Here is a 57671-nt window from a genome sequence, read left to right on the forward strand (position 1 = left end):
GCCGCCCTGGGTGTCAAGCAGTCCGGCGTCGTGCTCCGGTACATCCTGCAGGCCCGCGACCGCGGCCTGGGCGTCATCTTCATTACGCACAACCCGCACCACGCCTTCCCGGTCGGTGACCGGTTCCTGCTGCTCAAGCGCGGCAAGTCCATCGGCTACTACGACAAGAAGGACATCACCCTGGACGAACTCACCGCCCAGATGGCCGGCGGCGCGGAACTGGCCGAACTCGCCCACGAACTCGAACAACTCGGCGGACACTCCGACGTCGTCAAGGAAGTCCAAGCCGAAGTCGCCGGGGTAGCTGAAGTCGCTGACGTTACTGACGTCGCCGGCGCTGCTGACGATTCAAAGGAAAGCAGCCCACGGCACGCCTAGCGCGCCGGGAGACAGCGCGGACGGAGACGGGGGTCCGCCGGAAAACCGGATGGGCCCCCGCTCGCCATGCCACCGCGGGAATGTGCACAAAGTAAGAGACGGGAAGACAGTATGCCGATCCGGGTTGGCCTTATCGGCGCCGGTGTTATGGGCGCAGACCACATCAGGAACCTCTCCACCACCATCAGCGGGGCCGAAGTCACCTTCGTTGCAGACCTCGACGCCGGACGTGCGGCAGCCGCGGCGCCGCCGTCCGCACGCATCACCACCGACCCTTCCGAGCTGATCAACTCCAGCGACGTTGACGCCGTCGTCGTCGCTTCTCATGACTCCACCCACGCGGGACTGGTGCTGGAATGCTTCGAAGCGATGACCCCGGTACTGTGCGAAAAGCCCCTGGCTCCTACGCTCCTCGAAAGCCGCGAAGTGGTGGAGGCCGAAGCCGACCTCCTGGCCGCGACGGGTGCCCGGCTGTTGTCGATGGGCTTCATGAGGCGCTTCGATCCCGGCTATGTCGCCCTGCGCGAAGCCACCCGGGAACGCACTCAAGGCGAGCCTTTGCAGGTCCACTGCACTAGCCGGACGGCGTCCGCGGGACCGGGCGCGAGCTCGGAATCCGCCATCACCAATTCCGCCATCCACGAGCTCGACATCATCCCCTGGCTGCTGGATTCGCCTATCACTGAGGTGTCCTGGCAAGCGGGGCGGAGTTCCCGGCACAGCACCGGTGACCTGCGGGATCCCGCCTTCATGCTCCTGCGCGCGGCCGACGGCACCCTGGCCACCCTCGAACTCTTCCTCAACGCGCAGTACGGCTACACCACCCGGTGCGAGGTCGTGTCAGAGTTCGGCACCACGGCACTCCCGGATCCGGCTGCCCTCGATGTCCGGCAGGAGGGGAGGCGCAGTTCCGAAATCCCCGCCGACTGGCGTCCACGCTTCGCCGACGCTTACCGCTTGCAACTTCAGGCCTGGATTTCAGCCCTGGAAAAGGGAGAGCCTGCGCCGCTCGCCACGGGTGAGGATGGCCTGCGCGCGTCGCAGCTGGCACAAGCGATGATCCGCTCGCTCCACAGCGACGGAGCCTACACGAAAGTGGTCTACTGATGGTGTCATCCAGTCTTCCGGTGTCTGGTCTTCCAAAATCAAGGGTGCCGGATTCCCGTGACGCTCCCGCGTTGCGCTGGGGGATCATGGGCCTGGGTTGGATTGCCGAACGCTTTACGGAATCGGTGCAGGCCCATTCAACGCAAGTGATTGCCGCCGTCGGCTCCCGCTCTTTGGACCGGTCCAAAGCTTTCGCGGATGCCTTCGGCGTACCTGCCGCCTATGGGAGCTACGAAGAGCTGGCCGCGGCTCCGGACATCGACGTCGTGTACGTGTGCACTCCACACAACTTCCACCACGCGGCTGCTGTGCTCGCCATCGACGCCGGCAAACACGTCCTGATCGAGAAACCGATCGGCCTGAATGCTGCGCAGGCCCGGGATATCGCCGCGCGGGCCAAGGCAGCCGGCGTTTTCGCCGCCGAGGCCATGTGGAGCTTCTTCCTTCCGAAGTTCGACGTGATCCGGCAAGTGCTCGACGCCGGGATGCTGGGTACTGTGACAACCGTCCTGGCGGAATACGGCGAGCACTTCGAACGCAGCCACCGAATCTTCGACCCAGCACTGGCTGGTGGGCCATTGCTGGACCTGGGCACCTACCCGCTGGCCCTGATCACAGAGATCCTCGGCGCCCCGGAACGCTTGAGCGCTTTCGGCGAGCCCCACGAATCGGGTGTCAATGCCCAGCTCTCCGCCATCATGCAATTCCCCGGCGGAAGCCAGGCCGTCATGAATACGCACCTGCACAACTTCACTCCGACCGCGGCAACGATCGTTGGCTCCGAGGCCACGTTGACCATCGACGGCCCCTTCAATATGCCCGGTGCTTTCGAGATCCGGTTCCCGGATGGCACGCGGCTTCGTCACAACGAAGCGGCGGGCGGGCATTTGGAAGGCTTGCACTACGAAGCCGCAGCGGTGGCCCGCGCCATCGCCGCCGGTGAGACCGAAACCCGACAACGTCCCTTGGCCTCTTCCATCCGGACGATGGAAGTTGCGGACGAGATCCGCCGCCAAGTGGGCATTGAATTCCCGGGCGAAGGCAACGCCGCCTAAGCAATTGTTGTACTGACTATCGAAAGGACAGGCCCATGGCCTACATCGAACAGCACTCCTCCAGTCTCCCCACGCCGGTGCGGCTTGGCCTCATAGGCTCCGGCTGGATGGGAGCGTTCCACGGCGAAAGCATAGCTCGCAGGGTTCCCGGTGCGGTCCTGGCCGCCGTCGCCGATCCCAACGTGGACTCTGCAGCGTCCGTGGCTGCCCAGCTTGGTACGACGAAGGTCACCGCCGACGCCGCGGACATCATGGCGGATCCCGACATCGATGCCGTCATCATTGCCAGCCCGGCGCGTTTCCACGCTTCCCTGATCGCCCAGGCCGCAGCCGCTGGCAAGCACGTGTTTTGCGAGAAGCCTGCCGCGCAGAGCCTCGAAGAGCTCGACGCCGCGCTCCTCGCCGTCGAAGCAGCAGGGGTACATTTCCAGATCGGCTTCAACCGCCGTTACGCCACCGACTTCCAGGCCGCCAAGAAGGACCTGGCCGAAGGAATTGTGGGGGAGCCGCAGCTCTTGCGCTCGTTGACGAGGGACCCGGGTACCGGGAGCATCGGACATGCAGCCAGGATTCCGGCCTGGACGATCTTCCTGGAAACCCTCATCCACGACTTCGATACCCTGAACTGGTTCAACGAAGGTGCCGAGCCGGTGGAGGTCTACGCCGTCGCGGACGCCTTGGTGGAACCGGGCCTGCGTGACCAAGGATTCCTGGACACGGCTGTCGTCACCATCCGCTACAGCAACGGAGCCTTGGCTGTGGCGGAAGCCAACTTCAGTGCTCTTTACGGCTACGACGTCAGGGGCGAAGTCTTTGGCTCCAAGGGCATGGTTCAGGCCGGACGGTCCACTGAAACGGCTGCCTTGAGGTACACGGCAGAGGGCCTTTCCGCCGAAACTCCGAGGCTCAATGTGGAACTGTTCCGCGACGCCTACACCGACGAACTCGTGGACTTCGCGGCGGCAGTCCGCGCGCGCCGCGATGGCACGCAGCCGCCGTCGGGCGCTTTCACGCTCACCCCGGGAGCCGCGGATGCGCGCCGCGCCCTCGCGATGGCTTTGGCCTGCATCGAGTCGGTCCAGCAAGGCGGACCGGTGGCGGTCCCCGCCGTGTCGAGCAACAGCAAGGCCGGTGTCTGATGCGGCTGGCTGTTTGCGCCGAAATGGTCTTTACCGAAGTGCCGTTCATCGAACGGGTGCGTTGGATCCATGAGGCCGGATTCGACGTCGAACTCTGGGACTCGAGGAGCAAGGACATCGCGGCACTCAAGGCGAGCGGCGCGGTCTTTTCCTCCATGACCGGGTACACCTCCGGGAGCCTGGTTGACGCCGACACCGCCGATGACGTGGTGAGGACGGCTGAGACGCTGATTCCGACCGCTTTGGAACTCGGCGTCAGCCGCATGGTGGTGCACTCGGCCGAGCTGATCGATGGCAAAGCGGCCCGTCCCGTCTTCCGGTCCAACGGCAGTATGTGGATCACGGGTGCCCGGACCTTGGAGCGCCTTGGAGCGCTCGGGGAAAAGCACGGAGTGACGTTCTGCCTCGAAAACCTCAACACCGTGCTGGATCACCCGGGAATTCCGCTGGCCCGCGCCAAGGACACTTTGGCGCTCGTGGAGGCGGCGGGACACCCCAACGTGAAGATGATGCTGGACCTGTACCACGCACAATTGGGGGAGGGGAACCTCATTGAGCTGGTTCGCACCGCCCTGCCGCACATCGGCGAGATCCAGGTGGCGGACGTCCCCGGCCGCTGCGAACCCGGCACCGGTGAAATCAACTACTCGGCTGTGGCTCGGGCGCTCGTGACTGCGGGCTATGAAGGCACCGTCGGCATGGAGGCATGGGCCAGCGGCGACGACATGGCGGCGCTTGAGGCGTTCCGCCGGGCGTTCACGGTTGACGCTGACCCATCCCGGGGCGCATCTGCATTTTCAACGGAGGTAGCACTGTGAAGGACGTCGTTCTCGGGCTGGTTGGCGTAGGGCGGATCGGCGTGATGCACGCCAGCAACATCGCCGCCCTCAACGGGGAACTGAATGCGCAGGGCATCAATGTGGAGTTGCGGCTCACGGATGTGGCCGAAGACCATGCCCGCAAGGTGGCAGCCGGTCTCGGCGCTCAATTCCTGCCGTCGGTAGAGGCTTTGATCGCTTCCGGAGTGGATGGGCTGGTCATCGCGACCGGTACGGGCACGCACCCGGAACTGATCCGAGCTGGGGTGGACGCCGGTATCCCGGTGTTCTGCGAGAAGCCCGTGGCCATGAATGTGGCCGATTCGCTGCCTGTCCTGGAACATATCCGTGCCAACGATGGGGTAGTGCAGATCGGCCACCAGCGTCGCTTCGATGCCGGTTACCTCGAGGCCAAGCGCGCTTACCAATCGGGGGAGCTCGGCTGGATCCACTCGCTGCGCGCAGTAACCTGCGACATGGCGCCGCCGCCCGTGGAGTTCCTGGCAACGTCCGGCGGGCTGTTCCGCGATTGCTCCGTCCACGACTTCGACATCCTGCGCTGGCTGACTGGCCGCGAGATCGTGGAGGTCTATGCCAAGGGTTCCAACAATGGCGATCCCGCCATCGGAGATGTGGGCGATGTGGACACGGCCTTGGCTTTGATCACGTTCGACGACGGGACTGTTGGCACAGTCTCGGCAACCCGCTACAACGGTGCAGGGCATGACGTCCGCCTCGAAATCCAAGGCTCCGAGCGTTCCCTCATGGTTGGCCTGGACGACAAGACGGCCATGGAATCAGCCGAGGCCGGCGTAGCCTTCCCGTACGGAGAACCCCACAAGACCTTCGCCGAACGCTTCGACCAGGCCTACCGTTCGGAAATGGCGGCCTTCGTTGAGCTGGTCCTGGGCCAGCGGGAAAACCCGTGCACCCCGGAGGACGCCGTCGCGGCTTCCCGCGTGGCGGATGCCGCGCAGGAATCGCTGGCAAGCGGGGTCCCGGTCAAAGTGGACCTGGTGACGGCTTAGGCCAGTCAGGCGATTACAGGCCCCAATCTGACTCGCAGTTGTTGTCGTTTTGACGGCCCAGAACGACAACAACTGCTAGCTAGTTGGGTGTGCGAACGCCTTAGGCGCCGAACGGTAAGCGGGGGTCGATGTCCTGTCCATCCCAGCTCTGCCGCACCCACCCGTGGTGGGGGTCGTCGCTGATGAGCCATTCGCGCACCGGTCCCGGGCCTGCCATGACGTTCAGGTAATACAAGTCGTAGCCGGGAGCGGCCATGGCGGGGCCGTGCCAGCCGTAGGGAACAAGGACGACGTCGCCCGTGCGAACCTCTGCGGCCACATCGATCGGACGGTCATCGGAGGCGTAGACGCGCTGGTAGCCGATCGCGTCGGCGTCTTCAGGGGCGCCCGAGCCTTCAGCTACCCGGGTCTCGAAGTAGTAGATCTCCTCGAGCTGCGTTTCGCCGTCCTTTTCCTCGTCATGTTTGTGCGGGGGATAGGAGGACCAGTTGCCCGCAGGGGTGAGTACTTCGCAGACGATGAAACGATCTGCCTCGAGGGCCGCTGGGGTGCCGAAGTTGTGGACCTGGCGGGAGCAATTGCCTGCTCCGCGCAGCTCAACCGGGGCTTCCGCGGCGGTCACTAGCCTGGTGGGGTACGACGCGTTGGCCGGGGCGGTCGCAACGGCGACGCGGCCGCCGTCGGGGGAACTGATGGTGACCGCAGCATTCGTGCCGGAATACAGGACATCGCTGGGGCCATGGAAAACCGACGCCCGCCCCGCAAGGGGATACTCGACGTCGTCGACCGTCACCGTAAAGGCGCCGTTGAGCGGCACGATGATCCGCTCTTCGGCTGCGGCGGGGAGCTCGACGGCGGCGCCCGCGGCGAGCGTGGCGACCTTGAGCCCGGTGTGGGCCCAACCGTCCACGGTCAAGGCGGAATCGGAAGTTCCGAGCGAGATGTCCCAATCGCCGTCGTTGGCAGTTCCCAGTGGATAGACCCAGTTGGCCATGAAGTTATGTCCTTGCGTTAGCGCTGTACGAGTGTCATTTCAAAGCTGTAGGAATCGGCCCGGTACACGTGGTGGCCGGTTTCCACCATGCGTCCGGTGTCGTCGACGGCGGTGCGCTCCATGGTGACCAAAGCCGAGCCGACCTCCGCCTCCAAGAGCGGTGCCTGGTAGTCGTTGGCGATCATGGCGCCGATCCGCTGGGAGGCGAGGCGGAAGTTGACTCCGCCGCGGCGGAGGATGGCGTAGAGGCCCTCTGCCTGGAGCATGGACTCGTCCATGGTGGTGATGTCGTCGCGGACCCAGTTCTCCATGAGCGCCAGCGGCTTGCCGCCCACCTTGCGCAGGCGGGTGAAGTGGTAGACCTTGGAACCGGCCGGAAGCTGGAGGGCGGTCAGCGTGGCTGCGTCGGCTTCCATGTGCGAGAAGCTGAGGACCTGCGTTGTGGGCTTCTTGCCGTTGTTGCTCAGGTCGTCGTAGAGGCTGGAGAGCTCCAGGGGCCGGCGGACCTGGCTCGACACCACCTGTGTGCCGACGCCGCGCTTGCGTACCAACAGGCCCGAGCGGACGAGTTCGTCCATGGCCTTGCGCATGGTGGGCCGGGACAGGTTGAGCTGGGCGGCGAGGTCTATTTCGTTGTCCAAGCGGCTGCCGGGCTCCAGCACTCCGCTGTGGATGGCGGCCTCGATGCCTTGGACCACCTGATGATACAAAGGCACCGGGGAAGAACGGTCGATAGTGAGGCCAAGTTGATTCGCCATTGCATGCTCCCTCGCATTCCGGGACTGTCCCGGAAGTTGCAAGCATGTCCGCTCATGTTCGCTTGATAGGACATACTGCTTTACTGATGATAGCAGGAGCATTGTGGGGGTCAAGGGTGCCGGAGGCGCGTCTATTGTGCCGTTTCAGGGCGCTTGTTTGGGGCCCTTGTTTGGGACATGTCCAGACATCAGAACCATACCTCGGCGCTCTCAGCGGCGGCCGCCTTTCGGCGGCCGGTGCGTCTTCCGGCGTCGGGCGCCTTCAGCGGCGGCGTCGGCGGGCGCTGCCGCGTTGCTTGAGGTAACCGACCCCCGCCAGGACGGCGCCCAGTCCCTCGGCGACTGCGCTGAGGGACTTCTCGAAAAACCATACGGGCTCGTACATGGACGGGAGTGGACCTATGGCAGGTATGTCGACATAGCGGTAGAGGAGGACCGCAATGAAGGCGCTTCCAGCGACGACCACTGCCGCCGCGTAGGCCGGTCGACTGCCTCGGATCAGGACATACAGGGCGACAAGGATTGCGGCCGCGGCCTCAAGGCGGAACAGGTTGCCTTCCCCGATTCCGCCAGGGGCACCCAACTGGTAGCCGGAGGCAAGATCGAAGTGCACCAGGGCGTCGATTACCAGGGCTGCCGCCACGAGCACTCGCAACAGGATGTCCTTGGGCCTGCCGCTCATTGGCTTGCGGCGGGCCGCTTCACGAGTGCTCATTTGACTGTCCTCATTTCCCACGTGCTCATTTCACGACCAGGGTTCCGTGCATATTGGAGTGGTATGCGCAGTGGTAGGGGTAGCTGCCCGGTGTGGTGGGCGCGGTGAACTGGGCTGTTCCGCCCCCGCCGTCGACGGCGGCGTCGAAGGCTTTTCCATCGTCAGAGGTGACAGTGTGGGCCTGGGCGTCCTCGTTCTTCACGGTGATTTTGGCGCCCGGGCTGACCGATACAGGTCCTTGATAGCCGAAGTCCTTGATGGTGATGGTGAGCGATTGCGAGGTCCCGGACGGCGGGGCAGTCGACGACGCGGCGGAAGGTGGGCTCGACGATGAGCCCTGGTAGCCGGTTCCGGACGCCCCGCAACCGCTCACGGCGATCAGGGCGGTCGCTCCTACGATGACCATCATGGCTTTGGGGCTGTTTCTCATGATTGGTTCCCCGCTTCTCGTGTCCGGTGGCGCGAATGTGTTTGCCACATTGATGAGACGAATTCCGGAGCGGTCAGGTTCACGGGCGCGGGAAATTGATTCCGGCAGGCGGACCGGCCGCTCGATCACCCCACAGGACGCAGCGTCCTGCAGACCTCCACGAATGCCTTGAACGGCGCGAGCCGTTCCTCCTCAGGCAGCTGCGAGGCCTCGGGATGCCATTGCACGGATGCCACCCAGCGCTGCGGATCCTCGAGGGCCTCCACAGTCCCGTCCTCCGCGACCGCCGTCACCACCAAGCCGTCGCCTACCCGGGCCACAGCCTGGTGATGCCCTGAGGCGATCCGCACCGAGTTCCGTGAACCATAGAGTCCGGCCACCTTGGAATCCGGTGAAAGTTCGACGTCGTGCCACGCCCAGGCGCTGAGCCCACCTTCCGCCGGGGTCAGGCCGTTGTGCTCCACTAGCGATGGGTGCATGTCCTGGATGAGCGTCCCGCCATAGACCACGTTGAGGAGTTGGTGGCCGCGGCAGATGCCGAGGGTGGGCAAACCGGCGTCGAGCGATCCCCGGGCGACCGCCAAGTCCAGGCGATCCTGGTCGGGGTTGACGTCGTAGCAGGCGTCAGTTGCTTCCTCACCGTAGAGTCGCGGATCCAGGTCTCCGCCGCCGGGCAGCAGGACCCCGTTGAGGGAACGGAGCTCCGCGGCCAGCGGACCGGCTTCGTCGGTAAAGGAAGCGTCCAGCAGCACGGGCTCCGCGCCGGCGTCGCGCACTAGTTCGACGATGAAGTCGAAGAGTTCATTCGCCTCTCCCACGCGAGGATCCGCGGTTTCGGAGCCGCTGAGGCGGACAGGTATGCCGATCCGGGGCCTTAAGCTGCTTTGCTGTTCGGAAGTCTGCATGCTCCATGATGCACTGGCCGGCCGACTCCTGCGCAACGGGAACCGCGGGCATACGCTGATGCCATGAATCCGTCCCGCGCCCTGACTCCTAGTCCCCGCACACTCGACATTGAGAGCGTGGCCCATTTCGACAGGCTTCTGGGCTCCGGGGCCGCAACGATGCACGGATGGCACGCCCAGTCGCTGGACCTGCGAGGCCGACGCGGGGACCTGGAGAGGGTCGATCCGCAAGGCGCCATCTTCCTCGGCTGTACCTTCGACGACGGCGTCGAGGACTCCCTGCGCAGCCGCGGCGCGCTCATCTTTCCCAAACTGCGCGGCGTGCCGTTCAACCCCTACCGGGGCAGCCTCTACAGCGCCGCCGAACTGTACGAGGACATTGACTCCACGGAGTATGAAGCCACGCTGGACGCCCAGGTCTACCACTGGAGCATCATGCCGGGGCAGCGGACCAGCCTGGACGCTACCCTCGCCGCCGCGCTGCACGACCACGCCATCGGGGATGCCCTGGACGAGCTCCTGGGCAACGGGGATTTCGCGGGAAACAAGATCGTGGGAGTCATGGGCGGGCACGTCGCGCAACGCGGAACGACGGACTTCGATGACGCGGCGCGGCTGGGTCGGCTCTTGGCACTGTCCGGATTCACGGTAGCCACCGGGGGAGGGCCCGGTGCCATGGAAGCTGCCAATTTGGGCGCCTACTTGAGCGGACAGCCCGACGCCGACTTCGCCGTGGCGCTGCAATCGCTCGCGGCGGTGCCGGGTTTCCGTCCCTCGGTGACGGCCTGGGCGCGGACGGCGGCCGCCGTCGTCGGGCACCACCCGAGCGGGACGACGTCGCTGGGCATTCCCACCTGGTTTTACGGGCACGAGCCGCCCAACCTCTTCGCCACCCACATCGCCAAGTACTTCGCCAACTCCATGCGCGAAGCGATCCTGCTCGAGCTATGCAACGGCGGAATCCTCTTCCTTCCGGGCTCCGCCGGCACCGTGCAGGAAATCTTCCAGGACGCGTGCGAGAACTTCTACGGCGCCCCGGAAACCGTCACACCCATGGTGCTCGTGGGGCGTGACCACTGGGAGCACAAGTATCCCGCGTGGCCCATGTTGCAGAGCCTCGCTGCGGGGAAAGTGATGGAGGGCCGGATCTTCCTGGTGGACACTGTCGAGGAGGCGCTCGCCGTCGTCGCGGGCTAACTGCGCGGCCCACCCACCTTGGAGTGAGAGCGTTATGTCCGCTGCTGGGGCTTGGGGCTGGGCATGTCCCGCGGATGATTAGTGAACATGTCCATCTCTGGAGTCCAGAACTGGGCATGTCCGGTGGGGGTAACCGTGGTGTCGGGTTAGTGCGGGGCGCGGCCGCCCAGACGCGTGGTGATTTTGCGGGCCGCATCTTGGCAGGCCTCGCCGAGGCTGGCGAGCGTGTCCTGCGAGACCCGGAACTTTGGCGCGGGGATCAGGACGGAGGCCACGATGTCTCCACGGTGGTCAAAGACGGGGGAGGCAACGCCGACTTCTTCGATGGACGTTTCGCCGAAATTGAAGGCCCAGCCCCGCTCCACAGACTCCCGGAGCCGAAGCAGGTAGGCCTCGAGTGCTTCGTCGTCGATCCCGGGCAATGTAATGGAGCCGCTTCGCAAGAGCTTGCGCACGCGGTCGGCGTCTTCGGCGGCAAGGAAGACCTGCACCGAGGAGCTGAGCGCCTCGTTATAGCGGGCACCCAACGGAGCGAGGTGCTTGACCTGGTGACGGCTGGCGATTTGCTCCACGCACATGGATTCGCTCCCGTTCCACACCATGAGGGCGCTCGTCTCGCCCGTCCGTTCGCTCAGTTCGCGCAGCACGGGATAGGCAACCCGGCGCTCTTCCAGCTCGGCAAGGAGCGGGCCGGCAAGGGCGATCATCCCCAGGCCCAGCCGGAATCGTCGGGATTCGGGGTCGCGTTCCACCAGGTGTTCCTGTTCGAAGGTTGCCAGGATCCGGGACACGGTGCTCTTGTGCAAGCCGATCCTGCCGGCGATCTCGGTGACTCCCAGCAAGGGTTCCTCGGCGGTGAAGCTGCGGAGCACGGCAATGGCGTTCTCGAGTACCGAAGCGCCTTTGGAATCGCCGTTGGCCGGGGTTTCGCTCGTGGTTGCGCGCGGTTCTGCACGCCGTTCTGCACGCGGTTCTGCTGGGGTCATGATGGTCACTATATGGCTCTTTTAATTGGGACATGCCCAGCCTTGGCCTAAAGCAATGAGCATGTGAGTCATATGTCCATTGCTCGGGCGCAAGGCTGGGCATGTCCATTGGAGGTGGGTGTTAGGCGCCGATGATGTTGTACTCCGGGCCGAACGGGAACTTGGTGATGTTCTCGGCAGCGTCTTCACCGACCACCAGGATGTCGTGTTCCCGGTACCCGCCGGCACCCGGCTGGCCGTCGAGGACCGTGATCATTGGTTCCATGGAGACCACCATTCCTGGCTCGAGGACCGTGTCGATGTCTTCGCGCAGCTCAAGTCCGGCTTCGCGGCCGTAGTAGTGCGAGAGGACTCCGAAGGAGTGTCCGTAGCCGAAGGTTCGGTTGGCGAGCAGTCCATGCGAAACATAGATCTCGTTGAGTTCCGCGGCGATGTCCTTGCAGACGGCGCCGGGCTTGATGAGCTCCAGGCCGCGCTTGTGCACGTCCACGTTGATGTTCCACAGTTCCAGGGAGCGGGCATCGGGTTCGCCGTAGAACAGGGTGCGCTCCAAAGCCGTGTAGTAGCCCGAGGTCATGGGGAAGCAGTTCAGCGACAGGATGTCGTGTTCCTGGATCTTGCGGGTGGTTGCCCAGTTGTGGGCGCCGTCCGTGTTGATCCCGGACTGGAACCACACCCAGGTATCGCGGATCTCGGAATCCGGGAACGTCCGGGCGATCTCGTGGACCATGGCTTCGGTTCCGATCAGGGCCACCTCGTACTCGGTGATTCCGGCCGTGATGGCGTTGCGGATCGCCTCGCCGCCAAGGTCGCCGATGCGGGCACCGTGCTTGATGACCTCGATCTCTTCGGCAGACTTGATCATGCGCTGGCGCATGGCGGCTTGGGCCACATCCACAAGGGTCGCGCCGGAGAAGGCGGCCTGGATCTTGTTGCGGTTGTCCAGTGGAAGGGAGTCGTCCTCAACACCCAGGCGCCGGACGTTGATCCCACAGGTGCGCAGTACTTCCTGGATGCCGAAGATGTAGTTGTCCCGGCGCCAGTCCGTGTAGACCAGGTTGTCTCCATAACTGCGGCGCCACGGCATTCCTGCGTCGATGTTGGCTGTGACTGTGACGGTGTCGTCGGCCGTGACCACCATGGCGTAGGAACGGCCGAAGTAGGTGAACAGGAAGTCAGAGTAGTACTTGATGGAGTGGTAGCTGGTCAGGACAACGGCGTCCAGTTCCTTTTCGGCCATGATCCGGCGAAGACCGGCAAGGCGCCGCTCAAACTCTGCGTCGGAGAAGGTCAGGGAGACCTTCTCTCCGTTGTTGAGGACCTTGAGGCGCTCAAGCTTGGTGACGTCGCTTACGGCTTCATTCTCGGTGATGGTCATGTGTGGTGTTCCTTTCAATGGGTGGGTTGTTTCAGTCCTGCTGCAGGGGCTTCTTGGAAGTCTCCACAGCGAAGAGGACCGCGATGAGGGAAATTACGGCGGCCGCCACGAGGTACCAGCCGGGAGCCAGTTGGTTGTGGGTCAGGCCGATGAGGAGGGTTGCCATGAATGGGGCAGTGCCGCCGAACAGGGCGTTGGAGAGATTGAAGCTGACGGCGAAGCCGCTGTAGCGGACCCTCGTGGGGAAGAGCTCGGCAAGGAAGCTGGGCAGGGTGCCGTCGTTGAGCGTGAGCATGCCACCCAGCAGGATCTGGACCAGGACAATGACCAGGAAGTTGCCGGTGTCGAGGAGCATGAACGCCGGAACGGTCAGCACCACGAACAGTGCGGAAGCCGTGATGAGCATGCGCTTGCGGCCGAACCTATCCGATGCGATCCCCGTCAGGAAGATGAATCCGATGTAGCTGAGGAGGGCAATGGTCGTGGCCATGAACGATTCGGCCGCACCGAAGTGAAGCTCCTCGGAGAGGTATGTCGGCATGTAGCTCAGGATTACGTAGAAGCCGACGGCGTTGAGCAGCACAGCGCCCGTCGCGATGATCAACTGCTTGCGGTACGTCTTGAACATCGCGAAGGCCGGAGCCTTGACCGCGGTGTCTTTCGCGGCCATTTCGCGGAATGCCGGGGTGTCCTCGAGCTTGGTGCGGATGTAACGGCCGATCAGGCCCATCGGGGCGGCCAGGAGGAAGGGCAATCGCCAGCCCCATTCGCCGAGCTGCTCCGCGCTCAGGACCGAGCTGAGCAGTGCCGCCAGCAGGGAACCGAGCAGCAGGCCCGCCGCTGTACTGGCAGGCACGACGGCGGCATAGAGTCCGCGCCGGTTGGCCGGCGCGTATTCCACCAGGAAGGCTGAGGCACCTGCGTATTCCCCTGCTGCCGAGAAGCCCTGGACAACGCGGACGAGCAGCAGGAGGACAGGCGCCATGACCCCGATGGTGTTGTAGCCAGGGATGAGGGCGATGCAGAACGTTGCCACGGACATCAGCACGATCGACAAGGAGAGTGCTTGTTTGCGTCCGAGCCGGTCACCGATGTGGCCCCAGATGAATCCGCCCAGGGGCCGGACGAAGAAAGAGACGGCAAAGACGCCGAACGTGGCGAGCAGGGCGGTCTGCCGATCAGATGCGGGGAAGAAGACGGTCGAAATAATCCCGGCAAGGTAGCCGTAGACGGCGTAGTCGAACCATTCGACGAAGTTGCCGATGAAGCTTGCAGTGATAACGCGGCGGCGGGTGTCTTTGCTGACTGTGTGGCTAGTCGTTTGCTTTGACGGGCCGCCCGGGGTGGCTGTCGCATCGGGAAGGTCGCCGGACCCGCCTTTGGATCCGGCATTCGCGCTTCCCTGGATTGCTGCCACGGAGGATGTTTCGTTTTTCATGAATCCACCAAGAACTTTGGGGTTGCATTCAACGCAACGCTGTTGCACCAGAATAGATGTGTTGTGCATCACCGTCAAGAGTCTTCCCTCACCGTCCAACTGACTCGCACTTATTGTCGTTTTGAGGGCTCTAAACGACAACAAGTGCGAGCTAGTTGGGGAAGGGCGGCGCACTCGTTGCAACGCGGTTGCGTAGAATGAGTAAGGCGCTGCTCTGGGAGGCAAAAAGAAGCTCCCCGGATCCGTGGATCCGGGGAGCTTCAAGGGGAGATGCGGAAAAGGACTATTTGAGCCAGGCAGCAACCACATCGGGGTGGGCATCCACCCATTTCTTGGCCGCGGCATCGGGCTTCATGCCGCCCTGGATGTCAGTTGCAACCGAGTTCTGGTCCGCGTTGGTCCAGGAGAAGGCCTTGAGCAGTTTCGCGGCGGGAGAGCCGCTGTCCGCAAACTTCTTGGCCATCACTTTGTTCAGTTTGTAATCGGGGTAGTCACAGGCCACCTTCTCGGCGTCGGCATCGCAGCCCGGGGTGTAGGCGGGCAGGCTGACCTTCTTGAGGGGGACCTCGGAGAGGAACCATTGGGGTTCGTAGAAGTAGCCCAGCAGCGGTGTCTTGTTCTTTTCCGCCGTACGGAACGACTGGATCAGAGCTGCTTCCGAGCCCGAGAAGACCACTTTGTAGTCGAGGCCAAGGTTCTTGACCAGGGCTTCGTCGTTGGTCACGAAGGCGGGGTCGCCGTCCAGGACCTGGCCTTTGCCGCCTGATTCGGAGGTGGCAAAGAGTGAGGCGTACTTGTTCAGGTTCTTGCTGTCCAGGATGTCCGGGTACTTCTGCACCATCCATGGTGGTACGTACCAGCCGATGTGCCCTTCGTTGCCGGTGGGGCCGGCGTCCACAGCCACTTTCTGGTCCGTGATGTACTGCTTCGTGAGGTCCGCGTGACCCCAGTTCTCGAGGATGACATCGACTTCACCGGAACCAAAGCCCTGCCAGGAAATCTGCTCCGAAAGGTCCTTCTGGACTACCGTGCAACCGAGCTTGTTTTGGGCTACGTAGCTGTAGACGGCCGCATTTGCCGTGTAGCCGACCCACGCGTTGAGGGCGACATTGACGGTTCCGCAGGGCGTATCCGAGGAGCCTGCGGCTGCCGCTTGGTTCACGGAAGCGCCTCCGCAGCCAGCTAGCAAGAGGGCTGCAGTAACGGTTCCCGCAAGGACGGGAATTGTTCGTTTCAAAAGCTGTCTGGTTCTACTCATGGTTGGGGTCTCCTTGTTGGGGCGGTGAACGGGGAGGAATTAGTGCGCGCTCGATTTTGCTGAGCGGATTTTACGGACGGGATCGGCTGCGGCAGACTGGGTGATGCGGTCCAGCAGGATGCCGAGGAAGACGATGGCCAGGCCGGCGGCAAGGCCCTTGCCGAACAGCGAGCTCTGGACAAAGCCAGCGACGACGTCGTACCCCAGGCCGCCTGCACCGACCAGTGCTCCGACGACCACCATGGCCAAGACGTAGATCAAGCCTTGGTTTGCGGCGAGGGCCAGGGATTTCCTTGCCATTGGGAGCTGGACCTTGGTGATGACCTGCCACGGGGTTGACCCGCTGGATACCGCAGCCTCCATGACGGTGGGGGAGATCGCTGCGATGCCGTCGGCCGTGATCTTGATGGCCACAGGCGCTGCATAGATAATTCCGGCGACGATGGCCGTGAATCTCGTTGCGCCGAAGAGGCCTAGGAACGGAACCAAGTAGACGAAGGCAGGCATGGTCTGGCCCGCATCCAGCATGGGCCGCATGATCTGGTCCACCCTGTTGGACCTTCCCATCGCCACACCGAAGATGATGCCCAGCACCATGACCACGGCCGTGGCAACAAGGGTGCTGGCCAGGGTGACCATGGCATCGCTCCACAGGCCGAGGTAAATGATCGCGGCCAGGCATGAGGCGGTGACCAGTGCCAGCTTCCAACCACCGAGTGCGTAAGCCGCCACGAGGACAACCGCGACGAGGAGGTAGAAGGGGGTCTCGGTCAGAAGGGATTGGAACGGATTGAGGATTCCGTTGGTCAGGGCCTCGCGGAATGACACCGTAAACAGGGAGAGGTTTGTCTGCAGCCATTCGCTGGCAGCGCCGACTCCGCTGACGATGTCCGGGCCAAAGTTGAGGTTCTTCGGAAAGGCTGCGGCCCAGAGCATCGTCCGGGAAAGCTGGACCATGACAAGAACGACAACGAGGCTGACAGCGAGCAGGATGTACCTGCTTCTCCGAGATATCCGGCGCTTACGGGCTGCCCCGGGCTCGGCCCGGCGGCTGGCAGCCGTGGTGACCCGGTCCAGCACAATGGCCAAGAGGACGATCGACAGGCCGGCGTTGACTGCTGTCCCGACGTCGAGCGACTGCAGGGCACGGACAACCACCTGTCCCAGCCCCGGCGCCGCGATCAGCGCTGCGATGGTGACCATGGACAAAGCAGCCATGGTGCTTTGGTTGATCCCCATCACGATGGTGCGCCGTGCCAGGGGGAGTTGAAGGGTGAGAAGCCGCTGAAACCCTGTGGTGCCCAAGGAGTCGGAGGCTTCCCGGGTGTTCTCCGGGATGTTCCGGATTCCGTGTGCCGTTAGTCGGATGAGCGGAGGCACCGCGTAGATCACCGTGGCGATGACCGCGGAGGCAGGGCCGATCAGGAAGATGAGGGCCAAAGGAGCCAGATAGACGAACGTGGGGAGGATTTGCATGAAGTCGAGGACCGGAGTGATCACTTGGGAAACCCGGCCCGAGATCCCGGCCAAGACTCCGAGCGGGATGCCGATCAGGAGACTGAACAGCACGGCTGTGAGGACGAGGGCGAAGGTGTAAGCCGCTTCCGTAAACAGACCCTGGAGTCCGAAGAACGTGAATGCGGCTGCCGTCAGCAATCCCACCCGGGCATTGCCGACCGCAAAGGCGATCCAGCTGAGCAGGCCGACAGTTCCCAGCCAGCCGATTTCCGGTAGGCGAAGCCCGGTAGAGCTGGCGGCAAAAGTGCTGGTGAACAGGTTTGCGACTGAATCGACGGCGGAGCGGAAGGGAGTAAAGACGTACTGGAAAACGGGATTGTCCGCTCGGTTCGATGCGACCCAGGCATTGAATTGGTTGAGCGAACGGTGCAGGTCAGTCAATTCCGACGCCGGCAGCGTGAGGGTCGATGTGCCGTGCAGGAACAAGAACCCGAGGAGCCAGAGGACTCCGGCGGCACCGAGGAGTAATACTCGGCGACTCAGCCGCTTGCGCGGCGGGCGGAGGGCGTTGGCGCTGGTCTGAACCGGGGCCCGGTCACGAACGAGAGTGGACATCATGCCGCTACTTCCGTGCTGCGGATGACTGACAAGATGCTGTCGCGGTCGATCTGGCCGGTGATCCTGCCGGAGTCTTCCACAAGCACGGGACACGTCGAGTTCATGACGGTGGGAATGGCGTCGCGGATGATCGTGCCTGCGCTCAGGACGGGAGCATCCCCGGGAGTGCCCAAAGCTAGCGGATCGGTGATCCATTTGAGCGTCAGGACATCCGCGCGGGGTACTTCGGAGACGAAGTCGGCAATGTACTTGTCCGCCGGCGATCCGACAAGGTCATCGCCGGTGCCGCACTGGACTGTCTCGCCGTTCCGCATGATCAGGATGCGGTCCCCGAGTTTGAGCGCTTCGGATAGGTCGTGGGTAACGAACACCATCGTCTTGCCCATCTCTTTGTGCAGCCGGATGACTTCCGCCTGCATATCGCGCCGGATGAGGGGGTCCAGGGCCGAGAACGGCTCGTCGAAGAGGATGGTGTCCGGGTCGCCTGCCAAGGCGCGGCCCAGTCCGACACGCTGCTGCATTCCGCCGGAAAGCTGATCGGGGAAATGCTGCTCGTAGCCCTTGAGGCCCACCAGTTCGATGATTTCGCGGGATTTGGCGTAACGCTCATTTTTTGACGCTCCGCGGATCTGCAAGCCGTAGGACACGTTGTCCAGTACGGTGCGGTGCGGGAGGAGGCCGAAGTGCTGGAAGACCATGGACATCTTCCTCCGGCGCAGTTCCCGAAGTTCGGTGGTTCCGGCCTGCATCACGTCCTTGCCGTCCACCAGGACGCTCCCCGACGTCGGTTCGATCAGCCGGGTGAGGCACCGGATCAGGGTGGACTTTCCTGATCCGGACAGGCCCATGACGACGAACACCTCGCCCTTGGCGACGTCGAAGTTCATGTCCCGCACGGCAGCATTGCAGCCGGTGCGTTCAAGCAATTCGGCGGAGCTTAAACCCGACAGCTCGGGATTCTTGGGGATCTTTTCACCTCCGGGTCCGAAGACCTTCCAGAGGTTGCGCACTGATATGTCAGGACTGCTCATTGCTGTACTCCTGCCTGTGGCGGCTCGAACCAGTGGCTGCGCCCGGGGCTGATGTTTTGCCAGATGTGTTTTGTTTCTCGGTATTCGGCCAAGCCAGCGAGCCCCAATTCGCGGCCATTGCCTGACTGTCCAAAGCCGCCCCATTCGGCTTGCGGAACGTAAGGGTGGTAGTCGTTGATCCAGACCGTCCCGTGACGCAGCGCTTCGGAGACCCGCTGGGCCTTCGAGGCGTCCGCCGTCCACACAGCGCCGGCCAGTCCGTAGACGGTGTCGTTCGCCAGCCGGATAGCTTCTTCCTCGGTGGTGAACGTTTCCACCGTCATGACGGGGCCAAAGGATTCCTCCTGGACCACGCGCATCGAGGTCTTGCACCCGTCCAACACGGTGGGCGGGTAGTAACTGCCTCCGGCCAGCTGAGGGCTGTCCGGAATGAAGCCCCCGCAGAGCAACCGCGCGCCCTCCGCAACTCCGGCCTGCACGTAGGCATGGACCTTGTCCCTGTGGGCCGTGGAGATCAGCGGGCCGGTCTGGGCCTCCTGGTCGAAGGGGCCGCCCAGCCGGATCTGGCGTGCACGGCGGACTACTTCGGCCACGAACTCCTCGTGAATGGACTCTTCGACAATGAGCCGCGCCCCGGCCGAGCAGACCTGTCCCGAGTTCAGGAAGACGGCAGTCAAGGCGTTGTCGATCGCGGCCTCCCGGTCAGCGTCGGCAAAGACCACATTCGGGTTCTTGCCGCCGAGCTCGAGGGCCACGCGCTTGACCGTCTGCGCCGCAGCCACCATGATCCGCTTGCCGGTTTCCAGCCCGCCCGTGAAGGAGACCAGATCGACCCGCGGATCCGAACTGAGCACAGCCCCGACCTCCGGTCCCGTTCCCGTCACGAGGTTCGCGACGCCGTCGGGCACGCCTGCTTCACGCAGCGTGTCCATGAGCAGGATGGACGTCGAAGGCGTCAACTCACTGGGCTTCAGGACAAAGGTATTCCCGGCCAACAGCGCCGGTGCAACTTTCCACGAAGCCTGCAGGAGCGGATAGTTCCACGGCGTGATGAGGCCGCAGACGCCCACGGGTGCATGGACGACCCGACTGATGGCGCCGGGCCGGCCGGTATCGATCACGCGGCCCGCGTCCGTGCCTGCCACGCTGCCGTAGTAGCGGAAGCAGGCTATGACGTCGTCGATGTCGTATTCGGCTTCGACCAGGCGCTTGCCGGTGTCGAGGGCTTCGGCCGCGGCGTATGCGGCCTTGTCCCGCTCCAGCAGCCCGGCCACGCGGAGCAGGATCGCGCCGCGTTCCAGTTCCGGCGTGGTCGGCCAGAGGCCGTCGTCGAACGCCTTCCGGGCGCTAGCCACCGCTGCCTCGGCATCGGCCGAGGTGCACTCGGCGACGTCGGCAACATGGGTGCCGTCCGCCGGACAGCTGATGCTGCGGATTCCCCCGGCGGACTGCTGCCAGCCGCCGTCAACGTAGCTGCCGCGCACCGTGTGGGTCTGGGAAAGTTGTGGGCTGTTCATGCCGCTCCTTGGTTCCTTGCCGGAGTGACCTGGGGCTGGCCGTCCAGGCTTTCCAGGCTGTCCGGAACCGGCCCGTCTGAACCCGGAACCGTGCCGTGCCGGTAGAACTCGGCGGCGATCGGAGCGAGGGGTTCGCGGCCCTGGATCAAGTCCGCAGCTTTCTCGGCCAGCATCATGACCGGCGCGTAGATGTTGCCGTTGGTCACGTAGGGCATTGCCGAAGCGTCGGCCACCCGTAGGCCCGAGGTGCCGTGCACCCTCATGCTGAGCGGGTCCACAACGGCCATGGGATCGGTGGCCGGACCCATCTTGGCGGTGCAGGATGGGTGCAGGGCGGTTTCGGCGTCGCGGGCTACCCAGTCGAGGATTTCCTCGTCGGTCTGGACGGCGGGGCCGGGGGAGAGCTCGCCGCCATTGAAAGGCGCCATGGCAGACTGCTCCAGGATGTTCCGGGAAATCCGTATGGCTTCGACCCACTCTCGCCGGTCCTGCTCCGTGGAAAGGTAGTTGAATTTCATGGACGGGTGGGCGGTTGGATCCGTGGAGGTGATCTTCAGGCTGCCGCGGGCGTCGGAATACATAGGCCCGATGTGCACTTGGTAGCCATGCTTGGCATCGGCTTTCTGGCCGTCGTAGCGGACGGCAACGGGCAGGAAGTGGAACATGAGGTTGGGGTAGGCCACGTCTTCGTTGGAGCGCACAAAGCCGCCGCCTTCGAAGTGGTTGGTGGCCGCTGGTCCTTTGCGCCCGAACAGCCACTGCAGGCCGATCCATGGATAGCGCCACAGGCTCAGGCTCGGCTGCATGGAGACCGGTTGGGTGCAGGCGTGCTGGATGTAGACCTCCAGGTGGTCCTGCAGGTTTTCGCCGACGCCGGGCAGGTCGACTACTGGCTTGATGCCGACGGACTTGAGGTGCGTGGAGTCCCCGACGCCGGACAACTGCAGGAGCTGCGGGGTGTTGATGGCCCCTCCGCACAGGACGACTTCCTGGGCATCGACGCTGTGCTGCTTGCCATTGCGGCGGTAGCTGACGCCGGTGGCCCTGACCTCGGAGGTTCCAATCCCGTCGAAGTTGATTTTCGAGACGAGCGCCCGGGTCCTGACCGTGAGGTTTGGCCGGTTGAGGTTCGGCCGCAAGTAAGCCCGGGAGGCAGAGAGTCGCTGGCCCTTGTGCACATTGCGGTCGAAGGGGCCGAAGCCCTCCTGCCGGTAACCGTTCACATCGTTGGTGCGCGCAAAACCGGCTTGTTGGGCGGCGCGGAAGAACGCCTGGAAGAGGGGATTGCGCGCGGGACCGCGTTCCAGGACCAAGGGTCCGTCGTGTCCGCGCAGTTCATCGTCGGGTTCCGCGGCGAGCGCGGTCTCCATGCGGTTGAAGTAGGGGAGGCAGTGCGCGAAGTCCCAGGTCTCCATCCCGGCGTCGGCTCCCCAGCGTTCGTAGTCCAAGGGGTTGCCACGCTGGAAGATCATCCCGTTGATGGAACTGGAGCCACCCAGGACCTTGCCGCGGGTGTGGGCGATCCGGCGTCCGTGCATGTGCGGCTCGGGGTCGGATTGGTAGCGCCAGTCGTAGAACCTGTTCCCGCTGGGGAAGGTGAGCGCCGCGGGCATCTGGATGAACAGGTCCCAGGGGTAGTCGCTGCGGCCAGCCTCCAGGACCAGGACGGTCTTGGAGGGGTCCGCGCTGAGCCTGTCCGCCAGCACCGATCCGGCGCTGCCCCCACCCACGATGACGTAGTCAAACTTTTCGTTGGCCATTAGTTGAACTCCTTTGAAGTGATCCCCATTGCTGTGTCGAGTAGCCAGGGGGCGTCAGCCCCGTAGCTTTTCCATGGTCGGATCCACGAGGGGATCGGTGGAGATGGTGGCGGGGATCCGCTTGCCGAAGTATTCGATCTCGACGGCGTCACCCTCGCCCGCTTCGGCGGGCAGCCAAGCGTAGGCGATGGGCTTCCGGACGGTGTAGCCGTAGGCGGCGCTTGTGACGTAGCCGGAGGGCTCTCCCTTGAAATAGACAGGTTCCTTGCCCAACACCACGGACGTGCCGTCGTCGACTGTCAGGCAACGCAAGCGGCGGTTGACGGGCAGTTCGCGGCGGGCTTTGAGGGCCTCGGCGCCAACGTATCCGTCCTTGTCCTTGCTGACGGAGAAGCCAAGGCCCGATTGGAAGGGCTCGTGCTCGGGGGTCATGTCGGTGCCCCATAGCCGGTAGCCCTTCTCGAGGCGCAGGCTGTTGAACGCACCGCGGCCGGCCGCGATGATGCCCTGCTCCTGGCCGGCCTCGAACAGCAGGTCCCAGAGCCTTTGGCCGTTTTCCGCCGTCGTGTACAGCTCCCAGCCCAACTCGCCTACGTAGGACAGCCGCATCGCGGTGACAGGGATCCCGCGGATTCGGACCTTCTTGGTCCGGAAGTACTTCAAACCGTCGTTGCTGAAATCGTCGTCGCTCACCTTGGCAATGACCTCGCGGGCCAGCGGTCCCCAAAGCCCCACACAACACGTGGAGCCGGTGATATCGCGGACCTGGACCCACTGGGTGACGTCCCCGGCGGTCTGCTTGCGGACCTCGGTGGTGAAGTAGTCGAAGTCGATGTTGCCGTTGGCTCCGACTTGGAAGGTGGTTTCGTCGAGGCGGGCCACCGTAATATCGCTGCGGATGCCGCCGTCGCCGTTGAGGAGCAGGCAGTAGGTCACCGCACCCGGCTTCTTGTCGACCTTCCCGGCGCTGAGGCGCTGCAAGAGGGCTTCGGCGCCCGGGCCGGAAACCTCCAGCCGCTTGAGCGGCGTCATGTCATAGAGCGCGACGGCGGTGCGCGTCTTCCACGCTTCGGCCGCGGAAATGGGGGAGTGGAACATGGCGGCCCATGGTTCGCGTTCAGGTGCGCGCCATTCTTCCGGGAGCACCTCCAGCAAGCCGCGGTTGGCCTCGAACCAGTGCGGGCGCTCCCAACCCTGGGCTTCGAGGAAGAACGCCCCGAGCTCCTTCTGCCGCGCATTGAACGGGCTCACGCGCAGTTCGCGGGGGGAGACGCGCGGCTGCAGCGGGTGCAGGACATCGTAGATCTCCACGAAGTTCTGCTGGGAGGTTTCGCTGACATAGCTCTCCGCAGTCTGGATTTCCTCGAAGCGGGAGACTTCGCATTCGTGGAGCGGAATCCGGGATTGGCCCTCGATCAAGAGCTCGGCCACTGCCCTGGCCACGCCGGCGGAGTGCGTCACCCACACGGCCTCGGCAACGAAGAACCCTTCAACCTCCTTGGACTCGCCCACCAGGGGACCGCCGTCCGGGGTGAAGGAGAAGATGCCGTTGAAGCCATCCGCAATCCCCGCGCCGGCAAGTGCCGGAAGGAGTTCCTTGGAGTCCTCCCAGCTCGGCAGGAAGTCCTCTTCGGTAAACGCCAGGCGGGACGGCATCCGGTGCTCGGACATGTCCGCCGCAGCAACCTCGGGCAGCTCCCGGAGGTCCACGGGCATGGGCTTGTGGGCGTAGGAGCCAATGCCCATCCGGTCCCCGTGCTCGCGGTAGTAGAGGTCTTTGTCCTGGTGGCGAAGGATGGGCATCCACGCGCCGTTGGCGGGATCAAGCAGCCGCGAGGCATCGTTCCGGCCCACGAGCTCCGGTACGGAGGTGGTCTTGACGTATTGGTGGGCCAGCGGGAGGAGTGGCACGGACATGCCCACCATGGCGCCGATCCTGGGTCCCCAGAACCCGGCGCAGGAGACCACGATGTCAGCCGGGATCACGCCGTCGGGCGTTACGACCCCCGTGACTTTGCCGCCTGTCTGTTCAATGCCGGTAACGGGAGTGGAACCGCGGAACGTGACGCCTGCGGCGCTCGCCTTGGCGATGAGCAGGCCGACGGCGCGGGCCGCGGAAGCCAGGCCGTCGGAGGGTACGTAGAGACCTCCGAGTACCTTTTCCTGATCGAGCAGCGGGTAGTGCTTGGCGCACTCGTCCGGATCGATGAGCCGGCCTTCGACACCCCACGACGCCGCGTAGCCCAGCTTGCGCTTGAGGTCCTCCAGGCGCCCTGGCGTGGTGGCCACCTCAAGACCGCCCACCTGGTTGAAGCAGGAGACGCCGGAACCGCTGAGGGAGAGCAGCTTGTCCACGGTGTAGGACGCGAATTCGGTCATGGCCTTGGAGGCGTTGGTCTGGAACACGAGGCCGGGGGCGTGCGATGTTGAGCCGCCCGCCAACGTCAACGGGCCCTGCTCGACCACGGTGATGTTGGTCCAGCCGCGGGTGGACAGCTCATCCGCAAGATTGGCGCCGACGATGCCGGCTCCGATGATGACGACGCGGGGTGTTGTGGACATGCGTGTTGCTCCTGAGGTAAGGCGTACGGAAGTTTGGGGCTCGCCGGAAGCTAGACGTGGCCGTCGACGGTCAACCCGGGCGGCAGGTTGGGCTCGTCCTCAGATTCCTTGACCATGATCTGGCCGTCCACTACCAGGACTTCGTGGACCCTGACGGGCAGTTTGGCCGGAGGCGCATCGGCGGCTCCCGTGCGGAGGTTGAACTTTGAAGCATGGAGGGGGCACTCCACCCAGCAGTCCTCTACCCAGCCGTCGGCGAGGGAGGCGTCTTGGTGCGTGCAGGTGTCGTCGAGGGCAAAGAGTTCGCCCTCTTCGGTGTGGAATACGGCAATCGGCGGAGACGTCTCAAGTCGAATCGCGTCCCCCGGAGCCAACGAGCTAAGCGGACAAGCACTGTGCATCTCACGAACCTCTTTCACCGGATTGGTCGAAAACCTGGGGGCGGTTGTTTCATGATCAACGAAGATCACGATACGCAACAGAGTGATGGACCTCACAGGGGCTTGTCAAGAGGTGGAAATTACTGCGCAGATTGCTTGACACGCGATGTGAAGGCCGTCACACTGTTTCGCATAACGAAGGTCGTTGCGTAATGCGCAATAAAATTTCGAACGGCTCAACGAGGAGGAAGCCATGGAGACATTGGCGATCGTGGGCGCATCATTGGCTGGACTTTCCGCCGCCCGCGCTGCCCGCGCGCAAGGTTTTTGTGGCCGGCTGCTCATCATTGGAGATGAGCAGCAGCGGCCCTATGACCGTCCGCCCCTGTCCAAGGAGTTCCTGGCAGGAAAGATCGGCATCAAGCACTTGATGTTGGAAGCGGAAGAGGCGGGAACGGCAGATCCCCTGCAGGCCGAATGGCTGCTGGGCTCGCCTGCACGAAGCTTTGACGCCGCCACCAGGACCATCACGCTAGGCGACGGGCGCACGGTGGTGGCTGACGGCGTCGTGATTGCCACGGGAGCCTCGGCGCGGACGCTGCCCGAACTTGCGGGCCTATCCAATGTCTTTACGCTGCGGACTCTTGAGGATGCGCAGGACCTGGCTCCGGAACTCGTTCCGGGCGGCCGCCTGCTGGTGGTTGGCGCAGGCTTCATCGGCGCGGAGGTGGCGTCAACGGCCAAGGGCCTGGGAATGGACGTGACCATTATCTGCAAGAGCCCGATCCCGCTGAGCGCTCCGATCGGTCCGGAGATGGCTGCTGTCATGGCCACGCTCCACGGGACCAATGGAGTGGAACTGATTTGTGACACGGGAATCGACTCGTATTACAGCTACGAAGGAAATGTGACCGGTGTCAGGCTCAGCGACGGCCAGTACCGTTCCGCCGACGTCGTACTCCTTGGAATCGGCGCGGTCCCCAACGTCGGGTGGCTGGCCGGTTCGGGCTTGGCGATCGACGACGGCGTCACGTGCGATTCGATGGGCCGGACCAACGTCCCCGGCGTGGTTGCCGTGGGAGACTGCGCGGCCTGGTTCGACGAACGCAGCGGGCAGCACCATCGCGTGGAGCATTGGAGCGGCGCCCAGGAACGTGCCGCCCTTGCCGTGACAGCGCTCTTGGATCACTCAGCCGCACCCCAACCGCTCAACCTGCCGTACTTCTGGTCTGACCAGTACGGAGTAACGCTCCAGTTCGCCGGCCATGCGCGGGACGCGGAGCGCGTCGAAATTGAGGCAGGGCAGCTCCAGAACCACAGCTTCCTGGCCGTGTACTACCGGGGCGAGGAACCAGTGGGCGTTCTAGGTGTGAACCAGCCGCGTCTGTTCACCCGTTGGCGCCGGCAACTCAACGCCCGCAACGCCCCGCCCGTCCTGGCAACCCCTTAGACATTCCAAGCCTCAACCACGTTCATCACTGAATAGGAGTCAGCATGACCACTGAAGTTGTTTCCCCCAGCCTGATCCCCACTCTCCCCGGCCACACTTATGTCAGTGAAGACATCTTCCGCGCCGAGCAAGAGCACATCTTTGAACAAATGTGGTTCTGCGCAGTGCGCACCGCGGACCTGGAGAAGGCCGGCTCGTTCAAAACGATGCAGATCGGCCGCGAGAGCGTGCTCATCAACCGCACCCGCAAGGGGGAAATCCGCGCGTTCTACAACATCTGCCGGCACCGTGGCGTGAAGCTGTGCATGGAGGAGTCCGGCGAGGCCAACCGCTCGTTCCAGTGCCCGTACCACGCCTGGACCTACGATCTTGAGGGAAAGCTCATCGCGGCCCCCAACCTCACCAAGATGCCGGATATCGATCGCAACGAATACGGGCTGGTCAAGGTCCACGTCCGCGAATACATGGGCTACGTCTGGGTCTGCCTCGCGGATGAGCCGCCGTCGTTCGAGGAAGACGTCATGGGTGCGATCGAGGAACGCCTCGGGGACCTGCGGGCTGTTGACAACTATGACATCGCGAACCTGAGCCTTGGCCGGCGCATCAAGTATGACGTCAAGGCCAACTGGAAGCTCATCATCGAAAACTTCATGGAGTGCTACCACTGCGCCACGATCCACCCCGAACTCACCGAAGTCCTGCCCGAGTTCGCCGACGGCCTGGCGGCACAGTATTTTGTGGGCCACGGCGCCGAGTTCGGTGACGACATCAAGGGCTTCACGATTGACGGTTCCGAAGGCCTGGATCGAATTCCCGGAGTCGGGGATGACCAGGACCGCCGGTACTACGCAGTGACCATCAAGCCGAATGTCTTCGTCAACCTGGTTCCGGACCATGTCATCATCCACCGCATGTTCCCGCTGGCCGCCGACCACACGATCGTCGAATGCGACTGGCTGTACCTGCCTAGCGTGGTGGAATCCGGCAAGGACGTGAGCGCATCGGTAGAGCTCTTCCACCGGGTCAACGAGCAGGACTTCGACGCCTGCGAACGCTGCCAGCCAGCCATGGGTTCCAAGATCTACGCCAAGGGCGGCGTCCTGGTACCGAGCGAGCACCACATCGAGGCGTTCCACAGCTGGGTCACCAACAAGATCGCCGACGTACCCGCCGACAGCTAGCCTGAAGAATGTCTGTCTTGTGACGAGCTACCGCGAACTTAGGAAAAGGAACACCAGCTAATGGTTTACAAAGTACGGGCGGTCATCGCCAAGGAAAAGAACGCTCCAGTCTCCGTGGAGACCATCCTGGTGCCCGACCCCGGTCCGGGCGAGGCGCTGGTGGACATCCTCACCTGCGGCGTTTGCCACACCGACCTGCATTACAAGCAGGGCGGCATCACCGATGATTTCCCCATCCTGCTCGGCCACGAGGCCACAGGTGTGGTCAGCGCCGTAGGACCGGACGTCACTGAAGTAGCGCCCGGGGACCGCGTGATCTTGAACTGGCGTGCCGTGTGCGGGGAATGCCGGGCGTGTGCCAAGGGCCAGCCGCAGTACTGCTTCAACACGCACAATGCCACCCAGAAGATGACCCTGGAGGACGGCACTGAACTTACACCGGCCCTGGGGATCGGCGCCTTCGCCGAGAAGACCCTCGTGGCCGCCGGGCAATGCACCAAAGTAGACGACGACGTCGATCCCGCCGCGGTCGGGCTGCTCGGCTGCGGTGTGATGGCAGGCATCGGCGCCGCCATCAACACAGGTGAGGTCAAGCGGGGCGAGTCCGTGGCCGTGATCGGCTGCGGGGGCGTCGGCATCGCCGCCATTGCCGGGGCAAAGCTCGCCGGCGCCACCACGATCATCGCCGTGGACATCGACGCCAACAAAATAGAGATGGCCAAGTCCTTGGGAGCCATGCACGGTATCAACTCCAGCCAGGAGGACCCCGTCGAGGCCATCCGGTCGCTGACCGGCGGCAACGGTGCCGATGTGGTGATCGACGCCGTCGGACGCCCCGAGACCTTCAAGCAGGCCTTCTACGCGCGCGACCTCGCCGGCCGCGTGGTGCTGGTGGGCGTCCCGACGCCGGGCATGTTGCTGGAACTGCCCCTGCTGGATGTCTTCGGCCGCGGCGGTTCGCTGAAGTCCTCCTGGTACGGGGACTGCCTGCCGTCCCGCGACTTCCCGATGCTGGTGGCGCACTACAAGCAGGGGAACCTTGACCTGGACGCGTTCGTGTCGGAACGGATCACCATCGACCAGGTGGAAGAAGCGTTCGCGAAGATGCACGAGGGCAAAGTGCTGCGCTCGGTAGTGGAAATCGCATGAGCGTCACCATCGAAAACCTCGTCACCTCGGGCACGTTTTCGCTCGACGGCGGCACCTGGGACGTGGACAACAACGTCTGGATCGTCGGCAATGACGACGAATGCGTGATCATCGACTGCCCGCACGACGCCTCGGCGATCATCGACCAAGTTCGTGGCCGGAAGGTGCGCGCCATCTTGCTCACCCATGCTCACAACGACCACATCGGAGCAGCGCTCGACGTGGCGAAGGCCGTGAACGCGCCGATCTACCTGCACCCGGCGGACATGGTTCTGTGGGAGCAGGTGTACCCGGATGCCGCGCCGGACCGTTACATTGCAGACGGCGACATCTTCGAAGTGGCGGGCACGGCCCTGCAAGCCATCCACACGCCAGGCCACTCACCGGGTTCCACGTGCTTCTACCTGGAAAGTGAAGGCACGGTGTTCACGGGGGACACCCTCTTCAACGGCGGTCCGGGGGCGACGGGCAGGTCGTTCAGCGACCACCCGACCATCCTGGCCTCGATTCGGGAACGCCTCCTGACGCTTCCCGCGGAAACCGTGGTCCGGACCGGGCATGGCGGGGACACCACCATCAAAGCCGAGGGGGACAACCTCGCCCAGGCAGAGCTGGATCGCCAGGTCGACGGCGTTTAGGCGCCGCTGGCTGCGGTGTAACCCATCTTGACGCTGATTGAATACCCGGCTTGCTTGAGCGCATCGAGCAGGCCGGGTATTTTTTCCGGCTCAAAACGGAAGGCCGGCCCGGAAAGGCTGATGGCTCCGATCACCGTGCCGCTATGGTTGCGGATCGGAACGGCGACGGCGTTGAGTCCGCGTTCGAGTTCTTCATACGTGGCGGCGTACCCGGCCTCCGCGATGACCGGCATTTGATGCTCCAGCTCGTCCCGGTCGGTGATGGTCTGTGGCGTGTATCGCGCCTGGCCGGATTCCCTGAGAACGCGGTCACGCGTCGCAGGTGGCAGCGCTGCAAGCATGACCTTGCCGCTGGACGTCGCGTGGAGCGGGGTGAGCCCACCGATCCAGTCCTGCGTGCCAAGCGTGTTGGGACCGATGGCCTGATCCACATTGACCGCGAAATTTGACCGCAGCACGGCCAGGTTGGCAGTCTCCGCGAACTTCTCCGCCAGGGCTTCGAGATCTTCCCGGGCCTCCCTCACCAAGCTGAGACGGGCCGGAATGGCACTGGCCAAGCGCAGGATGTTGAAACCGAGTTGGTACTTTCCGCGCTCGTGATTCTGCTGCACCATGCCACGGGCGTCCAGGGCGCTCAGCAGTCGCGACGCCGTTGACTTGTGGACGCCCATTTCCTCCGCGATCTCACTCACGCCGGCATCTCCGTTGCGGGCGATGATTTCGAGCACCGTGATGGCCCGGTCCACGGACTGCACCCCGGCGTGCTGCGCGGCGGCGGGATCGGTATCGGGGTCGTTGGAAATGCTTGCATCAGCGTCCATGTGGTTCATCGTCTCAAACGCCGTCAAATGAGTGGCCTCTCCGGGCAGCGTGTCTTGGGGTACTGCGGTCTGTCTCGCCTGCCTGGATATAGGATCGGTCGATATGGCACTGCGACTTGTTCAAGTGAATTTCAAGGCCCGGGATGACTCGGCCCTCGGCAGGTTTTGGGGGGAGGTCCTTGGCTGGGATATTTCCAGCGAAGGACCCGGTGTGAGCAATGTTGAACCCGTCGGCTTCATCGGGCCGGACCCCGTTGCCGTCTGCGTCGACGTCGTCACGGTCCCGGACCCCGAAACGGTGAGGTACCGCGCCCACCTCGACCTCGCCACGACCTCTGAGGCCCATCAAGCGGAGCTTGTGGCGCGCCTGTTGAAGCTCGGCGCGACGCCCGCCGACATTGGCCAAGGCGATGTGCCGTGGACGGTCCTGGCCGACCCGGAGGGCAACCTGTTCTGTGTGCTGGAGCCTCGGCCGATCTACCGGGACACCGGGCCGATCGCAGCGGTGGTGGTCAATTGTGCGGATCCGCGGGCCATGGCCCGGTTCTGGAGCGGGGCGATGGACTGGACCCTGCACGAGGTGCGCGACGATCTTGCGCGGCTGCGTTCGGCCAAGGGTGTTGGGCCGTATCTGGAGTTCGTCCGGACACCCGCCGCGAATTCCGCGTGTGGCCGTGTACATCTCGACCTGAGACCGTACCGCGGCGATGATCAAGCGGCAGAGGTGGCCCGGCTGCGGGCCCTGGGCGCCACGGACGCCAACGTCGGCCAGGGCGACGTGCCATGGGTATGCCTCGCCGACACGGAGGGCAACGAATTCTGCGTCCTCACCCCCGGCTGACGCAGCGCTTCGAGACTAGCGGCTCGCCGAACCAGCAGGGGAGCCGGGAACGAAAGGCGGAGGCCTAAAATCATTGTCCGTTAGGTTCCCGGGTCCATGGGTTATCCAGCGAAGGACCAAGAGGACCAGAATCAACGAAAGGGCGGCGCCAACTAGCAAAACAGGAAATCGCCACTTCATTCTCGGCATCCGCAAACCCCTCGATTTAAAACAGCTGACACGCGTCCCTTATGGCCTGACTGCGATTGCGCAGCAAAGCATCGTCCCCCGCACTGGCCGCCTTCGCAATGAACCATGGGGCAGCAACCATGTCAACCACGCGGGCCATCACAAACTCCATATCGGGGTCAAGACGCGATCCGGCGCGACAGGGATACCGAACTGGCCAGCCTGCCCGCATTCCTTCGCCCCACCTCGAACCTACTGGCCCATGTTTGAAGTTGTTTTTGGTTTGGCTTTGGCGAGGATTTCCTCGGGTGTCTTGATCACGCCCTCACGCTCAGGGTTCTATGTGCTTCTCCTCGCTACCACTCAAATATGGGCGATTCGCCACTCATTTTGATTCGGAAGACCACTCAGTGCAGTTTTCCCTTGTTAGCGTTTGCGATGAAGGCCCCCGTCGCGCGTTAAAGAACTCGGTGTCGGGGGTTGGGACGTGTCGTCGCCTCGCCCCTGCGTGCGGATCATAGGTCACGGCAATGGTCAAAAAGGAGATGACCAATCATGCAGCCCTTGGTAAGGAAGCGCTCAGGCGTTGCGCTCTCCAGATTTTTCCTGCTGGGAGCGGCCATCTTGTTGATTTTGCCGCTCTATCCGTTCACAGCTATCTCTGCTGTCCTGTCAGGATCTGCCCTCTTTCTTGCAGCCAGAGAAACGCCGAGTCGGAACCGCACCGTTACCATGGCCACGGCCGTTGTGCTGTTCGGAATGGTCATCTTCTTGACGCTCCTGAGCCTGCAGACAGGAACAATTGGCCCCCACGGCGGCGAGGTCTCGAAAGTGTAGCTCCCGCTGTTCAACGCTCTCAGGCGCGCACGACGGCGACACGCCCCGAAAAGGACACGTCGCCGTCGTTGTTAATTCCTTCGGTGCGGGCCGCCGTCGATCGCCTCAAGCCGTTCCTTCTTGGGCGCCGTCGTGCCACACTTGGTGGACTATCGATTGACTGGGGGATCCGGGTCAGGAGATTGGTATGTGTGTTCTGATGCAACCTCGCACCTCGGGCCGCCGGCTGGTGGTGATCGAGCCATGAACATCGGTTGGGCTTACTTCATGTCGGGAATAATCGCAGTTGACTCGCTCTTACTGGGATTGCTGCTGTTGAACCTGAAGTGGCCTAGGCACTGGAAGAGATGACGCCTGAGGTCCTCGAACCTAGAGCACCTTGCGGATCGTTTCTTCGAAACTCACCACGTGGTGCAGGGCGAGCGCAGCCGCCCTGTCCTCATCGCCGTCGGCGATTGCGGTGAGCAACTCAGCGTGCTCTGCGACGTGGCCCGTCACTGAAGGCATCTTGTCCAGCATGTGGCACCAGATGCGTGTTGCCAGGTTGTCGTAGCGGATCAGCACGTCCTCGAGGTGCGGGTTGGCCGCGGCCTTGTAGATGAGCCGGTGCACCTGGATGTCGTAGCGCATGAGTTCCTGCTGCCCGGCGTCGTGCGCTTCCAGGCCGCTTATGGCTGCCGCGACCTCGCGCAGTTCCTCCCGCAGCTTGGGGCTGGCCATGCGGGCAGCGCGCCGCGAGGCCAAGGGCTCAAGCAGTTCCCGGATTTCGGACACATCCGCCAATTGGGTGATGTCGACGCCGGTGGCGAAGGTTCCGCGGCGGGGATACGACACCACGAGGTGGTCGCTTTCGAGCCGCTTGATGGCCTCGCGCACGGGCGTCCGTCCGATGCCGAGTTCCGCGGCAATCTGACCGTCGTTGATGGGGTCGCCGGGTTTGATGTCCAGCATGATGAGCCGGTCGCGCAGGAGCAGGTAGGCGTTTTCCGCCAAGGACGTTCCCTGTGTGCCTGTGTCCAGTGCCTCCAGTGCAGTGCTCATGTGCCCTCTCCCGTTTGTCACAATTCCAAGTCTGGCGGATCAGTTGCTGCCGGGCTGTTGACGGTTGTGTGATCTCCAACATACTATGGCAACAGTTCTAATATATCAGTTGCTGATTAGTCAGTAAATATAAGTATCTCAAAAGGAGACCATGATGGTTGAACCGCTGATCCGCCCGCTCGCCCAGGCGGACCCGGAGGTTGAACAGGCGATCGCCCAGGAACTCATCCGCCAGCAGTCCACGCTGGAAATGATCGCCTCCGAAAACTTCGCCCCTGCAGCCGTCATGCAGGCACAGGGCTCGGTCCTGACCAACAAGTACGCGGAAGGCTACCCGGGCAAGCGCTACTACGGCGGCTGCGAGCACGTCGACGTCATCGAGCAGCTGGCCATCGACCGCGTCAAGGCTCTCTTCGGCGCCGAAGCCGCAAATGTCCAGCCGCACTCCGGCGCCCAGGCCAATGCCGCAGCCATGTTCGCGCTCCTCGAGCCGGGGGACACCATCATGGGCCTCGACCTCGCACACGGCGGCCACCTGACCCACGGCATGCGCATTAACTTCTCCGGCAAGCTGTACAACGTCATCCCGTACCACGTCAGTGAATCCGATCTCCGGGTGGATATGGCGGAAGTCGAAGCCCTGGCCCTGGAACACCGCCCGAAGCTGATCGTTGCCGGCTGGTCCGCGTACTCGCGCCACTTGGATTTCGCCGAATTCCGCCGCATCGCCGACCTCGTGGGCGCCTACCTCATGGTGGACATGGCCCACTTCGCCGGCCTCGTCGCCGCGGGACTGCACCCCAACCCCGTCCCGTATGCCGACGTCGTGACCACCACGACCCACAAGACTCTCGGCGGTCCGCGCGGCGGAGTGATCCTGTCGAAGGAACAATACGCACGCAAGATCAACAGCGCAGTCTTCCCCGGCCAGCAGGGCGGCCCACTGGAGCACGTGATCGCGGCCAAGGCGGTCGCGTTCAAGATGGCAGCAGAGCCCGAATTCCAGGAACGCCAGGTGCGGGTGCTGGAAGGCGCCAAGCTCCTTGCCGAACGGCTCTTGAAGGAAGACGTGGCCGCAGCAGGGATCTCGGTGGTCAACGGAGGCACCGACGTCCACCTCGTCCTCGTTGACCTGCGCCACTCGGAACTGGACGGACAGCAAGCCGAGGACACCTTGCACCGCATCGGCATCACCGTGAACCGCAACGCCGTCCCGTTCGACCCGCGTCCGCCGATGGTTTCCTCGGGACTCCGGATCGGCACTCCGGCACTAGCCGCCCGCGGCTTCGGCGCCAAGGAATTCGCGGAGGTCGCGGACATCATCGCGACGGCGTTGATCGCCGCAGCAAGCGACGGCACTCTAGGTGACCACACCGCCGTCGAACTCCGTGCGAGGGTTACCGCGCTCGCCGAACAATTCCCGCTTTACGCGCATCTTTCCCAGAGTGGCAGCGGCAACGACGCCGCTGCGACCGAACTTGAGGCAGAAATGATTGGAGCAGCCCAGTGAGCGCAGACCAACTCCCCGAACACCCGGATTTCCTGTGGCGTAACCCGGAGCCCAAGGCTTCCTACGACGCCGTGATCGTGGGCGGTGGCGGCCACGGCCTCGCCACCGCATACTTCCTCGCCAAGAACCACGGAATGACCAACATCGCCGTCTTGGAAAAAGGCTGGCTGGCCGGCGGCAACATGGCCCGAAACACCACGATCATCCGTTCCAACTACCTCTGGGACGAGAGCGCTGCTATCTACGAGCACGCCCTGAAGCTCTGGGAGATCCTGCCCGAGGAACTTGAATACGACTTCCTCTTCAGCCAGCGGGGCGTCATGAACCTCGCCCACACCCTGGGCGACGTCCGCGAAAGCGTCCGCCGCGTCGGCGCGAACAAGCTCAACGGGGTGGACGCCGAATGGCTGGACCCGCAGCAAGTCAAGGAACTCTGCCCCATCCTGAACATCAGCGACAACATCCGCTACCCGGTCATGGGCGCCACGTACCAGCCCCGTGCAGGCATCGCGAAGCACGACCACGTCGCGTGGGCCTTCGCCCGCAAGTGCGACGAGCTCGGCGTGGACATCATCCAGAACTGTGAAGTGACAGGCTTCCTCAAGGACGGCAACCGCGTGGTGGGCGTCAAGACCAACCAAGGAACCATCCACACCGAAAAAGTTGGCCTCGCCGCGGCCGGCCACAGCTCGGTCCTCGCCGAAATGGCAGGATTCCGCCTCCCGATCCAGTCGCACCCCCTCCAGGCGTTGGTGTCCGAACTGCATGAACCCGTCCACCCCACGGTGGTCATGTCCAACCACGTGCACGTCTACGTTTCCCAGGCACACAAGGGCGAACTGGTCATGGGCGCGGGCGTGGACTCCTATAACGGCTATGGCCAGCGGGGCTCCTTCCACGTGATCGAGCACCAGATGGCCGCCGCCGTCGAACTTTTCCCGATCTTCGCCCGGGCCCACGTGCTCCGGACCTGGGGCGGAATCGTGGACACCACCATGGATGCGTCGCCGATCGTCGGACTCTCGCCGGTGGAGAACATGTTCGTCAACTGTGGCTGGGGAACGGGTGGCTTCAAGGGCACGCCCGCTGCCGGCCTGACGTTCGCCCACACCATCGCCACGGGTACTCCGCACGAGCTCAACAAGCCTTTTGCGCTGGAACGCTTCGAGACCGGTGCCCTGATCGACGAACACGGCGCCGCCGCCGTCGCCCACTAGCCGCAGCCCTTTAGGAGACCAACCATGCTGCTCATCAGCTGCCCCAATTGCGGGCCACGAGACGAAACCGAATTCCACTACGGCGGCCAGGCCCACGTTGCCTACCCGGAAAACCCGGACGCGCTGACGGACCGCCAGTGGGCCGAGTACTTGTTCTACCGCGACAACACGAAAGGCGCCTTCGCCGAACGCTGGGTGCACAGCACCGGTTGCCGCCAATGGTTCAACATGCTCCGCGACACCGTCAGCTACGACATCCAGGCCATCTACAAAATGGGCGAACCGCGCCCCGATGTGAACACCCGAGCAGCCACCACTCCGGAAGGAGCCACGAAGTGACCCCGCAGAACGCCCGCCTCGCCACCGGCGGCCGCATCGACCGCAGCATCTCCTGGCGGTTCACCGTGGACGGCCAGGAATACACCGGGCATCCCGGAGACACCGTTGCTTCAGCATTGCTGGCCAGCGGCCGCATCAACGTCGGCAACTCGCTCTATGAGGACCGGGCCCGCGGCATCATGTCCGCCGGCGTGGAAGAATCCAACGCCCTGGTCAAGGTGGCTGCCCGCTTTCCCGGCCATGTCGCCGAGTCGATGCTTCCCGCGACCACCGTGTCCCTCGTGGACGGGCTCAGCGTTGAGTTCCTGAACGGCCTTGGCAAGCTCGACCCCAACGAGGACCGTGCCGAGTACGACAAGAAATACGTCCACACCGAAGTCCTGGTGGTTGGCGGCGGCGTTTCCGGCCTCGCGGCAGCCCGTGAAGCCGTCCGCACCGGCGCCCGGGTCATCCTGATCGACGACCAGCCCGAACTCGGCGGCTCGCTGCTTTCCGGTTCTACTGCACCGGAACTCGCTGAGACGATCGAAGGCAAAGTGGCGCTGGAATGGATCGCCGACGTTGAGGCCGAGCTCGTCTCCGCCGCCGAATGCACCGTCCTCAACCGCACCACGGCCTTCGGCTCCTACGACGCGAACTATGTGATCGCGGCACAGAACCGTACGGACCACCTCGGCAGCCCGGCCGCGGACGGCGTCTCCCGCCAGCGTATTTGGCACATCCGTGCCAAGCAGGTGGTCCTCGCCCCCGGCGCACACGAGCGTCCGCTCGTCTTCGAGAACAACGACCGTCCCGGCATCATGCTGGCCTCGGCGGTCCGGAGCTACCTCAACCGCTACGCAGTCGCTGCCGGGCGGAGGGTCGTCATCGGCACCACCAACGATTCGGCCTACCTATTGGCCGCGGATCTGCTCGCCGCTGGTGTCAAGGTCGCCGCCGTCGTCGACGCCCGCCCGAAGCTTAGCGACAAAGCGGCAGCCGCCATCGAAAGCGGCATCCGCGTCCTCGTCGGCAGCGCCGTCGCCGATACCTCCGGCGCGGGAGAGAACGGCCGGCTCGACGGCGTCACCATCCGCAGCCTCAACGACGACGGCGAAGTCACCTCGGGCGTCGAACGGATCGCTTGCGATCTGCTGGCGGTTTCCGGTGGCTGGAGTCCGGTGGTCCACCTCCACAGCCAGCGCCAAGGCAAGTTGCGTTGGGACGATGACCTGGCAGGCTTTGTGCCGAGCTCCGTCGTCAAGGACCAGCACGTGGTCGGCGCCGGACGCGGAATCTACGAGCTCGCGGACTGCCTCGGCGAAGGCGTATCCGCGGGTGCCGCGGCCGCCATCGCCGCGGGGTTCAGCTCCCAGACGGTGCCCGCCGAGATCAAGGCGCCGGTTGCCTCCGCCCCCACCCGCCAGTTGTGGCTGGTGCCGGGCCAGAGCGGAAACGCGGGGGAGTGGCACCACCACTTCGTCGACTTCCAGCGCGACCAGTCCGTGGCTGACGTGCTCCGTTCCACCGGGGCCGGAATGCGCTCGGTGGAACACATCAAGCGGTACACCTCCATCAGCACCGCCAACGACCAGGGTAAGACGTCCGGCGTCAACGCCATCGGCGTGATCGCGGCGGCCCTCAAGCAGGCTGGCGAAGCATCCCGCGGCATCGGTGACATCGGAACCACGACCTACCGGGCACCGTTCACGCCCGTGGCCTTCGCAGCCTTGGCGGGACGCCAGCGCGGCGAGCTGTTCGATCCCGCCCGCGTCACCTCCATCCACCCCTGGCACGTTGCCCAGGGAGCGCTCTTCGAGGACGTCGGCCAGTGGAAGCGTCCCTGGTACTACCCGCAAGCGGGCGAAGACATGGACGCCGCCGTGCTCCGCGAATGCGCCGCAGTCCGCGAGTCGGTGGGCTTCATGGACGCCACCACCTTGGGAAAGATCGAGATCCGTGGCAAGGATGCCGGGGAGTTCCTGAACCGCATCTACACCAACGCCTTCAAGAAGCTCGCCCCCGGATCGGCCCGCTACGGGGTCATGTGCACCCCGGACGGCATGATCTTCGACGACGGCGTGACCCTGCGCCTCGACGAGGGCCGCTACTTCATGACCACCACCACCGGCGGCGCCGCCAAGGTCCTTGACTGGCTCGAGGAGTGGCACCAGACCGAGTGGCCGGAACTCGACGTAGTATGCACGTCGGTGACTGAACAGTGGACGACGATTGCCGTCGTCGGACCCAAGTCCCGCGCCGTGATCGCCAAGGTCGCCCCGCAACTGGCGGCCGACGGCGGGTTGGACGCCGGAGCGTTCCCGTTCATGACGTTCCGCGAGACCACGCTGGCCTCCGGAGTTCAGGCACGGGTTTGCCGGATTTCGTTCTCCGGTGAGCTTGCCTACGAAATCAATGTTCCGTCCTGGTACGGGCTCAACACCTGGGAAGCCGTTGCTGCGGCAGGGGCCGAGTTCAACATCACCCCGTACGGCACCGAGACCATGCACGTGCTTCGTGCCGAGAAGGGCTACCCGATCGTCGGGCAGGACACGGACGGCACCGTCACCCCGCAGGACGCCGGGATGGAATGGATCGTTTCCAAGGCAAAGGACTTCATCGGCAAGCGTTCCTACAGCCGCGAGGACGCGGTCCGCACTGACCGCAAGCACCTGGTCAGCGTCCTGCCGGCAGACGGTTCGTTCCGTCTTCCGGAAGGCACACAGCTCGTGGAAAAGGGAATTCCGGTCAACCCGGCTTACGGCCCCGTGCCGATGCAGGGCTTCGTGACTTCGAGCTACCACAGTGCCGCTTTGGGCCGTTCCTTCGGCCTGGCACTGATCACCAACGGCCGCAACCGCATCGGCGAGACCTTGGTGGCCTCCGTCGGCGACCAGTTGCTGGACGTCGTTGTGGGAGAAACCGTACTTTTCGACGCTGAAGGGACCCGTAAAGATGGCTGAAACAGCAACACCCGCAAACCCCGAGACGCTCCGTGCCGCACGCCGCAGCCCGGCGTCGCACCTGGCACCGACCTTCGAGTCCGGTTCCGTGGCCGGAACCGTGGCGTTGAAGGAAATCCCGTTCCAAACCATGGTGGGGATCCGGGTTGACAGGAATTCCGACGCCGGAGCCCGCCTCGCGTCCGTGGCTGGCGGCCTGCCGGCGGCCTGCGGTGAGATCGGCGGGGATGAGAGGGCCACCACCCTGTGGCTTGGGCCGGAAGAATTCCTGGTGGTCGCACCGGAATCGGCCCACGATTCCCTGGGCGGAGACCTTGTCCGCGCCCTTGTGGAGGCCTTGGGCGACGACCCTGGGCAAGTGGTGGACTTGTCCGCCAACCGCACCACCTTCGAGCTGTCCGGGATCCGGGCGCGAGACGTCCTTGAGAAGGGTTGTTCGCTGGACCTGCACCCCCGCGCCTTCAGCACCGGAACGGCCCTGGCCACGGAAATCGGCAACATCCCCGCCATGCTGTTCAAGACCGGCGAGGACAGTTTCCGGATCTTCCCGAGGGCGTCGTTCGCCGACTTCCTGGGCCGCTGGTTGCTTGACGGTATGAGGGAATACGCCTCTCCTGAGGTCCCCTGATGGCACTGAGCGTTCTTGACCTGTTTTCCATTGGCATCGGGCCGTCGTCGTCGCACACGGTCGGCCCGATGCGGGCGGCAAAGCAGTTCACCGACGGCCTGGAATCCTCCGGGCAACTCGCGGCAACGGTGCGCGTCCAGGCAGAGCTCTTCGGCTCGCTGGGCGCCACTGGCCGCGGCCACGGCTCGGATAAAGCCGTGGTGCTGGGACTGCAGGGTCAATCGCCGGAAACAGTGGACACCTCCACTGCCGACGACCAGGTTGCGGCGGCCGCGCTGGACGCCGAATTGCGGATCGCCGGACACCACCGCGTGGACTTCAACTGGGATCAAGACGTGCTCCTGCACCGACGCAAATCCCTGCCTGCCCACCCCAACGGGATGACTTTCCGGGCCCTCGACCATGCCGGCACAGTGCTCAGCGAACGCAGCTACTATTCGATCGGCGGCGGCTTCGTGGTGGACGGCGATGCGTCCGGAAGCGACAAAGTAGTCGCCGACAGCACTGTGCTGCCTTATCCCTTCAGCACTGCGGACGAGCTCCTGGCGATTTGCGCACGGGAGGACATGTCCATTTCCGATGTCATGCTAGCCAATGAGCTCGTGTGGCGCAGCGAGGCCGAGCTTCGCGAGCGGCTGCTGCAGATCTGGGCCGTCATGCGCGAATGCGTGGACAACGGCTGCGCCGCGGAAGGAATCCTGCCGGGAGGCTTGAACGTGAGGCGACGGGCGCCGTCGTTGTTCAAGACGCTCAGGGCCACCGACGCCGGTCTGCAGGGCTCAAGCTCGGCAGACCCGCTGCTCGCCATGGAATGGGTGAACCTGTTCGCGCTTGCCGTGAACGAGGAAAACGCCGCGGGCGGCCGCATCGTCACGGCACCCACCAACGGGGCAGCCGGCATTGTGCCGGCGGTGCTGCACTACTACACGAAATTCGTGCAGGGAGCCGACGACGACGGCGTGGTCCGCTTCCTGCTCGCGGCGGCCGCCGTCGGGATCCTGTTCAAGATCAATGCGTCCATTTCCGGTGCAGAAGTCGGCTGCCAGGGTGAAGTGGGCTCCGCCTGTTCGATGGCGGCCGCCGGTCTGTGCGAGGTCCTCGGCGGCACTCCCGAGCAAGTGGAGAACGCCGCGGAAGTAGGCATCGAACACAATCTCGGCCTCACGTGCGATCCCGTAGGCGGGCTGGTGCAGATTCCGTGCATCGAACGCAACGCCATCGCCAGCGTGAAGGCCATCAACGCCGCCCGCCTTGCACTGCACGGCGACGGCAGCCACAAAGTGTCCCTTGATAAAGCCATCAAAACCATGCGAGAGACAGGAGCGGACATGAAAAGCAAGTACAAGGAGACCTCCCGCGGAGGCCTCGCCGTCAACGTAGTGGAGTGCTAGCCATGACTGTCACACAAAATGAAACCGCTGCTTCGACGCGCGGCGAGACCACGGTTGAGCATGTCCTGACGCTCGATTGCCCGGAAACGCGGGGGATCGTGCACGCTGTCTCCGGCTTCCTCCTGGAACACGGCTGCGACATCATCGACAATAAGCAATTCGACTCCCAACTGGATCACCATTTCTTCATGCGGATCCACTTCGCATCGGATGGGGATCAGTCGACCATCGACTCGCTGCGGGAATCCTTCGCTCCTGTTGCCGAAAAGTTCGGCATGCGCTGGCAGCTGCAACGCCACGGTGCCAAGCGGCGGGTGTTGATCATGGTCTCGAAGTTCGAGCACTGCCTCAACGACCTTCTGTTCCGGGCGCGCATCGGCGAACTTCCCATCGACATCGTCGGGGTAGTCTCCAACCACCCGGACCACAGGCGCACGGTCGAATGGCACGGCATTCCGTTCTTCCACGTGCCGGTCACCCCGGACACCAAGACGGCGGCAGAGGGTCAACTCCTTGACCTCATCGATCGCCTGGATGTCGAACTCGTGGTCCTGGCCCGCTACATGCAGGTCCTCAGCGACGATCTTGCCCGCAAGCTCGACGGCCGCGCCATCAACATCCACCATTCGTTCCTCCCCAGCTTCAAAGGTGCCAAGCCGTACCACCAGGCATACGCGCGGGGCGTCAAGACCGTGGGTGCCACCGCGCACTACGTCAACGGCGAATTGGACGAAGGGCCGATCATCGCCCAGCAGGTGGTGGAAGTGGACCACACCTTCGGTCCGGACGACCTGGTCGCGGCCGGGCGCGATACCGAGTGCAAAGCACTGAGCAACGCTGTCCGCTGGCATTGCGAAGGGCGCGTGATCCTGCAAGGCAGCAGGACCGTGGTGCTCAAGTAGTGTCCGAACGGCCCACCCAACGGTGGGCCGTTCAGGCGCTGTTTCGTGAGTAGCGGAGCAAAACCACACCATTGCCGAAGGTGCGCGTCCCCTCGAGCCTGAGGTCCATCCGGACACCAGGGTCCTCGAACAGCGGCCGGCCCCGCCCCAAGACCACGGGATTTACGCGAATTCGGAATTCGTCGATCAAGCCGTGCCGCATTAACGCGGAAGCCAGATTGGCGCCGCTCAGGACGATGTCGCCGCCGGGTTGCGCCTTCAGTTCCGCGATCTGTTCAGGCACGACGTCGTGAATCACCGTGGTGTTCGAGCCTGCCTGCGTGAGGGTCCGCGAAAACACGAACTTAGGCATCTCGCGCCAGATCCCGGCGAACTCGAACATGGGGGTCGAGATGTCCGGATCGGGCGCGGCCGTGTTCCAGTAATCGGCCATCACATCGTAAGTAATGCGCCCGAACATGAAGGCCCCCATCCCTCGGAACTCCCCGTTCAAGAAGCCGAGGAGTTCGTCGTCGACGAGGCCCCAGCTGATGTCCCGATCGATCGTCTCGAAGAATCCGTCCAAAGAGACCGACATCATCAGGATGATCTTGCGCATTCGAGTACCTCCCCTGGCGGCGAAAGGCGACACGGCCGCCGTCGTAGCTTCCAGTGAAGCACCCCGGGATCAAGCCGAACAGGGCATGATCGGGCTGGCCACCTAAAGCCGGGCCAGGCGGGTTGCCAAGTGAAGGGCGGCAAGCCGGCCCGTCCCCCGGGGATCCCCGCCGCACAACTCGAAAATCCGCTGGAGCCGGTGGTGCATCGACTGCCTTTCCAAGTGCAGTTCCCGCGCCGACTGAGCGGTATTGCACCCGGAATCCAGCCATACCGCCAAGGTCCGCATCAGCTCCGAGCGCCGCTGCTCGTCATGCTCGACGACGGCGCCGAGCTGCCGCCGCACGAATACCTCGCGGGCGGCCGCGTCGAGGCTCGCTCCCGCCAGGCGCTCGACCGCGAAGTCCTCGGCATCGACCACACCGTTCCGGGTTTCGGACCCCGCTCCCGGCCCGGTTCCAGGGATGAGTTCAAGCGTCCGGCGTGCTTCTGCCAGCGACCATGGCGCCTCGCCGATTCCCTGCGCCAGTGGACCGACGGCTATGACCGAGCCGTCGGGGACATCCAAGGCCCCAAGCGCTTGGATGAGCGCGATGCGCGAAGCCACTGCCGTGGCGTGGGGGATTGCGGCCAAGGCGATCAGTTCGGCGTTGTCCGCGTAGCTCGCACTTTGCGGAACCGCGTCGTCCAGGATGCCGTCGAGCCGTGTCCGGAGCTGTCCCGCCGCCGGGGAACGCACGACGACGGCGGCGACCGGACCGCTGGCGGGAAACCCTGAAGCCGGCCCCAGTTGCTGGAGTCTCCATGACTGGGTGCCCGAACTGATGGCCCGCATGAGCTCGATTCCCGCAAGTTCCTTGAGCCCGGGTGGCATGCGTTGCAGCAACGCCAAGCCGAGGATATCGACGCACCGCTCGCCGGCCACCCGCGCAAGGTTGGCGTCGCCGTCGTCGGGCACTTCCAACTCCAGGCGGGCCGCCAGCACGCCGCGGACGGGCACCTCGACGGTGGTGACGGTGCAGGACTCGGGCTGGACGGCCGCCGTCGCGCTTCCCAAAGTGATGCCCGACGGCGAGACGAGCCTCGCGCTGGAACCCGTCCGGCCCGCCAGCACGGCAAGGAGCTGATCCAGTCCGCCTCCGTGCGCGAGTTCCGCCGCCATGGCATGGCTCGTTTCGTCGCCGAACTGCAATTGCGCCACCGATTCGCTGACCAGCCGCGAGTTGATGGCTTGCATGATGCCCACGAAGGGGGCCACTTTGCACAACTCGATGATGGGAAGCCCGGCCACCTGGCCGGCGTCGAGCATGGACTCCGGTATCGCGGGCAGCTCGGGACCCGTCTCGATGGCCAAAGCGGTGATGCCGCGGGCCGCCAGTTGGCGGACGTAGTCCACCCGCCGCTCGTCCGAAGCAGTGGCGAGAGCCTGCCCGCCGCTCAGAAGCAGCTCGCCGCCCCGCAGCAGCGGAGCAATGTCCAGCACTTCGCTCGAATGGACCCAGCGGAGCTGCCGGGACAGTGCCCCAGGCACATCCGTTCGCAGGACTGGTTCCGCCGCTCTCAGGCTCTCGTGTTCGAAAGCGTCGGCAAGGAGTAGGGACATGACACTCCGTAACTAATTTCGGGGAACTATCGTACACATCGTATCTTGTTGCTGTGATCTGGGGCACATACATTGAAGAAGTCCCTTTCCTACACGGAGGATCCCCCAATGCACGAGAACTTATCCACTGCGACGCCTGGGGCTGCAACGGCGCAGACCGACGTCGAACAGAACCTGCAGTCCATTCCCCAATCAGCGCGTACCCGCAGCGTAGCGGGCCAATTCTGGATCTGGGCAGGCGCAAACCTTGCCCCCATCAACTGGGTCCTTGGGGCCCTCGGCGTCCAGCTCGGACTCGGCTTTGCCGATACCGTCACTGTCCTGGTGGTGGGAAACCTGATCGGTATGGCACTCTTTGGCCTGTTTGTCCTCTTGGGGCAACGGACCGGCGCTACCGGCATGGTCCTGGCCCGGGCCGTCTTCGGCCGCCGCGGCAATTACCTCCCGAGCGCCATCCAGGCACTCCTCGGAATCGGTTGGTGCGCAGTCAACACCTGGATCATCCTGGACCTGGTGATGGCACTCCTTGGCAAGCTCGGCATGGTCGATCCGGAGCAGCCCAACGTGGGCCCCAAGATCGTGGTGGCCTTCCTGATCATGTCCGCCCAGGTCACCATCGCGTGGTTCGGCTACAAGGCCATCGCGGCTTTTGAAAAGTGGACCGTCCCGCCCACCATCGTGGTGCTGATCGCCATGTCCGCCGTGGCCTGGTTCGGCATGAATATCGACTGGGGCTACGCGGGCCCTCCCGGTGCTGTCCTTGAAGGCGGCGCGCGGATCGCCGCCATGACCACCGTGATGACGGTCATCGGCATCGGCTGGGGGATCACCTGGTTCACCTACGCGGCGGATTATTCACGCTTCGTCAGCAAGTCCGTCCCCAAGCACAAGGTTTACCTGGCCTCGGTATTCGGCCAGTTCCTCCCGGTAGTGTGGCTCGGCATCCTCGGCGCCAGCCTGGCAACGAAGAGCGGCACGGCCGATCCCGGCCACCTCATCGTCGACAACTTCGGCGCCCTGGCCATCCCGGTCCTGTTCCTGGTCCTACACGGTCCCATCGCGACGAACATCCTGAATATCTATACCTTTTCGGTGGCCGCGCAGGCATTGGACATCAAGGCCAAGCGTCGCTCCTTGAACGTCTTCGTCGGGCTCCTAGCCCTGGTCGGCGTCGTGTTCTTCATCCTGCAGTCGGACTTCGCCTCAACCCTGAGCACCTGGCTCGGCGGCCTCGTGGCGTGGGTAGCCGCGTGGGGAGGCATCATGCTGGTGCACTACTTCTGGGTGGACAAGCGTAGCCCCGTGGCAGTCGATCGACTCTTCGACCCCGTGGGCACACGTCGGCTCCCGGCAGTCAACTGGGCCGGGATCACCGCGCTTTTGGTAGGAATCTTCGCCACGTGGCTGTTCATGTACGGCGTTCTGCCGATCATGCAGGGCCCCATCGCCACGGCCATGGGCGGGATCGACTTGTCCTGGCTGGCAGGCGGGCTCGTTGCCGCGGCGGTTTACGGCGCACTGGGCCCACGGGTTCATGCCCGATACCTTCCGCTGCCGTCCGCAGCCGCAGTTTCCTCCCCAACCGCGACGTCGCAGCCCCTTGCGGAAGACGCCGTCGCCAATCTGGTCAACGACTGAGAGGAACCCCGATGACCACCAACGCTTTCCCTGACGAGGCGCACCCGATCACGTGGCCCGAAAACTTCAAGGCGGCGGCGTCGTTCACGTTCGACGTCGACGCCGAATCGTGCACCATTGCGCACGATCCCACAAGCACCAGGCGCATGTCGCTCATGAGCCACCAGTCCTACGGCCCGAGGGTCGCTGTTCCGCGGCTCCTGAAGATCCTCGAGCGACAAGAGATCCAGGGAACCTTCTTCATCCCGGGGTTCACGGCGGAAAGCTACCCCGACGTGGTGCGGCGGATCGTCGACGGCGGCCATGAAGTGGCCCACCACGGCTACTTGCACGAACCGATGCAGGGAATCGACGCAGCCACCGAGGCCAACTATCTGGACCGCGGGCTCGAAGCCCTCGCGAAGGTAGCCGGGGTCAGGCCGGTCGGCTACAGGGCACCGTGGTGGGAGCTGAACTGGCATTCGCCGGCACTGCTAGCGGACCGTGGCTTCCTCTACGATTCAAGCCTGCTCGACGGCGATGCCCCCTATCGCATGGCGGTTGCCCCGGGTGATTCAGGGGACAGCGATTCACAGGACATTGTTGAGATTCCGGTCGATTGGACCCTGGATGATTGGGAACAATACGCGTTCTACCCGGGAGTAACAGGAAGCGGCGTCATCGAGAGTCCGGCCAAGGTCTTGGAGATGTGGACCCTCGAAGCCGAAGCCCACCACGCCCAAGGCAGTTGCTTCGTCTTGACCAACCACCCGTTCATCTCCGGCCGTCCATCCAAGGCCGTTGCCTTGGAGCGGCTGATCGAACGCGTCAAGGCCATGGACGGGATGTGGGTGACCACTTTGGAGCGGATCGCCGAACACACAAAGGCCACGGTCAACGAGATCCACAGCCATGCCCGGATCGAGGTCCCCTCCTACCCAGGCGCAGGAGCCAGCTTCAAGCCTGCCCGTTTGCTGGAAGCCATACCCAGATAGCTCAACCCGTCCCCGCCCAACTAACTCGCAGTTGTTGTCGTTATCAGGGCTCAAAACGGCATCTAATGCGTGGGCCCACGCCGCCAGGGTTCCCTGGCCGAGCTTGCGAGGCAAGGGTGGCGGTGGGGACTAGTTGGGTGGGGCATAGCTCAGGCAGGGCATGAACGGGTCTACAGATCGCTCCGGCACGGGGCCGTGTGGAGTTTGTAGAGTCCGTTTAGGTCTCCGGCTGCCAAGCCATCCGGGGCACCGATCTCCGGGTACATGAGCTGGATGGGGTCCTCTACGTGGTCAAGGCCCACCACGTGGCCAAGTTCGTGTTGAATCACGGCGGAGACGTAATGCGCGCCCCCGGGGACGCCCAGCAGTTCCGTGATTTGCGGGGCGTCGAGGTCCAGGCTTCCGGAGACGTAGCTCTTGGGTCCGGTGCCGAAGCTGAACATGGTGCTGCCGCCGGTTCCGATGACGGTTCCTGCCAACGCCGGAGCCGCCTCGGGCGTGGTCCAGGAAATCAACAGCGGTGCCCAACGATCTCCGTAGAGCGCGGGCTGGTACGGCTTGCGCTTCTCGGAGGGGTTTTCCGCGCTCGAGCCGTCGTCTACGAATTTGAGGCCAGTGGCGGCGGCGATCTTGGCGATGGCGTCGGCGATGAGTCCCTCGGATCCGGCCGGGGCGAGGGCTGCGTTGACCACGTAGTGCAGCGGCCGGCACGGAGAGTAGCCAACGGGGGTGCCGTCGGCGTTGGTGGCCAGGAATTTGTAGGAGCTGCTGGCTACCGCAGGCTTCGCGGGGGAGCCGAGCGGCTGCCCGGCTTCCTCCAGTCCAGGCGGTGGGGTATCCGGCGCACGAGCCGCCTTTTGTGGTCCCTGCCCGGGGGCCCCGTCCTGCCCGGGGGTGTTTGCGGTGGCATTGGCCGAAGGGGTCAGGTTTGGAAGCAAACCTGTGATGCCGGGGCCGCCGCGGAGGAATCCACTGACAAGCACGGCTACGGCAGCAACCGCTGCCACCACCAACAAGTTTCGGAACAGCGCCAGAACGGTACTGGGGCGCTTGGGCGGCGGACCGCCGTCGTAACCGTAGTTTGAATGCAAGTCTTCCCCCAAGTCCCTGCACCGGCGCCCCGTCGGGCCGGCGCTACTAACCGATGACTGCGCCGAAGACGAGTCCCAGCCCATACGTTGCCGCGGCCGCACCGAGCCCGATGGCCAGCTGCCGGAGGCCGCGGGTCAGCGGCGAGGTTCCGGACAACAAGCCGACGACGGCGCCGGTCGACAGAAGCGCGATGCCCACCAGCGTACCGGCCACAGCAAGCGCCGCGAAGCCCGTCATGCCGAAGATGAACGGCAGGATGGGCACGATGGCGCCCGAAGCGAAGAAGCAGAAGCTCGAGATTGCGGCGCCCCAGGCGGAGCCTACGGCCTCGTGCTCATTGACGGTTTCTTCCACTTCGGGGTGGAGCGAGAGGCTGGGATCGCAATCGCAGCTGTAGAGGCCCATCCGCTCGGCGGCCCGGTGTTCGGCGGCTTCGCGGGACATGCCCCGGGCCAGATACACGAGGACCAGCTCATTGTGCTCGATGTCTAGTGCAGGGGCTGCGGTCAGCGTGGCCTGGGTGGGGCGGGTGGCCTTGAGGAGCTCGAGCTGAGAGCGGACCGAGACATACTCGCCGGCACCCATGGACAGGGCGCCCGCCAGCAGGCCTGCGATACCGCTGAACAGGACCACGGTGGCGGGAACGCCGGTGGCCGCCATGCCCATCACGAGGGAAAGGTTGCTGACCAGGCCATCATTGGCGCCGAATACGGCGGCGCGGAAGGTGCCGGACAACCTGTTGCGGCCGCGCGTCGCCAGGCCGCGGACTACTTCCTCGTGGATCTGTTCGTCGGCCGCCATGGCGCGGGTTGCTGCTGGATCCTTCGCGTAAGGCGAGCGGCCTTCGGCCCGTTGAGCGAGGGCCAGCACGAACACTGATCCGAAATTCCGGGCCAGGAAGCCGAGCATCTGGCTTCTGAGGGAGGCTGCCTTCGGCATGCCGGCATGTTCGCCGAGGACCCTGAGCCAGTGTGCCTCGTGGCGGCCCTCAGCCTCTGCGAGGGCCAAAAGGATTTCGCGTTCCTCGCCGTCGCGGCGCTGCGCCAGTTGGCGGTAAACGGCGGCCTCGGCTCGCTCGTCCGCCAAGTACTGCCGCCAGCGCTTGATGTCCGACGACGACGGGGGAGTCTTGGGGGCTGCCACGTCTTGCGATGGACTGCTTGAGTCCTGCGGATTGTCTGAATGCGAGTTGTCTGGATGCGAGGGTTTTGTGTGCGGTTGCACCGGGACTCCTGGGTTGCTGGGGCGGGCTTCATCGCCTCATTGCGGCTCCACTCTATCGCCAATTTCCGCGGTTTTTCGGCCGGTAATCCTCACTGGAGAATTTAGGCCCGCCTCAAAAACGGGAGGCTCCCGGGAAGCCTTGACCGCGGCTGGGGGCAGTGCTGGGATGGATGGACAGGGTCCACGAATTGGCGGGGTAGCGTTGGACGGCTGCCTCCTATGCCTGTGCGATGGGCTCAGCGGCACGTCGAACGGAGGTTGCACCATGGACAGCACCGAGACCCACGCCCGCCACCCCGACCGTCCCACGGTCGAGGCCGATCCCGCCTATGACTACAACGAGGACCTGGCGGTGGACGAGGACTGGGAGGACCAATCCGAGGTTCTTGACGACGACGAGCGGCCGGTTGCCCTCGATGCCGACGAACACCGTGAGGCTGAAGATATCGAATAGCCCCGGCTCGCTAAACCCGACGTGCTAAACCCTGGCAGCTAAAACGCGCTCAGGATGAAGTGCTTCTGCACGCCTGCCCGGTGCCCGGTTGCGGCCACCGTAAGGGTGAGTTTCCGTGTCGCGGGGAACCAGCGGGCGGGCTGGACCGCCTTTGAGAGCGCTTCGGTGATGAGCCGCGGCTCATGATGCCAATAGCGTTCCAAGTTCCCGTCCACCACGAATGTGATGGAGCCTTGGGACAGGTCGACGCCGGGAATCACCCGGACGAACTCGTCCACCCGCCGGGGGCGGGGCAACAATAAGGTGCCGGACTGGGTGGTGCGGTCGGCGGCGGCGCCGTTTTCGAAAGGCATGGCCTTCTCCTGTGGAGTTGCTCTTGCCCGTTCGGTTGTCTCTGGTCCGAGCCGGGCCGCTTCTTCATCCGAACCACCCGTGAACATGGGGTTGGCGTGTGGCAAGTCGGAGCTTGGCACCACATCTCTTGAAGCTCTTCCTACTGTACATGGAACGGTACAATCGCGGCGCGGTATTGAGGCCCGGTAGAAACCGTTCCAAACGGCAGCGGCGCCGCACCCTCGAGGAGAAGGTGCGGCGCCGCCGTCGTACTTGGTTCTGTGAAGCTTAGTGGCTGGCCACCGGGTGGACCTCCAAGGGGAGTTCCTCGGTGACCGCTCCGGCAACGCGACGGTCCCAGGCTGCCCGAACCTCGGGCGAGGTGGGCGGGGTCAGCAGGGAGACCACAACGTAGACCAGGAGTGAGGCGCCGAGGCCCCAGTAGATGGGATCGTTGGCGTAGACGCCGTCTTCGCTGGGGATGATTCCCGTGGCGTAGGCGATCAGCAGGCCAAGCGTCAGTACGGATCCGACCGCCATGGACCAGGCCGCGGCAATACCGGTGCCGCGCTTCCAGACCAGGCCGCCCAGGATGGCAACTAGGAGTCCACCCACCAGGATGTCGTAGGCAATGGTCAGGGCCACCACGACGTCTTGCGCCGCCATCGAGATCAGCACGGCCACGATGCCCAGGCCAAGGACCCAGTACCGGTTGGCCTTGACGTCGTGCTCGGGGTTTTCGGTGTCGTCGGTGTTGATTGTCTTGCCGAACCAGCTGGCCACGAACGGGACTACGTCGGCGCGGGCAACGGTGGCTGCGGCGATGAGGGCCCCGGAAGCGGTGGACATCATGGCCGCGACTGCCGCGGCCATGACGAGGCCGCCGATGCCGATCGGCAGGATGTGGGTGGCTACCTCGGCGTAGACAACGTCCTTACCAAGGGCCTTGACGTCGATGTTGGGCAGGGCCACGCGGGCGGCAAGGCCGATCAAAGCTCCCGCGACGCCGTACAGGACGCAGTAGATGCCGGCAGTGGCGCCGCCCCAACGGGCCACCTTGGGGGTCTTGGCGGTGAAGACGCGCTGCCAGATGTCCTGGCCGATCAGGAGGCCCAGGGTGTAGACCACGAAGTACGTGATGATGGTCTGCGCTCCGATGCCGTCCAACTGGAAGAAGCTGGCGTCAACCCGGGCACGGATGCCGTCGAAGCCGCCGGCGGCGTTGAGGACGAACGGGAGCATGAGGAAGAAGATGCCCACCGTCTTGATGATGAACTGCACCTGGTCGGCGAGGGTGATGGACCACATGCCGCCGATGGTGGAGTAGACGAGGACGATTGCGCCGCCGACGGCGATGGCAAGCCAGCGCTCCCAGCCGAAGAGGACAACGAAGATGGTGGCGTAGGCGCCAGTGGACGTGGCGCACAGCATGAGGGTGTAGGCCAGCATGACGATGCCGGAGGTCTGCGTGGCGCGCTGGCCGTAACGCAGGCTCAGCATCTGGGAGACCGTGTAGATCTTCAGTCGCTGGATGGTGCCGGCGAAAAGCAGGCTCAGGAGGAGCACGCCCGAACCGATCGCGACCACCAGCCACATGCCGGAGACGCCGAACTTGTAGCCGAGACCGACGCCGCCAACCGTCGATGCGCCGCCGAGGACGACGGCGGCCATGGTGCCGGTGTAGAGCATCGGACCGAGGCGGCGCCCTGCCACCAGGAAGTCGCTGTTGTTCTTGGTGCGCGACTTGCCCCACCAGCCGAAGGCCAGCATGGCGAGCAAATACACCACCACGATCGCAATATTGATGAACGAAGAGTCCACGGTTGGCTCCTGAAAGTGATGCGCAGAGCTCTGGGGGATTCCGACGCCGGTCCGCTGGGTTTCGTGCGGGGTTGCGGAAGGTCTCTGCGCTGGTGATTGGGGAGAGTAGTCTGTGATGTATGCCTCACAAACAACACTTGTTGCCTATGAGGATACGTAGTGATGCGAGTAACAGTCAAGATGCTGTCTCTCCCAGCGGACTCATCGGCGCTCCTCCAGCTAGCCAAAGGCCCTGCCACGCGGGCGATCCGGCTACTATTGCTGCAATGACAGGGCCGCATAAACGGCCTGAAAGGTTCGTGAATGAAAGCTCTCCCCGTTGAACCGAGCAACGTCCCCGTTGCCATCGGTTCCAGAATCCGCGCCGCCCGCCAATCGCAGCGGCTCACCATCGAGCAGGTTGCCGACGCCACCGGCCTGACCAAAGGGTTCCTGAGCCGTGTGGAGCGTGACCTGACATCGCCGTCGGTCGCTTCCCTTGTGACGCTTTGCCAAGTTCTTTCAGTGTCCATCGGAGACCTTTTCGCTGCACCGGAGACGCACCTGACCCGGCGCGACGACGGGCCGCGGATTTCGCTCGGTGGCCAGGGAATCGTGGAGCGGCTCCTGACTGCCCGATCGGAACGGCGGTTGCAGATCCTGCAGGCCTCCATCGAGCCACGCGGCCGCGGAGAAGCCGAGCTTTACGCCGTCGATTGTGACGTCGATGTCCTCCACGTCGTCAAGGGCCGGATCAAATTGATCCTCACCAACGAGGAGTACGAGCTCGAAGAGGGAGACACGCTGTCCTTCCCGGGCCGCGAGCCGCACACCTGGGTCAATCCGACGGACGAGCCCGTCGAGGTGCTCTGGATCCTGGTGCCGGCAGCCAGCCGCTGACGCTGGCGCCTTGCCCACCCGGCGTACGAGGCCGACACGCGGCGTGTAACACGCCTGAAACATGACTGACTTCCGGATTTAACCCTGGGGCCTTTGCTGTTACGTGCCTGAAATGAACCGTGCCGAAGGCTGAAACAGGCCGACTGTACGTTCGAGTCAACGCAACTTGTCAAGGTCGGTAACCCGTGAGGTACCAGGACCTGTTCGTTTTAAAAATGGTCTCGCCGTGCGGGCGCCATGGAGCGCCGTATATGCAGGAAGGCTCCCGAAATGAACCCAGTATTCTTCAGCGTAGGGCTGGATGTGAACCCCCAGACCCTCGATCCCGGCGCAACAGCCTGGATGCTTGCAGCTTCCGCCCTCGTTCTTCTCATGACGCCAGGTTTGGCGTTCTTCTACGGCGGCCTGGTCAGGATGAAGTCCGTCCTCAACATCATGATGATGAGCTTCGGTGCCATTGGCGTGGTCGCGGTGGTCTGGGCCCTGTGGGGCTACGGACTCGCGTTCGGCCCGGATACCCTGGGCGGCTTCATCGGAGATCCCTTCGCGAACTTCGGACTCAGCGGACTGACCAGCGTCATTGGCGGGAAAGCCCCCGGGCTGCCGGACATGGTCTTCATAGGATTCCAAGCCACCTTCGCCATCATCACTGTCGCGCTGATCAGCGGCGCTGTGGCTGAACGTGTCAGGTTTGGCCCGTGGCTGCTGTTTGCCGGTCTTTGGGTCACCATCGTCTACGCTCCCATCGCCCACTGGGTCTGGGGTGGCGGGCTCTTCGGTTCCACCGGGATCATCGGCAGCAAGATCTCAGCCCTCGACTTTGCCGGTGGCACCGTCGTCCACATGAATGCGGGCATGGCCGGACTGATGCTGGCAGTCGTGCTCGGCAAACGGCTCGGATTCATGAAAGACCCCAACATCCGGCCGCACAACCTCCCTTTCGTGATGCTCGGGGCGGGCCTGCTGTGGTTCGGCTGGTTCGGCTTCAACGCCGGCTCGGAACTGGCCGCTGATGGAATCGCCGCACTCGCCTGGACGAATACCCTCCTGGCCACAAGCGCAGCGCTCCTCGGCTGGCTGCTTGTCGAAAGGCTCCGCGACGGCCACGCGACGTCCCTCGGTGCCGCATCCGGCGCCGTCGCGGGCTTGGTGGCAGTCACCCCGGCCTGTGGATTCGTGGATCCGATTGGCGCGATCGTCATCGGCGTCATCGCTGGTGCCGTCTGCGCACTGGCCATCGGGCTGAAGTTCAAGATCGGCCTGGACGATTCCTTGGACGTTGTTGCTGTCCACTTTGTCGGCGGCCTGTGGGGGACCCTGTCCCTCGGATTCTTCGCCGTACCTTCTGCAAAGACTGAAGGCGGCCTTTTCTACGGCGGAGGCTTGGCCCAGTTCTGGCCCCAAATATTGACCGCCCTGATGGTCACAGCGTGGACGGCGATCATGACGACCCTCATCGGGCTGGCCATCCACAAGACAGTGGGCATGCGCGTCAAGGAGCACGAAGAGCTGGCGGGCATCGACATCACGGAGCACGCGGAGACCGCCTACGAGTTGGCCATGGTCGGCGGGTCCTTCAATCCCGGAGAACCACAGAACGGCAAAGCTCCGTCGGGTTCCAGCGGTGAACCAGAAGCCAGTTCCAACGGGAAAACAGATCGGATGCGCAGCAAGGCGTCGACGTGAAACTGGTTACGGCCATCGTGAGGCCGGAGCGGATCGACGAGGTCCGGGAAGCCTTGGAACGCTTTGGAGTCAACGGGATGACCGTGAGCCAAGCGAACGGATATGGCCAACAACGGGGCTACATCGAGGTGTACCGGGGCGCGGAATACAACTCCGATCTCCTTCCCAAGATACGGGTGGAGGTCCTGGCCACGGACGAGCTGGTGGACGGAATAGTGGACGCCATCATCTCCGGCGCCAGTACCGGTCAGTTCGGCGACGGCAAGATCTGGACCATCGAGGTCTCCCAGGCGGTGCGAGTCCGGACAGGGGAGCGCGGCGCGTCGGCGATTAGTTAGAAGAGATCAGCTAGGGCAATCAGCTCGAAAAGACGGTGTGGGTGCCGCTCCAGGAGGAGCGGCACCCACACTGCCATGATCAGCCCACGTGCACCCAGGGCCTGCGCGTGATATCCGGTTCGGCTTCGCGCAGCACTTCGCGGGTTACCGGGGCGATCTCGCCTTCGCCGAAGAAGAGGAACTTGCTCAGGTTGGCGATGGGGTTGCCTTCGGTCCAGCGGAAATAGATATGCGGCATAAGTCCCGTGACGTCCCGGATGTGGAGGAGCACCGCGGCCAGCGTGTTGGGCACGTTGTTGCTGTGGATCTCGAGGATCTTGAAGCCGTGCCGGACCTTGCCTTCCACCAAGAGTTCCTGCTCGAAGTCGGAGCTGTCATCCACGATGATCTCGATGAAGATTGCGTCGCTGTCTACCGGCAGGTGGTTGGCTTGCTGAGCGTGCTGCAGCTTCAACTCGTACCGGTCGGCACTCAGCCGCTTGGGCTCGTGCGCGATGATCCGGATGGGCCCTTCCTCGTTGGAGGCCGTGAACTCGAGTGCCATCTGGTCCATCTTGATGTGCGTAGCCCGCAGCTCGAAGGACCGGCGTATACGCGACGCGAAGCTCACCAGGACAATGCCAAGGATGAACAGGGCCGCTATCCTGATGCCGTCCGGGCGTTCCACCACATTGGCCACGGTGGTGTAGGCGAAGACGACCGCCACCGCACCGAAAGCGATGGACTTGGCCTTCTGCTTCTTCCGGCGGGCGGACAGGGTGACTGCGATCGAGGCCGAGGTCATGAGGACCAGGACGCCGGTGGCGTAGGCGCCGCCTTGGGCCTCCACATTTGCCTCGAAGACCAACGTGATGATGAATCCAACTGCGGTGAAGACCAGGACCAGCGGGCGGACGGCTTTGGTCCACGCGGGGGCCATGCCGAAGCGCGGCAAATAGCGCGGCACGAGGTTCAGCAAGCCGGCCATGGCAGAGGCGCCCGCAAACCACAGGATGGCAATGGTGCTGATGTCATAGACCGTGCCGAAGCCGTCGCCCAGGAACTGGTGCGCAAGGAATGCGAGGGCTCGCCCGTCTGCCTTCCCTCCCGGCTGGAATTCGGCGGCCGGAATCAGGAACGTGGTGATGAAACTCGAGGCCACCAGGAAGGCACTCATGATGAGTGCCGCCGTCGTGAGCAGTTTGTGGGTGCCGCGGATGCGGCCCGCGGGATTTTCCTCCGTGTCGCTCGGGCTGCCCTTGATCTGTGGCATGACCGCGACGCCGGTCTCGAACCCTGAGAGGCCCAGGGCAAGTTTCGGGAAGACCAGGAGCGCGATGCCCACCATGATCAACGGGTTTCCGTGCTGCTGGTTCAGCGCTGCCCACCAATCGGTCACCACATGCGCCTCGGTCACCACGTGCGCCAAGCCGACCGCGACGACGACGGCGTTCAGCACCAGATAGACGCCCACCAACACGACGGCGACGTTGATGGCCTCCTTGAACCCCCTAAGGAACACCACGCCAAGTCCGGCGATGAGCGCCAGGGTGATGGTGATTTCCTGGCCATGGAGCCATTCCGGGGCGAAGGGGTTTTCGATGGCGTGGGCGCTCGCATCGGCGGCGGAGAGGGTCATGGTGATCATGAAGTCCGTGGCGGCGAATCCCAGCAAGGCGAGCACGAAGAGTTTGCCGCCCCAGCGGGGGAGGAGCCGCTCGAGCATCGCGATAGAGCCTTCGCCGCGTGCGCTTTCGGCGGCGACCCGGCGGTAGACCGGCAGCGCGCCGAGCAAGGTGACGGCGACCAGGACAATCGTGGCGAGCGGCGAGACGATACCGGCCGCGAGCGCCGCAATGGCGGGCTGGTAGCCGAGGGTGGAGAAGTAGTCGACGCCGGTGAGGCACATGACTTTCCACCAGGCCTGCGGCGTGTGGTCCTGGTCCGGTTTGCCGTGCGGACCTTGGCGCTTTCCGGACGTCTCCGGCATTCCGTCGAGCAACCATCGCTTGAATTGCCCCTGTTTGATGTCGCCCGCGGGTTTGGGCCTGTCAGAGGGTTCGGCAGGTGGCCTGGTCAGCGTTGTCACATGGTCCTTTCGCGCGCAGCCTGGAAGCTGCTCCAGATGGAGCGTACGGGTGGGGCGGGGACCGGATGCCCGTCTTTATGGAATCTTTACGCCGCATGTGAGGCGGGTCACTTCCTGGAAAGACGCATTCAAGCATTTGGCATGTGAGCGGCATCACGTAGCATATAGAACGTCCTATGTTGGATGTGACTAAAATACGAAAGGGCTACGCATGAATAACCCGCTACTCAGTGACAGGGTCAGGAGGCGGTCGGGATGGAGCCGGGGCAGACTTGCCGTCTCCATGGCAGCCGCCGCAGTTCTCGTGACGTCAACCGTCTTGCCCGCCTATGCTGCGTTGGATCCGTTCCCGAGTCCGAACGTTCCCTCCAGCCCTCCGGGAAACTACGCCGAGCAGGTCCTCGCTTCCAACGGTGACAACGCCATCGATCCCGTCCTGGGCAAGTACTACCGAATCGTCGCGCTCGCGGATTTGGGCGACGGAGTCCTCCTGGCTTCCTATGACGGCCGTCCCGATGGGGGCGATTCTCCTTCTGCCAACTCCATCGTCCAGCGGCGCAGCACCGACGGCGGAAAGACATGGGGTAGTCCCACCTTCATCGCCCGGGGACAGATGGGCTCGGAGGGCGTGCAGAAATACGGTTTCAGCGACCCCAGCTACGTCGTGGATAAGGTCACCGGGACGGTATTCAACTTCCACGTCTACTCCAAGAACCAGGGATTCGCCGGCAGTGTGCTCGGCAACGACGATTCCGACCCCAACGTGATCAGCTCGCAAGTGTCCGTCTCCACCGACCGCGGACTCACCTGGTCCACGGATCCGGCCAATCAGCCCACCCTGCCGGTGCCGTCCAGCTATCCGGCGGGTTCGGCCTACGCCGGGTTCGGAGGTCCGCTGGTCACCGGAACCGTCAAGCCAAACGGCAGCACTGTCAACGGCGTCCCCAATGTCGGCGGCGTGGTCAGCATGTTCGCTTCGTCCGGCGAGGGCACTCAGCT

Annotated in this window: 49 protein-coding genes, 2 pseudogenes and 1 riboswitch (1 of these 52 running past the window's edge); of the genes and pseudogenes, 27 read left to right on the plus strand and 24 right to left on the minus strand. The window is 64.0% G+C overall.

The genetic code is table 11. From position 1 onward, the window contains the following. From AB4074_RS08590 to AB4074_RS08615, 6 genes and pseudogenes are all read left to right on the plus strand, one after another. Positions 1-378, plus strand: a pseudogene (locus AB4074_RS08590) (sugar ABC transporter ATP-binding protein); the annotation flags it as partial. A gap of 111 nt (positions 379-489) precedes the next feature. Further along, positions 490-1485 (plus strand): Gfo/Idh/MocA family oxidoreductase, encoded by a 996-nt coding sequence (locus AB4074_RS08595; protein WP_441413011.1) that lies wholly within the window; start codon positions 490-492, stop codon positions 1483-1485. A 44-nt stretch (positions 1486-1529) separates the two neighbouring features. Next, positions 1530-2540 carry a Gfo/Idh/MocA family protein gene (locus AB4074_RS08600; protein ID WP_441413012.1) on the plus strand — a complete coding sequence of 337 codons (1011 nt, stop codon included), beginning with the start codon at positions 1530-1532 and terminating at the stop codon, positions 2538-2540. A gap of 35 nt (positions 2541-2575) precedes the next feature. After that, positions 2576-3679, plus strand: a complete 1104-nt coding sequence (locus AB4074_RS08605; RefSeq protein WP_441413013.1) for a Gfo/Idh/MocA family oxidoreductase — start codon at positions 2576-2578, stop codon at positions 3677-3679. Further along, a complete protein-coding gene (locus tag AB4074_RS08610; protein ID WP_441413014.1) occupies positions 3679-4497 on the plus strand; it encodes a TIM barrel protein in 819 nt (272 codons plus the stop codon). The genes AB4074_RS08605 and AB4074_RS08610 overlap by 1 nt, the downstream gene beginning before the upstream one ends. Beyond that, entirely contained in the window at positions 4494-5525 is a 1032-nt protein-coding gene (locus AB4074_RS08615) for a Gfo/Idh/MocA family protein (protein ID WP_441413015.1), read from the plus strand. The genes AB4074_RS08610 and AB4074_RS08615 overlap by 4 nt, the downstream gene beginning before the upstream one ends. Positions 5526-5625: 100 nt before the next feature. Here AB4074_RS08615 and iolB read toward each other — a convergent pair whose 3' ends face one another. From iolB to AB4074_RS08640, 5 genes are all read right to left on the minus strand, one after another. Continuing rightward, a complete protein-coding gene (iolB, locus tag AB4074_RS08620) occupies positions 5626-6519 on the minus strand; it encodes a 5-deoxy-glucuronate isomerase (protein ID WP_441413016.1) in 894 nt (297 codons plus the stop codon). 17 nt (positions 6520-6536) lie between these two features. Next, positions 6537-7277 (minus strand): GntR family transcriptional regulator, encoded by a 741-nt coding sequence (locus AB4074_RS08625; protein WP_441413017.1) that lies wholly within the window; start codon positions 7275-7277, stop codon positions 6537-6539. Positions 7278-7539: 262 nt separating this feature from the next. Next, the gene (locus AB4074_RS08630; protein ID WP_441413018.1) at positions 7540-7992 is read right to left on the minus strand and encodes a hypothetical protein; all 453 of its coding nucleotides are present in this window, start codon (positions 7990-7992) and stop codon (positions 7540-7542) included. A 25-nt stretch (positions 7993-8017) separates the two neighbouring features. Beyond that, positions 8018-8422, minus strand: coding sequence for a cupredoxin domain-containing protein (locus AB4074_RS08635; RefSeq protein ID WP_441413019.1), 405 nt, complete (start codon positions 8420-8422; stop codon positions 8018-8020). 125 nt (positions 8423-8547) lie between these two features. Next, the gene (locus AB4074_RS08640) at positions 8548-9327 is read right to left on the minus strand and encodes a gamma-glutamyl-gamma-aminobutyrate hydrolase family protein (protein ID WP_437772638.1); all 780 of its coding nucleotides are present in this window, start codon (positions 9325-9327) and stop codon (positions 8548-8550) included. Between the two features lie 63 nt (positions 9328-9390). Here AB4074_RS08640 and AB4074_RS08645 point away from each other — a divergent pair, with 63 nt between their 5' ends. Beyond that, on the plus strand, positions 9391-10524 hold the full coding sequence (locus tag AB4074_RS08645; protein ID WP_441413020.1) for an LOG family protein: 1134 nt from the start codon (positions 9391-9393) through the stop codon (positions 10522-10524). Between the two features lie 146 nt (positions 10525-10670). Here AB4074_RS08645 and AB4074_RS08650 read toward each other — a convergent pair whose 3' ends face one another. The 10 genes from AB4074_RS08650 to AB4074_RS08695 form a co-directional block, all read right to left on the minus strand. Further along, positions 10671-11510: an IclR family transcriptional regulator gene (locus tag AB4074_RS08650; RefSeq protein WP_441413021.1), complete on the minus strand. Its 840-nt coding sequence runs from the start codon at positions 11508-11510 to the stop codon at positions 10671-10673. A 121-nt stretch (positions 11511-11631) separates the two neighbouring features. Continuing rightward, on the minus strand, positions 11632-12888 hold the full coding sequence (locus AB4074_RS08655) for an aminopeptidase P family protein (RefSeq protein WP_441413022.1): 1257 nt from the start codon (positions 12886-12888) through the stop codon (positions 11632-11634). Between the two features lie 31 nt (positions 12889-12919). Then, positions 12920-14326: an MFS transporter gene (locus AB4074_RS08660; protein ID WP_441413023.1), complete on the minus strand. Its 1407-nt coding sequence runs from the start codon at positions 14324-14326 to the stop codon at positions 12920-12922. A 283-nt stretch (positions 14327-14609) separates the two neighbouring features. Then, on the minus strand, positions 14610-15584 hold the full coding sequence (locus tag AB4074_RS08665) for an ABC transporter substrate-binding protein (RefSeq protein ID WP_441413024.1): 975 nt from the start codon (positions 15582-15584) through the stop codon (positions 14610-14612). 39 nt (positions 15585-15623) lie between these two features. Next, on the minus strand, positions 15624-17660 hold the full coding sequence (locus AB4074_RS08670; RefSeq protein ID WP_441413025.1) for an ABC transporter permease: 2037 nt from the start codon (positions 17658-17660) through the stop codon (positions 15624-15626). After that, positions 17657-18691 carry a quaternary amine ABC transporter ATP-binding protein gene (locus tag AB4074_RS08675; protein WP_441413026.1) on the minus strand — a complete coding sequence of 345 codons (1035 nt, stop codon included), beginning with the start codon at positions 18689-18691 and terminating at the stop codon, positions 17657-17659. Before AB4074_RS08675 ends, AB4074_RS08670 begins: the two co-directional genes overlap by 4 nt. Continuing rightward, positions 18688-20208, minus strand: coding sequence for an aldehyde dehydrogenase family protein (locus AB4074_RS08680; RefSeq protein WP_441413027.1), 1521 nt, complete (start codon positions 20206-20208; stop codon positions 18688-18690). Before AB4074_RS08680 ends, AB4074_RS08675 begins: the two co-directional genes overlap by 4 nt. After that, positions 20205-21968 (minus strand): choline dehydrogenase, encoded by a 1764-nt coding sequence (betA, locus tag AB4074_RS08685; RefSeq protein WP_441413028.1) that lies wholly within the window; start codon positions 21966-21968, stop codon positions 20205-20207. The genes AB4074_RS08680 and betA overlap by 4 nt, the downstream gene beginning before the upstream one ends. Before the next feature lie 54 nt (positions 21969-22022). Then, on the minus strand, positions 22023-24530 hold the full coding sequence (locus AB4074_RS08690) for a GcvT family protein (protein WP_441413029.1): 2508 nt from the start codon (positions 24528-24530) through the stop codon (positions 22023-22025). Positions 24531-24580: 50 nt separating this feature from the next. Beyond that, entirely contained in the window at positions 24581-24931 is a 351-nt protein-coding gene (locus tag AB4074_RS08695; RefSeq protein WP_059388150.1) for a bifunctional 3-phenylpropionate/cinnamic acid dioxygenase ferredoxin subunit, read from the minus strand. Between the two features lie 232 nt (positions 24932-25163). On the opposite strand from AB4074_RS08695, the gene AB4074_RS08700 reads away from it, so the two are divergent. Genes AB4074_RS08700 through AB4074_RS08715 form a run of 4 tightly spaced genes read left to right on the plus strand, consistent with a single transcriptional unit; the run spans position 25164 to position 29328 of the window. Beyond that, positions 25164-26360 carry an NAD(P)/FAD-dependent oxidoreductase gene (locus AB4074_RS08700; protein ID WP_441413030.1) on the plus strand — a complete coding sequence of 399 codons (1197 nt, stop codon included), beginning with the start codon at positions 25164-25166 and terminating at the stop codon, positions 26358-26360. A gap of 44 nt (positions 26361-26404) precedes the next feature. After that, positions 26405-27541 carry an aromatic ring-hydroxylating oxygenase subunit alpha gene (locus AB4074_RS08705; protein WP_441413031.1) on the plus strand — a complete coding sequence of 379 codons (1137 nt, stop codon included), beginning with the start codon at positions 26405-26407 and terminating at the stop codon, positions 27539-27541. Positions 27542-27601: 60 nt separating this feature from the next. Continuing rightward, on the plus strand, positions 27602-28690 hold the full coding sequence (locus AB4074_RS08710) for an S-(hydroxymethyl)mycothiol dehydrogenase (protein ID WP_441413032.1): 1089 nt from the start codon (positions 27602-27604) through the stop codon (positions 28688-28690). Next, the gene (locus AB4074_RS08715) at positions 28687-29328 is read left to right on the plus strand and encodes an MBL fold metallo-hydrolase (RefSeq protein WP_441413033.1); all 642 of its coding nucleotides are present in this window, start codon (positions 28687-28689) and stop codon (positions 29326-29328) included. Before AB4074_RS08710 ends, AB4074_RS08715 begins: the two co-directional genes overlap by 4 nt. Here the strand turns inward: AB4074_RS08715 and AB4074_RS08720 are convergent. Next, on the minus strand, positions 29325-30149 hold the full coding sequence (locus AB4074_RS08720; protein ID WP_441413034.1) for an IclR family transcriptional regulator: 825 nt from the start codon (positions 30147-30149) through the stop codon (positions 29325-29327). The genes AB4074_RS08715 and AB4074_RS08720 overlap by 4 nt on opposite strands. A 103-nt stretch (positions 30150-30252) precedes the next feature. Here AB4074_RS08720 and AB4074_RS08725 point away from each other — a divergent pair, with 103 nt between their 5' ends. Together AB4074_RS08725 and AB4074_RS08730 are read left to right on the plus strand one after the other, a co-directional pair. Continuing rightward, a complete protein-coding gene (locus tag AB4074_RS08725) occupies positions 30253-30990 on the plus strand; it encodes a VOC family protein (RefSeq protein WP_441413035.1) in 738 nt (245 codons plus the stop codon). 723 nt (positions 30991-31713) lie between these two features. After that, positions 31714-31995, plus strand: a complete 282-nt coding sequence (locus AB4074_RS08730) for a hypothetical protein (protein ID WP_441413036.1) — start codon at positions 31714-31716, stop codon at positions 31993-31995. A 369-nt stretch (positions 31996-32364) separates the two neighbouring features. Here AB4074_RS08730 and AB4074_RS08735 read toward each other — a convergent pair whose 3' ends face one another. After that, complete coding sequence (locus AB4074_RS08735) at positions 32365-33036, minus strand: GntR family transcriptional regulator (RefSeq protein ID WP_236815841.1); 672 nt, start codon at positions 33034-33036, stop codon at positions 32365-32367. A gap of 154 nt (positions 33037-33190) precedes the next feature. Between AB4074_RS08735 and glyA the strand changes: the two genes are divergently transcribed. The 7 genes and pseudogenes from glyA to purU all read left to right on the plus strand — a co-directional run bounded on the left by glyA (position 33191) and on the right by purU (position 41965). Then, on the plus strand, positions 33191-34546 hold the full coding sequence (glyA, locus tag AB4074_RS08740; protein WP_345447872.1) for a serine hydroxymethyltransferase: 1356 nt from the start codon (positions 33191-33193) through the stop codon (positions 34544-34546). Beyond that, positions 34543-35763, plus strand: a complete 1221-nt coding sequence (locus AB4074_RS08745) for a sarcosine oxidase subunit beta family protein (RefSeq protein WP_345447871.1) — start codon at positions 34543-34545, stop codon at positions 35761-35763. The genes glyA and AB4074_RS08745 overlap by 4 nt, the downstream gene beginning before the upstream one ends. A gap of 24 nt (positions 35764-35787) precedes the next feature. Beyond that, positions 35788-36060 (plus strand): annotated as a pseudogene (locus AB4074_RS08750) (sarcosine oxidase subunit delta); the annotation flags it as partial. Positions 36061-36098: 38 nt separating this feature from the next. Continuing rightward, positions 36099-39044: a 2Fe-2S iron-sulfur cluster-binding protein gene (locus tag AB4074_RS08755; protein WP_441413037.1), complete on the plus strand. Its 2946-nt coding sequence runs from the start codon at positions 36099-36101 to the stop codon at positions 39042-39044. After that, entirely contained in the window at positions 39037-39672 is a 636-nt protein-coding gene (locus tag AB4074_RS08760) for a sarcosine oxidase subunit gamma (protein ID WP_441413038.1), read from the plus strand. Before AB4074_RS08755 ends, AB4074_RS08760 begins: the two co-directional genes overlap by 8 nt. Beyond that, complete coding sequence (locus AB4074_RS08765) at positions 39672-41063, plus strand: L-serine ammonia-lyase (RefSeq protein ID WP_441413039.1); 1392 nt, start codon at positions 39672-39674, stop codon at positions 41061-41063. The genes AB4074_RS08760 and AB4074_RS08765 overlap by 1 nt, the downstream gene beginning before the upstream one ends. 2 nt (positions 41064-41065) lie before the next feature. Further along, positions 41066-41965 (plus strand): formyltetrahydrofolate deformylase, encoded by a 900-nt coding sequence (gene purU / locus AB4074_RS08770; RefSeq protein WP_441413040.1) that lies wholly within the window; start codon positions 41066-41068, stop codon positions 41963-41965. A 31-nt stretch (positions 41966-41996) separates the two neighbouring features. Here purU and AB4074_RS08775 read toward each other — a convergent pair whose 3' ends face one another. Further along, positions 41997-42563 carry a dihydrofolate reductase family protein gene (locus tag AB4074_RS08775; protein WP_441413041.1) on the minus strand — a complete coding sequence of 189 codons (567 nt, stop codon included), beginning with the start codon at positions 42561-42563 and terminating at the stop codon, positions 41997-41999. Positions 42564-42665: 102 nt separating this feature from the next. Continuing rightward, positions 42666-44165, minus strand: coding sequence for a PucR family transcriptional regulator (locus tag AB4074_RS08780; RefSeq protein WP_441413042.1), 1500 nt, complete (start codon positions 44163-44165; stop codon positions 42666-42668). A gap of 108 nt (positions 44166-44273) precedes the next feature. Here AB4074_RS08780 and AB4074_RS08785 point away from each other — a divergent pair, with 108 nt between their 5' ends. Together AB4074_RS08785 and AB4074_RS08790 are read left to right on the plus strand one after the other, a co-directional pair. Beyond that, a complete protein-coding gene (locus AB4074_RS08785; RefSeq protein ID WP_441413043.1) occupies positions 44274-45803 on the plus strand; it encodes a purine-cytosine permease family protein in 1530 nt (509 codons plus the stop codon). An 11-nt stretch (positions 45804-45814) separates the two neighbouring features. Next, positions 45815-46777: a polysaccharide deacetylase family protein gene (locus AB4074_RS08790; RefSeq protein ID WP_441413044.1), complete on the plus strand. Its 963-nt coding sequence runs from the start codon at positions 45815-45817 to the stop codon at positions 46775-46777. Positions 46778-46947: 170 nt separating this feature from the next. Here AB4074_RS08790 and AB4074_RS08795 read toward each other — a convergent pair whose 3' ends face one another. Together AB4074_RS08795 and AB4074_RS08800 are read right to left on the minus strand one after the other, a co-directional pair. Further along, positions 46948-47868: a matrixin family metalloprotease gene (locus tag AB4074_RS08795; RefSeq protein ID WP_441413045.1), complete on the minus strand. Its 921-nt coding sequence runs from the start codon at positions 47866-47868 to the stop codon at positions 46948-46950. A 46-nt stretch (positions 47869-47914) separates the two neighbouring features. After that, positions 47915-49012 (minus strand): VIT1/CCC1 transporter family protein, encoded by a 1098-nt coding sequence (locus AB4074_RS08800; protein ID WP_441413046.1) that lies wholly within the window; start codon positions 49010-49012, stop codon positions 47915-47917. 346 nt (positions 49013-49358) lie between these two features. Between AB4074_RS08800 and AB4074_RS08805 the strand changes: the two genes are divergently transcribed. After that, positions 49359-49547 (plus strand): hypothetical protein, encoded by a 189-nt coding sequence (locus AB4074_RS08805; protein ID WP_441413047.1) that lies wholly within the window; start codon positions 49359-49361, stop codon positions 49545-49547. A 38-nt stretch (positions 49548-49585) separates the two neighbouring features. Here the strand turns inward: AB4074_RS08805 and AB4074_RS08810 are convergent, their stop codons facing one another. After that, a complete protein-coding gene (locus tag AB4074_RS08810; RefSeq protein WP_441413048.1) occupies positions 49586-49900 on the minus strand; it encodes a hypothetical protein in 315 nt (104 codons plus the stop codon). 14 nt (positions 49901-49914) lie between these two features. Then, positions 49915-50034, minus strand: a riboswitch (SAM riboswitch). 134 nt (positions 50035-50168) lie between these two features. Further along, positions 50169-51701, minus strand: a complete 1533-nt coding sequence (locus AB4074_RS08815) for a sodium:solute symporter (protein ID WP_441413049.1) — start codon at positions 51699-51701, stop codon at positions 50169-50171. A 303-nt stretch (positions 51702-52004) separates the two neighbouring features. On the opposite strand from AB4074_RS08815, the gene AB4074_RS08820 reads away from it, so the two are divergent. From AB4074_RS08820 to AB4074_RS08830, 3 genes are all read left to right on the plus strand, one after another. Further along, positions 52005-52580 carry a helix-turn-helix domain-containing protein gene (locus AB4074_RS08820; RefSeq protein WP_059388136.1) on the plus strand — a complete coding sequence of 192 codons (576 nt, stop codon included), beginning with the start codon at positions 52005-52007 and terminating at the stop codon, positions 52578-52580. Between the two features lie 270 nt (positions 52581-52850). After that, a complete protein-coding gene (locus tag AB4074_RS08825) occupies positions 52851-54266 on the plus strand; it encodes an ammonium transporter (RefSeq protein ID WP_441413050.1) in 1416 nt (471 codons plus the stop codon). Beyond that, complete coding sequence (locus AB4074_RS08830; RefSeq protein WP_345447857.1) at positions 54263-54604, plus strand: P-II family nitrogen regulator; 342 nt, start codon at positions 54263-54265, stop codon at positions 54602-54604. The genes AB4074_RS08825 and AB4074_RS08830 overlap by 4 nt, the downstream gene beginning before the upstream one ends. 79 nt (positions 54605-54683) lie before the next feature. Here the strand turns inward: AB4074_RS08830 and AB4074_RS08835 are convergent, their stop codons facing one another. Next, a complete protein-coding gene (locus AB4074_RS08835; protein ID WP_441413051.1) occupies positions 54684-56672 on the minus strand; it encodes an amino acid transporter in 1989 nt (662 codons plus the stop codon). Between the two features lie 283 nt (positions 56673-56955). Here AB4074_RS08835 and AB4074_RS08840 point away from each other — a divergent pair, with 283 nt between their 5' ends. After that, on the plus strand, positions 56956-57671 hold the start of the coding sequence (locus AB4074_RS08840; protein WP_441413052.1) for an exo-alpha-sialidase. It continues 2041 nt past the right edge of the window; 716 of the gene's 2757 nt are visible here — the first part of the coding sequence; its start codon is at positions 56956-56958; the stop codon falls past the right edge of the window.

Source organism: Arthrobacter sp. 2MCAF14 (assembly GCF_052115645.1).
GTDB lineage: Bacteria > Actinomycetota > Actinomycetes > Actinomycetales > Micrococcaceae > Arthrobacter.

What these genes read in the sequence shown, in the direction of transcription:
- AB4074_RS08655 (WP_441413022.1), bottom strand. Translation starts at nt 12,888, where the DNA reads ATGACCATCACCGAGAATGAAGCCGTAAGCGACGTCACCAAGCTTGAG.
- AB4074_RS08690 (WP_441413029.1), bottom strand. Translation starts at nt 24,530, where the DNA reads ATGTCCACAACACCCCGCGTCGTCATCATCGGAGCCGGCATCGTCGGC.
- AB4074_RS08640 (WP_437772638.1), bottom strand. Translation starts at nt 9,327, where the DNA reads ATGCAGACTTCCGAACAGCAAAGCAGCTTAAGGCCCCGGATCGGCATA.
- AB4074_RS08660 (WP_441413023.1), bottom strand. Translation starts at nt 14,326, where the DNA reads ATGAAAAACGAAACATCCTCCGTGGCAGCAATCCAGGGAAGCGCGAAT.
- AB4074_RS08675 (WP_441413026.1), bottom strand. Translation starts at nt 18,691, where the DNA reads ATGAGCAGTCCTGACATATCAGTGCGCAACCTCTGGAAGGTCTTCGGA.
- AB4074_RS08735 (WP_236815841.1), bottom strand. Translation starts at nt 33,036, where the DNA reads ATGAGCACTGCACTGGAGGCACTGGACACAGGCACACAGGGAACGTCC.
- AB4074_RS08825 (WP_441413050.1), top strand. Translation starts at nt 52,851, where the DNA reads ATGAACCCAGTATTCTTCAGCGTAGGGCTGGATGTGAACCCCCAGACC.
- purU (WP_441413040.1), top strand. Translation starts at nt 41,066, where the DNA reads ATGACTGTCACACAAAATGAAACCGCTGCTTCGACGCGCGGCGAGACC.
- AB4074_RS08680 (WP_441413027.1), bottom strand. Translation starts at nt 20,208, where the DNA reads ATGAACAGCCCACAACTTTCCCAGACCCACACGGTGCGCGGCAGCTAC.
- AB4074_RS08790 (WP_441413044.1), top strand. Translation starts at nt 45,815, where the DNA reads ATGACCACCAACGCTTTCCCTGACGAGGCGCACCCGATCACGTGGCCC.
- AB4074_RS08730 (WP_441413036.1), top strand. Translation starts at nt 31,714, where the DNA reads ATGCAGCCCTTGGTAAGGAAGCGCTCAGGCGTTGCGCTCTCCAGATTT.
- AB4074_RS08780 (WP_441413042.1), bottom strand. Translation starts at nt 44,165, where the DNA reads ATGTCCCTACTCCTTGCCGACGCTTTCGAACACGAGAGCCTGAGAGCG.
- AB4074_RS08775 (WP_441413041.1), bottom strand. Translation starts at nt 42,563, where the DNA reads ATGCGCAAGATCATCCTGATGATGTCGGTCTCTTTGGACGGATTCTTC.
- AB4074_RS08700 (WP_441413030.1), top strand. Translation starts at nt 25,164, where the DNA reads ATGGAGACATTGGCGATCGTGGGCGCATCATTGGCTGGACTTTCCGCC.
- AB4074_RS08635 (WP_441413019.1), bottom strand. Translation starts at nt 8,422, where the DNA reads ATGAGAAACAGCCCCAAAGCCATGATGGTCATCGTAGGAGCGACCGCC.
- AB4074_RS08705 (WP_441413031.1), top strand. Translation starts at nt 26,405, where the DNA reads ATGACCACTGAAGTTGTTTCCCCCAGCCTGATCCCCACTCTCCCCGGC.
- AB4074_RS08785 (WP_441413043.1), top strand. Translation starts at nt 44,274, where the DNA reads ATGCACGAGAACTTATCCACTGCGACGCCTGGGGCTGCAACGGCGCAG.
- AB4074_RS08610 (WP_441413014.1), top strand. Translation starts at nt 3,679, where the DNA reads ATGCGGCTGGCTGTTTGCGCCGAAATGGTCTTTACCGAAGTGCCGTTC.
- AB4074_RS08630 (WP_441413018.1), bottom strand. Translation starts at nt 7,992, where the DNA reads ATGAGCACTCGTGAAGCGGCCCGCCGCAAGCCAATGAGCGGCAGGCCC.
- iolB (WP_441413016.1), bottom strand. Translation starts at nt 6,519, where the DNA reads ATGGCCAACTGGGTCTATCCACTGGGAACTGCCAACGACGGCGATTGG.
- AB4074_RS08805 (WP_441413047.1), top strand. Translation starts at nt 49,359, where the DNA reads ATGGACAGCACCGAGACCCACGCCCGCCACCCCGACCGTCCCACGGTC.
- AB4074_RS08725 (WP_441413035.1), top strand. Translation starts at nt 30,253, where the DNA reads ATGGCACTGCGACTTGTTCAAGTGAATTTCAAGGCCCGGGATGACTCG.
- AB4074_RS08765 (WP_441413039.1), top strand. Translation starts at nt 39,672, where the DNA reads ATGGCACTGAGCGTTCTTGACCTGTTTTCCATTGGCATCGGGCCGTCG.
- AB4074_RS08720 (WP_441413034.1), bottom strand. Translation starts at nt 30,149, where the DNA reads ATGGACGCTGATGCAAGCATTTCCAACGACCCCGATACCGATCCCGCC.
- AB4074_RS08650 (WP_441413021.1), bottom strand. Translation starts at nt 11,510, where the DNA reads ATGACCCCAGCAGAACCGCGTGCAGAACGGCGTGCAGAACCGCGCGCA.
- AB4074_RS08715 (WP_441413033.1), top strand. Translation starts at nt 28,687, where the DNA reads ATGAGCGTCACCATCGAAAACCTCGTCACCTCGGGCACGTTTTCGCTC.
- betA (WP_441413028.1), bottom strand. Translation starts at nt 21,968, where the DNA reads ATGGCCAACGAAAAGTTTGACTACGTCATCGTGGGTGGGGGCAGCGCC.
- AB4074_RS08645 (WP_441413020.1), top strand. Translation starts at nt 9,391, where the DNA reads ATGAATCCGTCCCGCGCCCTGACTCCTAGTCCCCGCACACTCGACATT.
- AB4074_RS08820 (WP_059388136.1), top strand. Translation starts at nt 52,005, where the DNA reads ATGAAAGCTCTCCCCGTTGAACCGAGCAACGTCCCCGTTGCCATCGGT.
- AB4074_RS08760 (WP_441413038.1), top strand. Translation starts at nt 39,037, where the DNA reads ATGGCTGAAACAGCAACACCCGCAAACCCCGAGACGCTCCGTGCCGCA.
- AB4074_RS08605 (WP_441413013.1), top strand. Translation starts at nt 2,576, where the DNA reads ATGGCCTACATCGAACAGCACTCCTCCAGTCTCCCCACGCCGGTGCGG.
- AB4074_RS08695 (WP_059388150.1), bottom strand. Translation starts at nt 24,931, where the DNA reads ATGCACAGTGCTTGTCCGCTTAGCTCGTTGGCTCCGGGGGACGCGATT.
- glyA (WP_345447872.1), top strand. Translation starts at nt 33,191, where the DNA reads ATGGTTGAACCGCTGATCCGCCCGCTCGCCCAGGCGGACCCGGAGGTT.
- AB4074_RS08670 (WP_441413025.1), bottom strand. Translation starts at nt 17,660, where the DNA reads ATGATGTCCACTCTCGTTCGTGACCGGGCCCCGGTTCAGACCAGCGCC.
- AB4074_RS08625 (WP_441413017.1), bottom strand. Translation starts at nt 7,277, where the DNA reads ATGGCGAATCAACTTGGCCTCACTATCGACCGTTCTTCCCCGGTGCCT.
- AB4074_RS08710 (WP_441413032.1), top strand. Translation starts at nt 27,602, where the DNA reads ATGGTTTACAAAGTACGGGCGGTCATCGCCAAGGAAAAGAACGCTCCA.
- AB4074_RS08810 (WP_441413048.1), bottom strand. Translation starts at nt 49,900, where the DNA reads ATGCCTTTCGAAAACGGCGCCGCCGCCGACCGCACCACCCAGTCCGGC.
- AB4074_RS08595 (WP_441413011.1), top strand. Translation starts at nt 490, where the DNA reads ATGCCGATCCGGGTTGGCCTTATCGGCGCCGGTGTTATGGGCGCAGAC.
- AB4074_RS08665 (WP_441413024.1), bottom strand. Translation starts at nt 15,584, where the DNA reads ATGAGTAGAACCAGACAGCTTTTGAAACGAACAATTCCCGTCCTTGCG.